The following is a 55054-nucleotide window of genomic DNA, read 5'->3' as shown; positions in this document are numbered from 1 at the left end:
GACCTGCGACGGCGCGACGGCGCAGGGCGTCTATGCCGTGCGCCGTCGCAGCGATGTGGACGCGATCATGGGCCTGCTGCCCTCCGTTACCGATGTCGTCATCATCGGCGGCGGCTATATCGGGCTGGAGGCCGCCGCCGTCCTCGCCAAGTTGGGCAAGAAGGTCGTGCTGCTGGAGGCGCTGGACCGGGTTCTGGCGCGCGTCGCCGGGCCGGAACTGTCGGCCTTCTACGAGGCGGATCATCGCGCCCATGGCGTCGACCTGCGCACCGGCGCGCGGATGGACTGCATCGAGGAGACGGACGGCCGCGTCAGCGGCGTGCGCATGGCGGATGGCTCCGTCCTGCCCGCGCAACTGGTGATCGTCGGCATCGGCATCATCCCCGAAGTCGGCCCGCTGATCGCGGCGGGCGCATCCGGCGGCAATGGCGTGGACGTGGACGGCTTCTGCCGTACCAGCCTGCCGGACATCTATGCCGTCGGCGATTGCGCCGCCCATGCGAACAAATATGCGGAGGGCAACCAGATCCGCCTCGAATCGGTGCAGAACGCCAACGACCAGGCCAAGCTGGCCGTGCAGCATCTGCTGGGGGAGGTCGTGAGCGAATATGACGCCCTGCCCTGGTTCTGGTCGAACCAATATGACCTGAAGCTCCAGACGGTGGGCCTGTCCACCGGCCATGACCAGACGATCCTGCGCGGCGACCCGGCCAACCGCAGCTTCTCGGTCGTCTATCTGCGCGGCGGCAAGTTCATCGCCATCGACTGTGTCAACGCGATTAAGGATTATGCGCAGGGCCGCGCCCATGTGGTGGCGGGATCGAAGCTGGACCTCGCGCAACTGGCGGACGCCAGCATCCCGCTGAAGGAAGTCGGGCTGGCCTGACCCGCCTCCCTGCGAATGACCGGGCGGCCATGATCGTACGCGACGCCACGCCTGACGACGAATCGGCGATTGTCGGGCTGTGGCGGTCTGGTCGCGGCCTATAATGACCCGCAGCAGGAATTTCGGTTCGCGCTGGGGCGCGCCTGCTCGACCGTCCTCGTCGCCGGGGACGCGGCGGTGAAGGGCAGCGTCATGGTCGGGCATGACGGTCATCGGGGATGGCTCTGCTATCGCGCCTCGGACCCGCAGGAGCGCGGGACGGGTATCGGGCAGGCGCTGGTCGAGGCCGGGGAGCGGCGGTTGCGCGCGCGCCATATGGTCAAGGTTCCGCTATGGTCCGCGAAACCAACCGGGCTGTCGTCGGCTTCTATGAGCATCTGGGGTTCGAGCATAGGCCGCGCATCGTCATGGCCAAATGGCTGACCATAGCGGAGGCATGACCGCATCGACACGGGCGTGACACCCGGCCCCTACCCCCGGAACCCATAACGCTGCACCAGCGCCCATGGTCCCCCGCGATACTCCCACGCCGCCAGACCCGCGATCGCCAGCGGGCGGGGCCGAAAATCCCGCTCCAGCACCGCCATCGTCTCCCGCGCGACCGGCGCCGTCACCTTGTTCTGGATGGTGATGTGCAGCCGGGGCCGTCCGGCATCCTGCGGCGTCAGCAGGGCCGCAAACCGCTCCGCCAGTTCCTGCCGCATCGCCAGCAACGCCGGGCTGTGGACATGCAGCGCTACCCCCTGTCCCAGCGACAGCAGCCGGTCGATCCGCGCGGGCGGCCTCGGCCCCCGCGCCAGTTCGCCCAGCGCCGCCTTCAATTCGCCAAGGCATCCCGGCGGCAGATGGTGGAACAGCGTGATGTGCGCCGAGATCTGGTTGCGCTCCGGCGGGAAATACGCCTGTCGCAGCCGGTCGGCCCAGCTCTGGTCCGCCGCGCCCATCTCGGCCGTCACGATGATCGGCACGCCGCGACCCGGCCCCGCACCGCGCGGAACCGGGACCACAGTCGGGGCGGGATCAGGCGGCGTTGGCCTTCACCCAGTCGAGCACCGGTTCCGGCGCGCTCTCGCTATAGGGGTCGTCGTCCAGTCCGGCGTCATTGATCCCCGGCTCCTCGAACCAGGCGGAGACGACACCATCGTCCACGACCATCGCATAGCGCCAGCTACGCTCACCGAAACCCAGATGATCCTTGCGGATCAACATGCCCATGCGGCGCGTGAAGTCCGCCGATCCATCGGGCAGCAGCTTGACATTTTTCAGGCCCAGATGCTTGCCCCACTGGAACATCACAAAGGCGTCGTTGACGGAGACGCAATAGACCTCGTCCACGCCCGCGTCCCGGAAATCATCATAGAAGCGTTCGAACGCCGGGCATTGTTCGGTGGAGCAAGTGGGCGTGAAGGCGCCGGGCAGCGAGAAGACGACCACCCGCTTGCCCTTGAACAGGTCACCGGTCTGCACATCCTGCCAGCGGAAGGGGTTCGGCCCCTCCACCGCTTCGTCGCGCACGCGGGTTTTCAGGGTAACATCGGGTACGTTGCGTCCAAGCATCGGCTGGCTCCATAAAAGAGGCGTTGTTTCGCTGAACACCCTTTGGCCTGTACGGCCTCATCAGGGAAATGACTTAAAATGCCTTCAGTAAGCGATTCGCTCGATCAAGGGGCGATCGAAAGGCCATCAAAGCTCGCCGCGCTGCCGCCGTATCTCGAACCATTTGCGGACATTCTCATTCTGCTCGTCCAGCGTGTCGGCAAAGATATGCCCGCCCTTGCCATCCGCCACGAAATACAGCGCCTTCGTCGCCGCCGGGGCCAGCACCGCGTCGATCGACGCCCGCCCCGGATTGGCGATCGGCCCGCGCGGCAGGCCTGGCATGGCATAGGTGTTATAGCCGTTGACCGCCGCAATCTCCGACTTGCGGATGCGTCGGCCCAGCGGCTTGCCCTTGGTGATGGGATAGATGATCGTCGGGTCCGCCTGCAACATCATGCCGATGCGCAGGCGATTGGCATAGACGCCCGCCACGATGGTCCGCTCCGCCCCGACGCCGGTTTCCTTTTCCACGATGGAGGCCAGCGTCACCGCCTCCTGCGGCGTCTTCACCGGGGTGTCGGGCGACCGCTTCTTCCACGCCGCCGCCAGATAGTCCGTCATCGCCCCCTGCATCCGCGCCAGCACGGCGGCGCGGCTCTCGCCCTTCTCGAACGCATAGCTGTCGGGCAGGATGCTGCCTTCCGCGGGCACGGGGATGGTGCCGGTCAGCTCATCCTCGGCCATCAATTTCTCGTGCACGATGATGGAGGGCAGGCCCTCCGCCACGGTGACCAGATGGGTCAGCGCCTTGCCGCCTTGCAGGATGGACAGGATCTGGCGGTTGCTCGCCCCGCGCGGGATCACATATTCGCCCGCCTTGATCGGCGCCGACCCGCCGAACAGTTTCGCGCGGGTCAGGAAAGCGTCGGCGGACTTCACCGCGCCCTGCGCCTTCAGCACGCGCGCCGCGCTGGTCAGCGTCGCGCCCGTGGGCACCACAATGGTCTTGTCCTGGGTCAGCGGTCCGTCGCCCACCCAGCCATAGACGAAATTGAACCCGATAAAGACCAGCGCCGCACCGAGGATGGCGACAATCAGCAACCCCGTGCGGCGCATGGCATTTCCTTCCTGTCAGGCCGATGCGGCGACCCGTCCTTATGCGGCGGGGATCATCACCAGGCTGGCGTTGGTGCCGCCGAAACCGAAGCTGTTGTTCAGCACCGCCCGCACCTTGCGCTCCTTGGCCACGTGCGGGACCAGATCGACGCCGATGCAGCTTTCGCTCGGATCGTCCAGGTTCAGCGTCGGCGGCACGATGCCGTCGCGCATCGCCAGGATGCAGAAGATCGATTCGACCGCGCCCGCGCCGCCCAGCAGATGGCCGATGGCCGATTTGGTGGAGGACATGGACAGGCCGCCGATGGCATCGCCGAACAGGCGGCGCACCGCGCCCAGCTCCAGCTCGTCACCCATCGGCGTCGATGTGCCGTGCGCGTTGATATAGTCGATGTCGGTCAGCGACAGGCCGGACTTCTTCAGCGCCATCTGCATGGAGCGGAACGCGCCCGACCCTTCCGGGTGCGGCGCCGTCACATGATAGGCGTCGCCCGACAGGCCATAACCGATCACCTCGGCATAGATTTTTGCGCCGCGCGCCTTGGCCCGCTCATATTCCTCCAGCACGACCACGCCCGCGCCCTCGCCCATGACGAAGCCGTCGCGGTCCTTGTCATAGGGACGGCTGCCGCGCCACGGCTCGTCGCGAAAGCCCGTGGAGAGCGCCCGCGCCTGCCCGAAACCGGCGATGCCGATGGGGCAGATCGTGCTTTCCGCGCCACCCGCCAGCATCACGTCGGCGTCGTCCATCTGGATCATGCGCGCCGCGTCGCCGATGCTGTGCGCGCCGGTGGAGCAGGCGGTGACGACTGCATGGTTCGGCCCCATCAGGCCATATTTGATCGAAACCTGACCGGAGATCAGGTTGATGAGGCGGCCATGGACGAAATGCGGGCTGACCCGCTTCGGCCCCTTGGCGGCCAGCACCAGCGATTCGCTTTCGATGCCCGGCAGGCCGCCGATGCCCGAACCGATGGAGCAGCCCGCGCGGAACCGCTCTTCCTCGGTCATGTCGAGCAGGCCGGCATCCTCCAGCGCCTGTCCGGCGGCGTCGATGCCATAGACGATGAACGGATCAACCTGCCGCTGAACCTTATGGTCGACGCGCTTGTTCGCATCGAACCCATATTCATGGTCGGCGGGCTTCACTTCGCAGGCATAGTTGCTCTGGAAATCGGTGGCGTCGAAGCGCGTGATCGTGCCCGCACCTGATTTCGAGGCCAGGATATTCCGCCAGCTCGTATCGACATCACCACCCAGCGGCGAAACCATTCCCAGACCCGTCACGACGACACGACGCATGACCTGTGCTCCTAACTTCCTGCACTATCTTCGAAAAATTCCGGCTTCGAAAAATTCCGGCCCCGGCCTTCGTTCGGACCGATGGGCCATGATGGCGAAACGGCTCCCCATCCGCGGGGCAGACCCGGGGCCGGAGAGCCGTTTTGACCAAAGCCGTAATCAGAATCTCCGGTGCGCGGTATGATGCACCGCGCAGCCGGGTCGATCCTTACTGCTTGCTGTCGATGTAATCGATGGCGTCCTTGACGGTCCCGATCTTCTCGGCCGCGTCGTCGGGGATCTCGACGCCAAACTCTTCCTCGAACGCCATCACGAGTTCGACGATGTCGAGGCTGTCCGCGCCCAGATCGTCGATGAAGCTGGCATCCTCAGTAACCTTTTCGGCTTCAACGCCGAGATGCTCAACGACGATCTTCTTTACGCGATCTGCGGTCTCACTCATGGGAGGTCCTTCAGTTAATAAATTCGTGTTCGGCCCTTGCCCTAGTGGCAAGGGGGCGATGAGGCAAGAGGCTAGCCGCTATCCGCTTCAGCCTATATTCACAACCAATCAGATCATGGCCATCCCGCCATTGACGTGCAAGGTCTGGCCCGTGACATAGCCTGCCTCACGGCTAGCCAGATAGACGACGGCGGAGGCAATGTCACCACCCTCGCCCATCGCGCCTGCGGGGATCTTGCCGTTGATCGCATCCTTTTGCGCATCGTTGAGCGCGTCGGTCATGGCAGAGCGGATGAAGCCCGGCGCGACCGCGTTCACGGTGATCCCGCGCGACGCCAGTTCCTGCGCGATGCTCTTGGACATGCCGATCAGGCCCGCCTTGGCCGCGCAATAATTGGCCTGCCCCGGATTGCCGGTGACGCCGACGACGCTGGTGACGGAGATGACGCGGCCAAAGCGCGCCTTCATCATCGGCTTGGCGGCGGCGCGGATCAGGCGGAACGCCGCCTCCAGATTGACGCGCTGCACGTCCGCCCATTCCTCGTCCTTCATGCGCAGGATCAGGTTGTCGCGCGTGATTCCGGCGTTGTTGACGAGGATGTCGAGCTTGCCCAGCGCCGCGACGGCGGCGGGCACCAGCGCGTCGGTCGCCGCCGGGTCGGACAGGTTGCACGGCAGCACGACATGATCGCCGCCCAGTTCCGCCGCAAAGGCGTTGAGCTTGTCCACATTGCTGCCCGACAGCGCCAGCCGCGCGCCCTGCGCCGCAAGGCCGCGCGCGATATCGGACCCAATGCCTCCCGCTGCGCCCGTCACCAGTGCAGTCATGCCAGTCAAATCGAACATAATAGCCCTCATACTCTGTTATGGTGTCAGGCCGGCGCTCACAGGCCCGCCAGCAACGCCTCGATATCGTCCATCGAAATCACGCTCGTCACCGTCGCGTCGGGCGAGATGCGCTTGACCATCGGGCCGAGCACCTTGCCACCGAACTCGACGAACTGCGTCACGCCGCCCTCCGTCATCGCGGCGACCGATTCGCGCCAGCGGACGCGGCCCGTCACCTGCTCGACCAGGCGCGCGCGCACCTCGTCCGGCGCGGCGATCGGCGCGGCTAGCACATTGGCATAGACCGGCACCACGGGGGCGGAGAGCGGCGCACCCGCCAGCGCCTGTGCCATCACATCGGCGGCAGGCTGCATCAGCACGCAATGGAACGGCGCGGATACGGGCAGCAGCACACCGCGCTTGATCCCATGCTCCTTCACCAGCGCGATCGCCCGTTCGATAGCGGCGCGATGGCCGGAGATGACGACCTGCCCCGGATCATTGTCGTTCGCGACCTGGCACACCTCCCCTTCGGCGGCGGCGGCGGCCAGCGCCTCGGCCTTCTCTATATCCGCGCCCAGCAGGGCGGCCATCGCCCCCTCGCCCACCGGCACCGCCGCCTGCATCGCACGACCGCGCGTCTTGAGCAGCCGCGCCGTGGTGGCGATGTCCAGCGCGCCCGCCGCGCACAGCGCCGTATATTCGCCCAGGCTGTGGCCCGCGACGAAATCCGCCTTTTCGGACAGGCGCACATTGCCTTCCCGCTCCAGCACGCGCAGCGTCGCGATGGCGTTGGCCATGATCGCGGGCTGCGCATTTTCGGTCAGGGTCAGGTCGCTCTCCGGCCCCTCCGTCATCAGGCGGAACAGGTGCTGGCCCAGCGCCTCGTCCACTTCCTGGAAAATCTCGCGCGCGACGGGCGACGCATCGGCCAGGGCTTTGCCCATGCCGACGGACTGGCTACCCTGCCCCGGAAAGATGAAAGCGCGCATATCCTGCTCCCGCGACCTGATGGTTGGAAATAATCGGCGTCGCCCTAGTCCCGTGAGCAGTTCGACGCAAGCATGGCTTGCTTTACGCCCCGTCTTGGCCCATAGGCCCCGCTTCGCATGGCTCCTCCGGGGGCGGTGCGGTTTTGCTAAAGAAAGCCGGAGGGGTGTTCGCATGGGGCGGGCATCAGCGATCGGCCAGAACAAAGGACGCAGCCATGCCGTTGTACGAGCATGTCTTTCTCGCGCGTCAGGATCTTGCCCAGGCACAGGTCGACGCGCTGGCGGAAAACGCCACGCAGATTATCGAATCGAACGCTGGTAAGGTGACTAAGGTCGAGAATTGGGGCCTGCGCTCGCTCGCCTACAAGATCGCCAAGAACCGCAAGGCGCATTATGTGCTGCTCAACATCGACGCCCCCGCCGGTGTCGTTGCCGAGCTGGAGCGCCAGACGCAGATCAACGAAGACGTCATTCGCTATATGACCGTCCGCGTTGAGGCTCTGGAAGAAGCCCAGTCGGTGATGATGCGCAAGGGTGAGCGCAACGACCGCCGTGGCGGCCGTGGCGACCGCGATGATCGCGGCCCGCGTGGTGACGGCGATCGTGGCCCGCGCCGCGACCGCGAAGAAACCGCTGGCGAATAAGGGAGACATAGAGACATGGCACGCCCATTTTTCCGCCGTCGCAAGAGCTGCCCCTTCGCTGCGAAGGACGCACCCAAGATCGACTATAAGGACGTCCGTCTGCTTCAGGGCTTCGTGTCCGAGCGTGGCAAGATCGTTCCTTCCCGCATCACGGCCGTTTCGGCCAAGAAGCAGCGCGAGCTGAGCCAGGCGATCAAGCGCGCCCGGCACCTCGGCCTCCTGCCCTACATCGTCAAGTAAGGAGCGATCCCCATGGAAATCATTCTGCTGGAGCGGATCGAGAAGCTGGGCGCCATCGGTGACGTTGTCACCGTCAAGGATGGCTATGCCCGCAACTATCTCCTTCCCAACAAGAAGGCCCTGCGGTCCAACAACGCCAATAAGAAGGTGTTCGAGGCCAACCGTGCAAAGATCGAATCCGACAACGCGGCTCGCCGCGACGTCGCCAAGACCTCGGCATCGGATGTCGATGGCAAGCAGATCGTCCTGATCCGCCAGTCGTCCAACTCCGGTCAGCTGTACGGTTCGGTTTCGGTCCGCGACATCATCGAACAGCTTCAGGCCGATGGTGTTTCCATCGTCACGAAGTCGATGATCGTTCTGGAGCGCCCGATCAAGACCATCGGCCTGTTCGATGTTCGCGTCACGCTGCACCCCGAAGTCGCCGTCAACATCCAGGTGAACGTCGCCCGTTCGCCGGAAGAAGCGGACCTCCAGAAGGACGGCGTGGACGTGATGTCCTCGATGTTCGAGAAGGACGAGAGCGGCTTCACCGAGGATTATGATCCCAACGCCGAGCCGGGCGAGACCGCTTTCGAGCGTCCCGAGGCCGAAGAAGGCGAAGCCGAAGAGGCCTGAGCCTTTCGGTAACGACATAGAAAAGCCCGCGAGACTGGTTCTCGCGGGCTTTTTCTTTGGTCGATGCGAGGAGATGGTGAGCCATTTGCGGCCTTTCCATTATGCGTCAGCCCCAGCGAAGGCATCTCTCTCTCTCGAAAAGGCTCAGCAGGAGGCACGAGATCCCAGCCTCTGCGAGGATAATGAACAGAGAATGGAGAAGGCGCAAAGCCGACCGCCCTTCCCCCTTGTTACCCCACAACCGCCCGCGGCACCGTCACCCGCACCACCAGCCCGCCCTCCGGCCCGGCATTGGCAAAGCTCAGCGCCCCGCCGAAACGCTGCAACAGCCGGTGCGCGGTGGGGATGCCCAGTCCGAATCCATCTGTGTCGCGGGCGCGCTCCTCGTCCAGCCGCACGAACGGGTCGAGGATCGTGCCGAAAAAGGCCTCCGCTATGCCGGGGCCGTCGTCCGCGATCACCACCTGCCAGTCTGCCTCCACACCCGCCGGCGCCCGCTCGATCGCGACGCGCGCGCGCGTGCCATAGTGCAGCGCGTTGTCGACCAGCGCCCGCAACGCCAGCATCAGCGGCTCGCGCCATGTCCGCGCGATGGCGGCACCGGGGGCCGTCAGATGCGTCTCCCCCTCGAACTCCGCCAGCAGGCCCCGCACCGCGGCGGTCAGGTCGACCTCTTCGGGCCGGGCGGTCAGATGCTGGGCGCGCAGATAATTTTGCAGCGACAGCAGCAGCGCCTCCATCTCGTCCGCGCTGGACGCCACCAGCCGCGCGATGTCGCTGTCGGACACGAAATCCGCCGCGATCTTCAACCGGGTGAGCGGCGTGCGCAGGTCATGGCTGATCGCCTCGAAACTCTTGGCCTGATCGGACACCAGCCCGGTGATCCGCGCCTGCATGTCGTTCATCGACCGGGCCAGCGTGCGCAGGTCCGCCGGGCCGCTTTCCGCCATCGCCACGGTGCGCCCCTGCCCGATGGCGTCGGCCGCATCCGACAACGCGCGTAGCGGCGTGGTGAGGAAGCGCAGGCCGATGACCCCCGCCCCGATGCACAGCAAGGTGATGAGCAGGGTCATCGCCGTGGCGCGCAGCGCGATCGGCCAGCTCGACGTGATGTCGCGCGACCGGAAATTGAGCCACTGCCCCCGCTCCAGCTGCATGGAGCCGACCAGGTCGTGGCGGCCGGGGCTGCCCCGCTCCATGTTGAGGTAGAAGGTTCGGGCCGCGAGCGACGGTTCCCACACCAGGATGGACTGGCGTATCTCCACGATCGCGCTGGCCTTGGCCGGGGCGGAGACGGCGGGGGTGGCGGACAGGCGGACCTCCAGATGGCCGGTGGTCATCACCTTGCCGATGCCGCCGGGGTCCAGCCGGTGGACCCGGTCCCCGACCACCATCAGCTCGGCGACGCGGCGCGCATGGTCCTCGCGCAGGGTCTGCCGGTCGATGGCGGCGTAGAACAACAGGCTCGCCGCCACCTGCACCGCGCCGATGGCCAGCAGCAGCGCCGCCGCCCAGGCCGCCAGTTGGCGGGAGCGCAACCGCGCCAGCATCGCGGCACGGCGCGCGCCCGGCTTCATCGGGCGGGCCTGTTCCGGCCCCGGCCATCCTGATCGGTCTCTCGATCGTCACCGGCCCCTTCTTCCGCGGAGTCCACGGCGGTCAGCTCTCCCCCGGCACGCTCGCCCCTCACCCGCTCGATGGTCAGCGTCCGCTCATGGCCGCTGCGGTCCGGCCACAGGATCGACTGGCCCACGCTCAGCCCGATCAGGCCCGCGCCGACCGGCGTCAGGATGGAGATGCGACCCGCCTCTATGTCCGCCTCGGCGGGCCAGACCAGTTGCACGGTGCGCGTCGCCCCGCTCGCCTGATCGGTGAAATCCACGGTGGCGTGCATGGTGACGACGCTGTCCGCGACATTCTTCGCCGGGGCGATATGCGCGCGGCCGATCTCGGTCAGCAGCATGGCGCTGACGTCCGGCAGGCGGTCGGCGATGGTGACGGCCAGGTCGCCCAGCGCATCGGCTTCGCTGTCGATCATGCGGATACGGGGGCGGCGGGTGGCGGTGATGCTGGTCATAGGGCTTCTCTTTTCAACGGATCTGGTGCGGAATCATATGCGCCCCCGGTTCCGGGGCATGTCGCGCCGGAGCCGGGGCTAGATGCCCGCGAGAAGCTGTCCTCCATGATGCCGAAACTGCCTGACCATGGGTGGGAGGCTGTCACTCCCGGACGCCGGTGTCAATCGCCGCAGCCGCCAGCCATGATTTGCAACAGGCGCGCGCCATGCGGCTTTACGCGCTTTTCATCTTGTCGCCCTATGGCGGGGACACCCTATGGCGGGGACAGGGCCAATCGGCATCGTCGGAACGTCGATCGGCCCTGGGCGAAAAGGATTGGGCAGGCGTGGGCAAGCAGAAGGTCATCATCGTGTTCGGCACCCGGCCGGAGGCGATCAAGATGTTTCCCGTCGTCCATGCGCTGCAGGCGCGGACGACGGTGGAGACGCGCGTGATCGTCACCGCGCAGCATCGCGAACTGCTGGACCAGGTGCTGGAGATCGGCGGCATCGTCCCCGACATCGACTTGGACGTGATGCAGCCGGACCAGACGCTGGACGCCCTCACCGCCCGGTTGATCGTGGAACTGGGCCACGCCTTCGATGCGGAAAAGCCCGACCGTGTGGTGGTCCATGGCGACACGCTGACCGCCATGGTCGCCAGCCTCGCGGCCTATTATCGCAAGATTCCGGTGGCGCATGTGGAGGCGGGGCTGCGGTCCGGCGACATTCACCACCCCTGGCCGGAGGAGGTGAGCCGCCGCGTCGTCGCCTGCATCGCGGACCTGAACTTCGCGCCGACACAGGCGGCGGCGGACGCCCTGCGCGCCGAAAATCGCGATCCCGCGACCATCCATGTCACCGGCAACACGGTGATCGACGCGTTGCTGGCGACGCAGGCGCGCATCGGGCGGGAGCCGGGCCTCGCCGCGGCCTTCGCCCCCATCGCCGCGCCCTTCGCGGGCAAGCGGGTGATCGCCGTGACCAGCCACCGGCGAGAGAATTTCGGCGGCGGCATGGCGGCCATCGCGGGCGCGATCCGCGACATAGCGCAGCGGCCGGACGTGGCGGTGATCTTTCCCGTCCACCCCAATCCCAATGTGCGCGCGGTGATGGACGATGCGCTGGCGGGCCTCGCCAATGTCGCGATGGTCGATCCGCTCGACTATCCCAATTTCGTCGCGCTGCTGGACCGGTGCGAGATCGTGCTGACCGACAGCGGCGGCGTGCAGGAGGAGGCCCCCTCGCTCGGCAAGCCGGTGCTGGTAATGCGGGAGACGACGGAGCGGCCCGAAGGGGTGGCGGCGGGCACTGCCCGGCTGGTCGGCACGGACCGGGCGCGGATCGTCGCGCAAGTCACCGCCTTGCTGGATGATCCGGCGGCCTATCAGGCGATGGCGCGGGCGCATAATCCCTTTGGCGACGGCCATGCGGCGGAGCGCATCGCCCGGATCATCGCCGGGGATGCCTGACCCCCTCTTGGCAAGGCCCCGGTATCAGGGCGGGGTGTCAGGCCGGGAGCATCAGGAAAAGCTGGCCAGCTCCCATTCCAGTTCGCGGATATAATCCTCCACCGCCTTGCGGTCGCGCTGCGCCGTCAGCGTGTTGGCGATACGCCGCGCGGTGACGAGTTCGGCCCGGATATTGGCGGGCGAGGCCTTCTGTGATTCTTTAAGAGCAAGCATGGGACGGTCAATGCGGGAGGCCGCAAACAGGGGCAATAAAGCCGCGTAAAATCCACACTCGGGTCGCCGTGCGACACACTCGTCTCACGGTCGAATCGTGGCCTTATCCACAAGGCTGCGACGAACCGTGTGCGAAACGATGGTGGCTGCGCGGGGCGGGCCACGAAGGCGCGGTCGCTGCGCCATCCCCGCCCGCCTCTCCCCGAAAAAGGGCGCAGACTCACCGAATCTTCAGTTTTTCCAGCCACAAGCGATCCTGACTCATTCTCAGGATTGCGCCCATGCCCGTCGATACACAGACCAAAGTTGCCGTCATCGGTCTCGGCTATATCGGCCTGCCCACCGCCGCGCTGATCGCCCGGTCCGGGATGCCGGTGCTGGGCGTCGACGTCAGCCCGCATGTGGTGGAGACGGTCAATTCCGGTCGTATCCATATCGAGGAGGTGGACCTCGACGGGCTGGTGCAGGGCGTCGTCTCGCGCGGGCTGCTCCGTGCGTCGCTGACGGTGGAGGAGGCGGACGTGTTCGTCATCGCCGTGCCCACCCCGGTCAGCGCGGACCATGCGCCGGACATCAGCTATGTCCTTGCCGCCGCGCGCACCATCGCGCCCGTGCTGCGGCCCGGCAATGTCGTCATCCTCGAATCCACCTCCCCCGTCGGCACGACGGAGGCGATGCGCGACGAGCTTCAGAAGATGCGCCCCGACATCCGTATGCCCGGCCTGCCCGGCAACGGGGCGGAGGTCGCCATCGCCTATTGCCCGGAACGGGTGCTGCCCGGCCGCATCCTGATCGAACTGGTCAACAACGACCGCTGCATCGGCGGCATCACGCCGCGTTGCGCGCGCAAGGCGCTGGGCTTCTATCGCCAGTTCGTGCGCGGCGAATGCATCACCACCACCGCCCGCTCGGCGGAAATGGTGAAGCTGGTCGAGAACAGCTATCGCGACGTCAACATCGCCTTCGCCAATGAACTCAGCGTCATCGCGGACGGCATGGGCATCGACGTGTGGGACGTGATCCGGCTGGCCAACCGCCATCCGCGCGTCAACATCCTGCAACCCGGCCCCGGCGTCGGCGGCCATTGCATCGCGGTGGACCCGTGGTTCATCGTCCATGGCGACCCGGTCAACAGTCGCATCATCCGCACCGCGCGGGAGGTGAACGAGGCCAAGACCGATTATGTCATCGAACAGGCGTCGAAGTTGATCGACAGCCTGCCCGATGCGGAAATCGCCTGCCTCGGCCTCGCCTTCAAACCCAATATCGACGATTTCCGCGAAAGCCCGGCGGTCAAGGTCGCCCGGCGGCTGGTCGACCGCTACGGCCGCCGCGTCAAGCTGGTGGAGCCTTATGCCAAGGGCCTGCCGATGGAGTTCGCGGGCACGCCCGCCGAACTGATCGACATCGACGACGCCATCGAACGCTGCCCCGTGTTCGTGGTGCTGGTCGACCATGACATGTTCAAGTCCGTGCCGCTGGACGAACGGGCCGACAAGCTGGTTTATGACAGCCGCGGCATCTGGCCCGACCAGCCGCATCCCACCCTGCCCGAACCCCTGCGCAAGGCGGGGTGAACGGCGGGGGCGGATCGCAATCCCGCAAACCCGCCCGCACATTCATTCGCTCCCCTCCCGCCAGTGAAGACCGCACGGCGCCTGAATGAGGGTGTCGGAGGGGCGCCGCCCCGCCCACATCTCTTGCCGCCCCGATCAAAACCCCCTGCCCCCATGGGCGCGCCGCCGCGCTGGTCCCCGCCCGCGCCCCGGTCTAGCCCCGGACCTGCTCCCCCCGTGCAGAGGTCCGCCATGTCCCCCTCCCCCGCCGACACGCCCTCCCTCGCCGCCGCCGCTCCCGACGCCACCGTCACCGGCGCGCTCGGCTGGCGCGCGGGCATGGATTTCACCACGCTGATGGCCAGCCGCCGCAGCGTCCGCGGCTTCACCGGCCAGCCCGTGCCCCGCGCGCTGGTGGATGCGATCGTCGCCGTGGCGAAGCGGGTGCCCTCCTCGATGAATGTCCAGCCCTGGCATATCCACGCCCTGTCCGGCGCCCCGCTGGAGGAGTTGCGCCGCCGCAACAGCGCCATGATGCGCGCGGGGGCGGAGCCGGTCAGCGACATCGTCACCCACACCCCCTATGTGGGCGAGCATCGGCGGCGGCAGGTGGACGTGGCAAAGCAGTTGTTCGGCGCCATGGGCATCGCGCGGGAGGATGCGGCGGGCCGCGACGACTGGGTGATGCGCGGCTTTCGCCAGTTCGACGCGCCCGTCTCCCTGATCCTCACCTATGACCGCATCCTCGATCCGGGGATGAACAGTGTCTTCGACCTGGGCCAGCTCTGCTGCGGCATCGTGCTGGCGGCATGGGACCGGGGGCTGGGCTGCGTGGTCAACAGCCAAGGCATCCAGCGGTCGGACGTGGTGCGCGACATCACCGGCATCCCCGACGACCATGTCATCGTCAACTGCATCGCCATGGGCTGGCCGGACGAGGATTTCCCCGCCAACCATGTCCGCTCCGCGCGGGAGCCAAACGCGGCGTTCACCCATTATATCGGCTTTGCGAACTGACGACGCGGCCCCACCCGTCATCCTGACGATCATGCCGGACGGCAAGGCCGATAGGGCAAAGGCCCGATGCAGACGCCCCCGGCTCTAGTCCCGCACCATCCCCATGAAATCCTGCGCATAGGCGACCATGTGCGCGCCGCCGTCGACATGGATCACCTGCCCCGTCGTGGCCCGCGCGCCCGCCAGATACAGCACCGCCTGCGCGACCTCCTGCGGCGCGGGCAGGCGCGCCAGCGGCATCAGCGCGGCCAGCCGCTCCGCCTGTCCCTCCACATAATCGGGCGTCACCAGCGTCAGGCCGGGCGCAACCGCATTGACGCGGACATGCGGCGCCAGCACCTGCGCGCTGGTGCGGGTCAGGCCCGCCAGCGCGAACTTGCTCAGCGTATAGGCGAACTGGTCGGCATGGGGATGCTGCAACCTCTGGTCGAGGATGTTGACGATGGACCGGTCGCGCCCGTCGCCACCCGCCGGCACCGTCGCCGCAAACGCCTTTGTCAGCAGCGCCGGGGCCGATGCATTGACCGCGAAGTGACGGGCGAGGTCGTCCGCGCCCACACTCTCCAGCCGATCCTGTCCGAACAGCGAGGCGCTGTTGACCAGCAGGTCGGGCGCGCCGCCGAAATGGGCGATCACGGCGTCCAGCAGGCCCTCCGCGCTGGCCGGGTCGGCAAAGTCCGCCACGAACCCGGCCCATTCGCGCCCGCCCGTCGCCAGCGCCGCCGCCAGCTCCGCGTCCGGCTCCGCATCATGGCTGCCATGGATGGCGATGCGGTATCCCGCCCCCGCCAGCGCCGCCGCGATATGCGCGCCCAGCCGCCGGTGCCCGCCCGTGACGAGGGCGAGCGGCGCGGAGGCGAGCGGCGATTGGGAAGGAACCTCCTGCACGACAGGCATCAGTTGCCCATCATGCTCAGCACTTCCTTGCGGCTCTTGTCGTCGGTGCGGAACACACCCATCATCCGGCTGGTCTTCATGGTCACATTGGGGGTCCGCACGCCGCGCCCGGTCATGCAGCCATGCGTCGCCTCGATCACCACGGCGACGCCCTGCGGCTTCAGATGCTCCCAGATGCAGTCCGCAACCTCGGCCGTCAGCCGCTCCTGCACCTGCAACCGCCGGGCATAGCCGTGCAGCACGCGCGCCAGCTTGGAGATACCGACCACATAGTCGCCGGGGAGGTAGGCGATGTGCGCCACGCCCACGATGGGGGCCATATGATGTTCGCAATGCGACTGGAACGGAATGTCCTTCAGCAGGACGATCTCGTCATAGCCGCCCACTTCGTGGAAGATGCGGCTGAGGTGATAGGCGGGGTCTTCCTGATAGCCCTCGCAATATTCGCGCCATGCCCGCGCCACCCGCTTGGGCGTGTCGATCAGGCCCTCACGCTCCGGGTCGTCCCCGGTCCAGCGGATCAGTGTGCGGATCGCATCCGTAATCTCTTCGGGAACGGGGATCTTGCTCGCCTCATGGGCTGCGGCATCGTCATGGTCATGATGGTGGGCCATCGCGCTCCTGCTTCCTTCATTGTGTCCGGCTCTGATGCCGCTTTATGATCCCACTACCCACATGGGAAGCAGGCCCGAACCATATCGCCCCACCGGTCCGGGCCGATCCGCAGGGGCGGCAGCGGGGTTTGAACCCCGATGCGATCCCCACGGCCGGTCCGGGCCGGACGGCGGTATGAATCAGCCCGGCTGGTCAGCGCGCGACGCGCCCTGCCCGTCCAGATTCAGTGCAACGAAATCCCAGTCGATGTGATTCGCCAGGATCGTACCCGCATAGTCGGGGCGCGCGTTGCGATAGTCGATATAATAGGCATGCTCCCACACGTCGAAGATCAGCAGCGGCGTCGCGCCATGCGCTACCGGTGTGTCGGCGTCATGATAGGAGGTGACGACCAGCTTGCCGTCCTCCAGGTTCAGCGCGGCCCAGCCGCTGGCGAAATGGCCCACGGCCTCCGCCTTCAGCTTGTCGACCAGCGCGTCGACCGAACCGAACGCCTCGGTGATCAGCTCCGCCAGCTTGCCGGTTGGGGCCTTCTTCTCCGGCGACAGGCCCAGCCAGTAGAAGCTGTGGTTCCAGATCTGGCCGACCTGGTTGAACAGGCCCGGCTTCGCGCCGCCCTTGGCAATGGCGATCAGCTCCAGCAGCGACTTGCCCTGCAATGCGGCATCGGCGGCGACCAGTTCGTTGGCCTTCACCACATAGGCGTTGTGATGCTTGCCATGATGGAAATTGAACGTCTCTTCGGACAGATCCTTGCCAAAGGCGGTCTTGGCATAGGGCAGTTCGGGCAGAATGAAGGCCATGGGTTGCTCCGGTCTCTCTCGGGGGATGGGGCTTGTTCCGCGCCCTTGGAGGGGCAAACGGCCAAGCCGGCTTTTGGTTCACGTGCCTCCCCTATTGCCGCGGTGCAACAGAAACCAATTGGTTATGGCGATCAATGACCGAAAAAGTTTCGATGTGACATCGGAACATTTCTGCTTTAGCCTTGTGCGGTCAGGAAAAGCGGCGGGCAACGTACCCGGCCGTACCGATGGAGGGGATGCGATCATGGCGAAGTTTTTCGGCAATCTACACCTTGTTCTGCTCGCGGGGCTGGCGCTCGCGATCGTCGTCATCGCGACGGCGGGCAGCGCGGATGGGCGCGTGCCCGACCCGAACCAGATTTTCCGCTGGCTGCATGTCTTCTTCGGCATCACCTGGATCGGCCTGCTCTATTATTTCAACTTCGTGCAGATCCCCACCATGCCGAAAGTGCCCGCCGACCTTAAACCCGGCGTCACCAAATATATCGCGCCAAAGGCCCTGTTCTTCTTCCGCTGGGCCGCGCTGGCAACGGTGGTGACGGGCCTGATCGTCGCCCACCTCTCCGGCTATCTGGTGCAGGCGCTGACGTTCGAGCCGCCCTTCACCCTGATCGCCATCGGCATGTGGCTGGCCCTCATCATGGCGTTTAACGTGTGGGTGTTCATCTGGCCCGCGCAGAAGATCGCGCTGGGCCTCGTCGACGCCACCCCGGAAGCCAAGGCCGCCGCCGCGACCCGCGCCATGGTGTTCAGCCGCACGAACACGCTGCTGTCGATTGCGATGCTGTATGCGATGGTGGCGTTTAACGGGGGGTGATGTTTGGGTGGGCGGAGGCGGATGGGTTGCTGTCCGCCTCGCGCCATTGGCGGACGTTCCGGGGTCACTTCGTTGTTCGTAAAATTGACCCATTCATTCGGATTGCTGGGTGTTAATCCTAAATTCGGAGCAGCTGTTGAGCGACAGCATGGGCATCGCCAAGTAGGTCAGGAAATTTCATCGGTAGCAATAAGTTCACATGTCGACTAACTCGAAATGAACTGGCAACCTTATCTAACTTAATGACCAACGGGGCAGGGCATGGCGAGGAGACCGAGGAACGCAAGTAAAGGGGAAGAGGCAAAGCAGTCGGAGGTGGCGCCGAAGGTAGAAGCAGCATTGAGGAAAAAGCGCTCGGCGCGATCCTTTCCTGCCTCGACGTTTGAGGAGCCTCTGGAGTTTGCGGCGGCTGTCTTGCGTATTGGTAGCGGGCAGCCGGTGAAGCGGCTGACGCTCTTCGATCAGCTGGGCAAGTCGCCTGAGAGCGGAAACTCCCGCCAACTCATCGTCAATTCTGGTAAATACAGCCTCACCAAAGGCGGCGTTCAGGCTGACAACATCGAGCTAACTCCAGATGGGCACAAGGCTGTCGATGATCAGATCAATGCACGCGAACGGGCAAGGGTACGAGTAGAACTGGCAATCACCGGCATCGAGCCGTTCCAAAAGCTCTACGAGAAGTTCGTCGGCAACAAACTGCCCGCTCATGCTGTTCTGATTGATGCCGCAAAGGATGCCGGCATTGACCCCGAACATGCTGCCGAGGCCGTTGACACCTTCGTCGTCAACCTCCGGTTCGTTGGCCTCCTAAAGACGCTTTCAGGGGCTGAACGGATTATTTCGATCGATATGTTGCTTGGTGATCTTCCAGCTGCATCTTCGGCCACTGTTGCTTCGCCAGTTGCTCGCGCTCCCTCGACGAGTATTATGACCTCCGAACATGCTCAGTTCGAGAGCACATGCTTTTATATCGCGCCAATCGGGGATGAGGGTTCAGAACCGCGCAAACACTCCGATCTGTTTCTGGGATCGATCGTCGAACCAGCGCTTGAGCAATTCCAATTGAACGTCATTCGAGCAGACGCAATCGACAAACCTGGCATCATCACTCGTCAAATCATTGATTACATCATGCGGTCGCGGCTGGTAATTGCTGACCTCTCGTTCCACAACCCTAACGTGTTCTACGAGTTGGCTCTACGCCATGCGGTGAAGCTGCCAATCGTCCAGTTGATCCGAACGGTTGACAGAGTTCCTTTCGATGTCAATCAGATGCGAACCATCCAAATCGACACGACTGACATCTATTCACTCGTGCCGCGCATTGACTCCTACCGCGCAGAAGTCGCTAGTCAGGTTCGTCGAGCGCTTGAGGCAGATCATGTCGTGGATACTCCGATATCGACCTACTTTCCGAACATGACCGTCAATCTCTAGTGGTTGGCTGGGAACATAAACGACATATGCCAGCGGCAGCTATTGCTTCATCCAACTTCCAAACCGGCCATTCCGCTACCGGCCACCCTCACAACCCATGCCGCTTCAAACAATGCCGCAACTGGTCATAACTCAATCCCAACGCCTTGGCCGTCGCGCGCTGGTTGAACCGATGCCGTTCCAGCGTCCGCGACAGGATCGCCGCCTCATGCGCCAGCAGGGCGGCCTTCAGGTCCATGACCTCCTCCGCCCCCTCCACGCCTGACCCCGCCCCTAACGCCTCCGCCGCGCGCACATCGCCCGCCGCGCCGCCCTCAGCCGCGCCGACCTCCGCCCCGCGCCCGACCGGACGCCAGGGTGAGGCAAAGGGGTCGAAGACCAGCGCCTCCACCGGCTGCCCCGGCTCCGGCCAGGCATAGACCGCCCGCTCCACCACATTGCGCAGTTCGCGGACGTTGCCGGGCCAGCGGTGCGCCTCCATCGCCGCCAGCGCCGCCGGGCCGAAACCCGGCCAGTCGGTCCAGCCGCACTCGCCCGCCATCCGCCGTCCATAATGGTCGGCCAGCACGGCAATGTCCCCGTCGCGTGCGCGCAGCGGCGGCAGGGTGATGACCTCGAACGACAGTCGGTCGAGCAGGTCGGCGCGGAACCGCCCCGCCGTCACCAGCCCCGGCAGGTCGTCGTTGGTCGCGCCCACGATCCGCACATCGACCCGTACCGGCCGCGACGCGCCGATGCGCGCCACCTCGCCATATTCCACCGCGCGCAGCAACCGCTCCTGCGCCGCCATCGACAGGGTCGCCAGCTCGTCGAGGAACAGGGTGCCGCCCTCCGCCTCCTCGAACCGGCCCGCCCGCGCGCGCGTGGCCCCGGTGAAGGCGCCCGCCTCATGCCCGAACAGTTCCGCCTCGATCAGGGCTTCGGGCAGCGCGGCGCAGTTCATGGTGACCAGCGGCCCGCGCCAGCGGGGAGAGAGGTGATGCAGCCGCTCCGCGATCAGTTCCTTGCCCGTGCCTCGTTCGCCCACGACCAGCACGGGGCGGTCCACGCCGCTGGCCCGGCTGGCCTTCTCCACCGCCTCGACAAAGGGCAATGACTGCCCGACCAGCTGCGTCCGATCCATTGCCGAGAATTAGCATTTTTCACCAACTATTGGCAATGTTGGATAGGCGCTCTCTTCTCGTCAAAACACCCTTTCGGTTGGTTATGTTGAAATATCCCCAACTGGCACACTCCCTGCAAAGTATCCGGAAACCGCGCCACCCAGCGCCCCGGAGCATTGTCCATGAGCATCTTCTCCCGCACCCGCGACATCATCGCCGCCAACGTCACCGACCTGCTCGACCGGGCCGAAGACCCGGCCAAGATGATCCGCATGATCATCATCGAGATGGAGGAGACGCTCGTGGATGTCCGCGCCTCCGCCGCCCGCACCATCGCGGACCAGAAAGAGATGCGCCGCCACATCGCCCGCCTTGAACAGCTTCAGGCAAGCTGGACGGAGAAGGCGCAACTGGCCCTTTCCAAGGACCGGGAGGATCTGGCCAAGGCTGCGCTGGTGGAGAAGCAGAAGGCCGCCGGCATGGCCGCCGAACTCTCCGCCGAGATCGTGGTGCTGGAGGATGCCCTCTCCGCGTCGGAGGAGGACATCGCCAAGCTCCAGGCGAAACTGCGGGAAGCCCGCGCCCGCCAGAGCAGTGTGATGGCCCGCATGGAAAGCGCCCGCAATCGCTTGCGTATGCGGGAAGTCTATGCCGGGGAACGGTTGCAGGACGCTTTCGCCCGCTTTGACTTGCTGGAGCGGCGCGTCGACCTGACCGAAGGGCGCGCCGACGCGCTGGCGCTGGGCGCGCCTCCCCGGACGCTGGAGGAGGAGATTGCGGAACTGCGCTCTACCGACGAAGTGGAAGCGGAGCTTGCCGCCATGAAGGCCGCGCGCGGACAGGAGGGCTGAGGCGATGTACTTCGCGGAAGCGATCGTGCCGATCTTCATTGTCGGCATGCTGTTCATCGGACTGCCCTGGCTGGTGCTGCACTATGTCACCCGCTGGCGCACCGCCGCAACCTTGACCGGGGAGGATGAGGCGATGCTGGACCAGATGTTCGAGACGGCGCGCAGGCTGGAGGACCGCCTGTCCACCATCGAACGGATCATCGCGGCCGACCATCCCGACTTTCGTTCCGGCCTGACCGGCGGTGCGCCCTACCCGCCCCTCGCCCCCACCGATCCCGATTTCGGTCGCCCGGAATCGCAGAGGAGAAACTGACATGGCCGCTCGCCGGACCCGCTATTATCTCGACAGGCAGAATCGCAAATGGCTGGGCGTCTGCTCCGGCATTGCAGACTATACGGGCATCGACGTCCTGTGGGTGCGGATCGGTGCGGTCATGGTCACGCTGATGGGTGGTTTCCCGTGGACGCTGATCGCCTACTGGCTCGCCGCCTGGATGGCGGAGGACAAGCCACGTGACCTCTATGGCAGCGATGAGGACACCCGTTTCTGGCAAGGCGTGCGGAGCAACCCCGCCCGCTCGGCCCGCGACGTGCGATCCAAATATCGTGACATCGATCGCCGCCTCGCCGACATTGAAACCTATTATACCAGTCGGAACACGCGCTTGTCGGACGAGATCGAATCGCTGCGCTGACCGACTCACAAACAGGGAGGATGTCGCATGTTCAACAACCCCTTCTCTATGGTCGTGGCGATTGTCGCCATCGTCTCCATCGCCAGTATCCTGCGCGCCCGTTATGGCCTGCCCGACCGGCAAAGGAGCCGCCGCGCCTATCGTGACGCTGCCCTGCCCGACACGGCAGAGAACCAGCAGCTGCGCGACGAGATCAAGGCGCTCAAGGATCGCGTCGCCGTCCTCGAACGGCTTGCCACCGACAGCAACAGCGCGCTGGAGCGCGAGTTTGACAAGCTGCGCCAGCAGGACTGACTTCATCACCCATGGAAAGGGAAGCGACATGACCCTTCTTCAGGATCAGCTTATCACGCTCTCCACCGCCCTCACCTCGCTGGCCGCGCTTTCCATTGTCGCGGTTGCGACCCTGCGCGGATGGCGGGGCTGGCTCGACCTCAAGCGCGCGGAACTGGATCAAGGCGCGTCCGAACCCGCGCGGCTGCCCGCTGCCGACCGGATAGAGATGGCGGACCTACGCGAACGTATCCGCAAGCTGGAGGCGATTGCGGAAGGCGTTGACCTGTAGTTCGTGGCACCTCAGTCATCCGAGTCACATTTTGCTGCAAATCTGCGCGCGCCGTCCTATAGCGCCGCCATGTCCGAGAGCCTGACCGAAATCCTTGAGGAATATGAGTTCCTCGACGCCGATGAACGCTACCGCCTGCTTATCGACCTAGGGCGCAAGCTCGAACCCATGCCCGATGCGCTCAAGACCGATGCGACATTGGTGCGCGGTTGTTCGGCGGCCGTCTGGGTCTATCCCACACGGTTGGCCGATGGTCGCCTGCATTTCCTGGCGGACAGCAACGCCGCAATAACCAAGGGCATCATCGCGCTCATCTTGCTGACCGTGCAGGACCGGCCAGCTGCCGAGGTTGCCGATGCCGACATCATGGGGGCCCTTGCCCCCTTCGATCTCAAGAACCAGCTGTCGTCCAACCGCACCCAGGGCATCCCCAATATGATCGCCCTGATCCAGCAGACGGCGGCGCGGCAGGACTGATCTGTTCCGGGATAGCACATTGCCGACAGGCTACATGGCAGGAGATGATTTTGTCGGACAGTGACAGGAACTGGCAGGCATGGGGCGAGCAAGACCCCTATTATGCCGTCCTGTCCGACCCCCGTTACCGGCGCGGGTCCATCGACGATGCGCGGCAGGATTTCTTTGCGGACGGGCGTGATTATCTCAACGACTTGCTGGGCCGGTTCGAACGGCATTTTGGCTCCGTGCCGCGTGAGCGGGCTTTGGATTTCGGCTGCGGAGTCGGGCGCCTTACCATCCCGCTTGCCGGACATTTCGGCTCCGTCACCGGCCTCGACATTGCGCCAGCCATGCTGGAAGAGGCGCGGCGCAACAGCGCCGACCTGCCCATCGACTATCGGCTATCGGACGATGCCCTGTCCGCGCTGGAGGGGCAGTATGATTTCATCCTCAGTTGCATCGTCCTGCAACATATCCCCGTACGGCGCGGTATGCCGCTGCTTGATGCGCTGCTGTCCCGCATCAGTCCGGGCGGAGGATGCGCGATCCATGTGTCGATCAAGCGGCGGCAGGATTGGCGGGGCAGGCTACGCTATGCCCTCGTCCATCAGGTGCCGGGGGGGCAGGCCCTGTCCAACCTTTTGCGCGGCCGGCCCGCCGCAGCGCCCGTGATGCAGATGAACGAATACCCCCTGCCCGACGTGCTACGCCTGTTTCAGGCGCGGGGATTTCATGATCTGCTGGTCCGCTATGACGACCATGGCGGATTCGACACAGCCTTGATCATGGGCGTGCGGGGGTAGGCGAGAGGGCCTCAGCCCGCCACCCAGTCCACCTTTGCGATGCCGAGCATGTAAAGCACTGCGGTCAGGTCGCCCTGGCTGATCGACGCATCGGCGGCGGCTCGCGCCTTTTCCTTTGCATGATAGGCGAGGCCCAGCCCGGCGGCCTCGATCATCGGAATGTCGTTCGCACCGTCGCCGATGGCGAGCGTGTTTTCGACCGCAATGCCCAGAGCATCGGCATGGGCGAGCAATTCCGTCCTCTTGCGTTCCGCATCCACGATGGGCAGGCCGACTGTCCCGGTCAGCTTGCCGTCCTCGATACCCAGCACATTGGCAATGGCGAGGTTGAAGCCGATCTCCGCACCCACCGGTTCAGCAAAGCGGGTGAAGCCGCCGGACACCAGCACTGCATACGCGCCGCGCGCCCGGAGTGTCTGCACCAGAGTCTGCGCGCCCGGCGTCAGTTTCACGCGCTCGGCACGGCAAATGTCGATGACGCTGTCGTCCAGCCCCTTGAGCAAGGCCACCCGCTCCGTCAGCGCGGCGGAGAAGTCGAGTTCGCCGCGCATCGCCCGTTCGGTCACTTCGGCGATCTGCGGCTTGATGCCGGCATAGTCGGCCAGTTCGTCGATACATTCGATGGTGATCATGGTTGAGTCCATGTCCGCCACCAGCAGGCGCTTGTCCCGGCTGGCGATGGGCTGCACCGCGAAGTCGAGCGGGAGGGACAGGGCAGCGAGGGCCGCGCGGACGGGGACGAGGTCGCCGAAGAAGGGAATATCGGCGGCAGCGCCTTCGTCCAGCCAGACGGTTTCGCCCGGAACCGCGCCGGTTGCGACGATGGCGGCGCGCGCCGCATCAATATGCTCATGACGCAGGGAGCCGACGGCGATAAGGGTCGCGACGAACATGGCTGAACAGATTCCTTCGACTGACGATTTTTCAACATTACCAACCAAAACGGGGGGTCGGCCCGTCGCGCTTATTGCCGGGCCGACGGCCAGCGGCAAGAGCGCATTGGCGCTGAGGCTGGCCGAAAGCCATGACGGTATCGTAATAAACTGCGACGCGAGCCAGGTCTATGCCGACCTCGCCCTCCTCTCCGCCCGCCCGGACGCCGGCGAACTGGCCCGCGCCCCGCACCGCCTGTTCGGCCATATCGACGGGGCGGAAGCCTGTTCCGCCGCGCGCTGGGCCGCGGAGGCGAAGGCCGCGATCGCCGCGGCGCATGCGGCGGACAGGCTGCCCATCCTCGTCGGCGGCACCGGCCTCTATATTCGCACGCTGATCGACGGCATCGCGCCCGTGCCCGACATCGACCCCGCCATCCGCGCCGCCGTGCGCGCGCTGCCGGTGGCACAGGCGCACGCCGCCCTCCGCACCGAAGACCCGCAGGCCGCCGCCCGGCTGAACCCCGCCGACACCACCCGCGTCGCCCGCGCGCTGGAGGTGGTCCGCTCCACCGGACGGCCCATCCATGCCTGGCAGGCGGAGATGCACGGCGGCATCGGCGACCGCATCACCCTGCACCCCCTCCTCCTCCTCCCCGACCGGCAATGGCTGGTGGAGCGGTGCGACGCGCGCTTCGACGCGATGATCGCGGGCGGCGCGGCGGAGGAAGTGCGCGCCCTGCTGACCCGCCACCTCGACCCCGACCTGCCGGTCATGCGCGCCATCGGCGTGCGGCCCATCGCGCAATGGCTGGCGGGGGAGATCGACGCCGCCGCCATGGCGGACCGCGCCAAGCGGGACACGCGCCGCTATGCCAAGCGCCAATATACATGGTTCGCCAACCAGTCGCCCGCCCATTGGCCCCGCGCCAGTGAGACGCAATATGACGATTATATGGCACAACTTGTAATTAAATTACACACAATATGATTGACAGGTCATTTTCTGACCTTTAGGAGCGCGGCCTTGCAATAGGGGCGACCCGGCGCGCCTGTTTCGACAGGGACCGCCACCCGCCCCCTCCACTCGAAGGAGCTTATCGTGGCTGAACGCAGCGGCGCGGATATATTGGTTCAATGCCTGGTCGACCTGGGCGTCGATACGGTGTTCGGCTATCCGGGCGGGGCCGTGCTGCCCATTTATGACGCCATTTATAACCATCCGACGATCAAGCATATTTTGGTCCGGCATGAGCAGGGCGCGACGCACATGGCGGAGGGCTATGCCCGCTCCACCGGCAAGCCCGGCGTCGTTCTCGTCACCTCCGGCCCCGGCGCGACCAATGCCGTCACCGGCATCACCGACGCGCTGATGGACTCCATCCCGATGATCGTCATCACCGGGCAGGTTCCAACGCAGCTGATCGGCACGGACGCATTCCAGGAAGCGGACACGGTCGGCATCACGCGCCATTGTTCCAAGCATAATTATCTGGTCAAGGATCCGGGCCGCCTCGCACCCGTCGTCCATGAGGCGTTCCACATCGCCACCACCGGCCGCCCCGGCCCGGTCGTCATCGACATTCCCAAGAATGTCCAGATCGCGACCGCGCCCTATACCAGACCGGAAGGGTTCGAGCATCAAAGCTATCGCCCCGCCAGCGCCCCCGACGCGGTGGCCATCGACGCGGCGGTCGAGATGATCCTGAAGGCGGACCGCCCGATCCTCTACACCGGCGGCGGCGTCATCAACAGCGGCCCGGAAGCGGCCACGTTGCTGCGTGAACTGGCGCACAGGACGGGCGCGCCCGTCACCTCCACCCTGATGGGTCTGGGCGCCTTCCCCGCGACCGATCCGTCCTGGCTGGGCATGTTGGGGATGCATGGCACCTATGAGGCGAATCTGGCGATGAACCAGGCGGACCTGATCGTCTGCCTCGGCGCGCGTTTCGACGACCGTGTCACGGGCCGTCTGGATGCGTTCGCCCCCCATTCCCAGAAGATCCATGTCGACATCGACCGCAGCTCCGTCAACAAGACGGTGGCGGTCGACCTGCCGGTCATCGCGGACGTCGGCCGCGCCATGGCGGCGATCATCGCCGGGCTGGACGCGCGCGGATACACCAAGCCGGACCTGTCCGAATGGTGGGCGCGCATCGACGGCTGGCGGGCGAAAAACAGCCTCGGCTATGACGATGGTGCGACCGAGATCATGCCCCAGCGCGCCATCGCGGACCTGTACAAGGCGACGCTGGCGACCGGCAAGGACACGATCATCACGACCGAAGTCGGCCAGCACCAGATGTGGGCCGCCCAGCATTTCGGTTTCGATGCGCCGAACAAGTGGCTGACGTCCGGCGGTCTCGGCACGATGGGTTATGGCTTTCCCGCCGCCATCGGCGCGCAGGTCGCCAACCCGGACAGCCTCGTCATCTGCATCGCGGGCGATGCCTCCATCCAGATGAACATTCAGGAACTGGGTACGGCCACGCAATATCGCCTGCCGGTCAAAATCTTCATCCTGAACAATGAATATATGGGCATGGTCCGCCAGTGGCAGGAACTGACCTATGAAAGCCGTTACTCCAACAGCTATTCGGACAGCCTGCCCGATTTCGTGAAACTGGCCGAAGCCTATGGCTGGACCGGCATCCGCATCGAGGGACCACAGGAACTGGAGGCGGGCATCCGCCAGATGATCGAGACGCCCGGTCCCGTGCTGGTCGATTGCCGGGTGGCCAAGCTGTCCAACTGTTTCCCGATGATCCCGTCGGGGGCGGCGCACACCGAAATGCTGCTTGACCCCAGCCAGGTAAAGGGCAGCATGTCCGACGAGGCCAAGGCTTTGGTATAAAAGGTACAAAATGAGCGATCCGATCCATCCCGATGCCCTGCGGCTGCGCGTCTATGTCAGCGAACCGTTCGATTTCGAGCGGGAGAATGACAGCAACGACCTGTTCGGCTGGACGATGGATCATGAACGGGACGAGGATGAGTGGGAGATACGGCTGGAGCGCGGTTTTCGCTTTCACAAGACGGCCTATGACCGGCTGCTGATCGGTCCGCATTATGTGGGGGAGCATCTGTCCAAGGTGCATGACGCCCTGCTGGGCGTACCGATCCGCATCGCGCACCGCACCGCGGAGGGGTGGCATTTCGCGATGACCGGTATGCTCTCCCTCGCACCGCCGCCCCCTCCCCCGCCGCCATCCGGCGACGAAACAGACACAGGCACCGGCCCCGACAGGCCAGACGAGACGACAGGAAGCTAGACCCCATGCACATCCGGGAAGAACAGAGCGAGCGGCACGTCCTCTCGCTGACCGTCACCAATGAGGCGGGCATATTGGCGCGGATCGCAGGCCTCTTCTCCGCGCGCGGCTATAATATCGAGAGCCTGACCGTGGCGGACATCGGCACCGATCATCAGATCAGCCGCATCACCGTGGTCACCAACGGCCCGCCCAAGGTGATCGACCAGATCATCGCCCAGCTCGACCGGCTGGTGCCCGTCCATCGCGTGGTCGACCTGACCGACAACGGCCCGTTCGTGGAACGCGAACTGGCGCTGGTGAAGGTCGCGGGCACGGGCGATGACCGGATCGAGGCGCTGCGCATCGCGGACGTGTTCCGCGCCAAGGTGGTGGACACGACCATCGGCAGCTTCATCTTCGAGATCACCGGTCCCACCGACAAGATCGACAGTTTTGTCGCGCTGATGCGGCAGATCGGTCTGGTCGAGGTCGGCCGGACCGGCGTCGTCGGGCTGGTCCGCGGCGGCAAGGAAGCCTGATCGTCATTCGCCTGTCCCGGACGGCCTGATCGCCGCCCGGCCCAACACACCAAACCCAACAAACATTGACATAATCCACCGCGACCCTAGGGACGGCGGCAAATTCGAAGGGAAAAACTCTCATGCGCGTTTATTATGATCGCGATGCCGACCTCGGTATCGTCAAGTCCAAGAAGATCGCCATCCTCGGCTATGGCTCGCAGGGCCATGCCCATGCGCAGAACCTGCGCGACTCCGGCGTGGCGGACGTCGCCATCGCCCTGCGTCCCGGTTCGGCCTCCGCCAAGAAGGCAGAGGGTGCGGGCTTCAAGGTTCTGGACAACAAGGAAGCGGCCAAGTGGGCCGACGTCCTGATGATCCTGGCGCCCGACGAGCATCAGGCCGCCATCTGGGAAAATGACATCAAGGGCAATCTGCGCCCCGGCACCGCGCTGGCGTTCGCGCACGGCCTGAACGTGCATTTCGGCCTGATCGAGGCGCCCGCCGACATCGACGTCATCATGATCGCGCCCAAAGGCCCCGGCCACACCGTGCGCGGCGAATATGTGAAGGGCGGCGGCGTGCCCTGCCTGATCGCCATCCATAACGACGCCAGCGGCAACGCGCACGACATCGCCCTCGCCTACGCATCGGGCGTCGGCGGCGGCCGTTCGGGCATCATCGAGACCAACTTCCGCGAGGAATGCGAGACCGACCTGTTCGGCGAGCAGGCCGTGCTGTGCGGCGGCGCGACCGCGCTGGTGCAGGCCGGTTTCGAAACGCTGGTCGAGGCGGGCTACGCCCCCGAAATGGCCTATTTCGAGTGCCTGCACGAACTGAAGCTGATCGTCGACCTGATGTATGAGGGCGGCATCGCCAACATGCGCTACTCCATCTCGAACACCGCCGAATATGGCGACATCAAGACAGGGCCGCGCATCATCACCGAAGAGACGAAGAAGGAAATGAAGCGCGTCCTGGCCGACATCCAGTCGGGCCGCTTCGTGAAGGACTTCGTGCTCGACAACCGCGCCGGCCAGCCCGAACTGAAGGCCAGCCGCATCGCCGCCAAGCGCCACCCGATCGAGGAAACGGGCGCCAAGCTGCGCGCGATGATGCCCTGGATCGGCGCTAACAAGCTGGTGGATCAGGAAAAGAACTGATCCTACCCCCGCCCGGCAACGGGTGGGATGACTGTTGCGACGCCCTCTCCCGTTCCTGCGGGAGGGGGCGTTGTGCTTTTGGCGCCCCCCTCCCGCATGAACGGGAGAGGGCGGCGCAGGCGCGCAAAGGGGGCTGGCGTTTTTCGGGCGCGGGGGGCGGGATGATGATCCGGTCTGCGTACAGCGGACCCTATCGCTGCCTTCCGCATTTTTCACGGCAGCGGATGATACCATCCGCCGCGAAAATGCTCTAGCATCGGGCCATGCTGCTCAATCTCCTCGACGAACTGCGCGCCGCCGGCATCCCGGCCTCCGTAAAGGAGCATCTGCTGCTGCTGGAGGCGCTGGACGCGCAGGCTATCGAGCAGACGCCGGAGGATTTCTATTATCTCTCCCGCGCCGTCTATGTGAAGGACGAGACGCTCTACGACCGGTTCGACCAGGTGTTCGCCAAGGTCTTCAAGGGGCTGGAGAGCGATTATGGCCAGCATGGTGCGGACATACCGGAGGACTGGCTGAAGGCCGTCGGCGAGAAATTCCTGACCCCGGAGGAGATGGAGCAGATCAAGGCCCTGGGCAGCTGGGACGAGATCATGGACACGCTGAAAAGGCGGCTGGAGGAGCAGGAGAAACGCCATCAGGGCGGCAGCAAGTGGATCGGCACGGGCGGCACCTCCCCCTTCGGCCACTCCGGCTACAACCCCGAAGGCGTGCGGATCGGCGGGGAGTCGAAGCATAAGCGCGCGGTCAAGGTGTGGGAACAGCGCGACTTCGCCAACCTCGACAGCAACCGCGAACTGGGCACGCGCAACATCAAGGTCGCACTGAAGCGCCTGCGCCGGTTCGCGCGGGAAGGCGGCGTGGAGGAACTGGACCTCGACGCCACCATCGCGGGCACGGCGCGGCAGGGGTGGCTGGACATCCATATGCGCAAGGAACGGCATAACGCCGTCAAGCTGCTGATCCTGTTCGACATCGGCGGGTCGATGGACCCGCATATCCGCCTGTGCGAGGAACTGTTCTCCGCCGCGAAGGCCGAGTTCAAGAATATGGAATTCTTCTACTTTCACAATTGCCCGTATGAGGGACTGTGGAAGGATAATAGCCGCCGCTGGGCGGAGCGGACCAACACATGGGATATTCTCCACAAATATGGCCATGACTATAAGCTGATCCTGGTCGGCGATGCGGCGATGAGCCCCTATGAAATCCTCCAGCCCGGCGGTTCGGTGGAGCATTTCAACGAGGAGGCCGGCCATGTGTGGATGAAGCGGCTGACCAACACCTACCCTTCCGCCGTGTGGCTGAACCCGGCCCCGGAAAGTCGCTGGGACTATGACCAGTCGAACGCGCTGATCCGGCAGTTGATGAACCAGCGCATGTATCCGCTGACTATTGGCGGGATCGAGGCGGCGACGCGGGAGCTGAGCCGGAAGGTTTGAGGGGTAGGTTGGATGGTGGTCGGCTGGGGGAATTTTCGTCGCCCATCGAGCTGTTCCTGGGCTGTCGCTCAGTCGTTATTGCTAACGCAGCGAAGCAATGACGATTTGGGGTGGGTAGCGGACTGTCGGCTATGCCGCCACTCAATCTCAATACCTGACTTCCATCAATGTGTTTAAAGGAGGGGGCAAACCAAGTTCATCTTTTTGAGCTTGGGATCAATGCGTACGACTTGAACTAACATGCCCGCAAGATTTCTAGGTGGCAGAGGCTCTGATAGCTTGAGCATTTTATCCGCTGGGCCGCAACTATCGGAATTTGTTATTATCTGTCCGACTATTGGCCGCAAGCCAGCAGTCACTTTATCATACGTTAGTTCAGTGTCACCTGGAGCTAATTGCTTTCCATGACTTTTCATCACCCGAATGATTGCTGGGTAAGCCCGTGGCCAAGCCTCTCGACCGGCAATATCCGCTGCCTTGAATAAGGCACTCTGTGGATTTCCCAGAACCAATCCGTGCGGTAGTGCGGAGGCGCATTGTTCACCCATGATTGTCAGCGCAGTAGGTGCCGCAATTAGCAGGACGTCCTGAAACTCCGCTTCAGTGTAGCAAGAAGGATCCGACGATTGCGCAGAAACAGGCGCGCAAAATATCGACACTACCGCGACAAATGAAAAGGCAGTCCGCGCCGTTCCAATTCTTCCAGCTGATCTCATTGGTGATGTCTACCTACGACTAGAGTGTTCCGGCATATTCCGTGAATTTTCAACTTCCGCTATGGGCGATACGAACGCTGTGGCTGAACGGCAACAAATGGTCGTCAGCGGGCCGTACCCCATCGCTCAATATAACAGATACGGTGCCCTCGCCTCCGCCCATGCCTCTTCATCCGGGATAGTCAGCACGTCGAGGTCGCCCGGTGTCGCGCCGGCATTGTCCACCCACTCGCGCAGACCCGGCCCGCCGTTGATGACGTCGATGGGCAGCTTGCCGAACGCATATTCATAGGGGAAATCGCGCCACAGTGCATAATCCGGGTGGAGCGCGCGGATCGCCTTGAAGGCCAGCGCCTGCAACCGCCATGGCCGGAAGGCGGCATGGTCGTAGAAGCCGCCTTCCGCATGGATGTGCACGCCGGAGCACAGCCGACCGACATGCTTGTGAAAGGTCGGTTCGAACCAGATGTCGCGCAGCGCGCAGCCCTCCAGCCAATGCGGCGCGAGGTCGCGCATGGTGGCGATGACGGCGCGGGCGTCGATGTCCGGCGCGCCGAATATCTCCAGCGGGCGGGTGGTGCCGCGCCCTTCGGAGAGGGTCGCGCCCTCCAGCATCACCGTGCCGGGATAGGCGCGCGCCATGGCGACATTGGGGGCGTTGGGGCTGGGGTTGACCCAGATGCGTTCGCCCGGCCAGCCATGGCCCGGCGCGCCATCGGGCGACCAGCCCTCCATGGCGATGACGCGATAGTCCACGTCCAGCCCATAATGGTCGATGAACCAATGGCCCAGTTCGCCCAGCGTCAGGCCGTGGCGCATCGGCATCAGCCCCGCGCCCACGAAACTCTCCCAGCCGGGGATCAGGGTCAGCCCCTCGATGGGCCGCCCCACCGGATTGGGCCGGTCGAGCACCCACACCGCCTTGCCCGCCTGCGCGCCCGCCTCCAGCGCATAGAGCAGGGTGGTGATGAAGGTGTAGATGCGCGTGCCGAGATCCTGAAGGTCGATCAGCATCACGTCGAAACTGTCCAGCATCGCCGGGGTCGGCCGCCGCACCTCGCCATAGAGGGAGAAGACGGGGATGCCGTGGATCGGATCGCGATAGTCGGGCGATTCGATCATATTGTCCTGCTTGTCGCCGCGCAGGCCATGCTGAGGCCCGAAGGCGGCGCTGAGCGTTACATCGTCCAGCGCGGCGATCGCGTCCAGCGAATGGACGAGGCCGGCGGTCAGCGAGGCGGGATGAGCGAGCAGCGCGACCCGTCGCCCGACCAGCGGCGCACGGATTTCAGGGTCGGCGAGGAAGCGATCGATACCGAATTTCATGCGGATTCGGGTGCCCGCAAAATGGCGGCGAAGCAATCCCCGTGATGGAAATCCGGGTTGGCCGGCGGATGGGCGAGCGCCCAATAGCTTTTCTGCCCGTCCAGCGTCTCGATCACCGCCGACAGGCCCATCGCCAGGTCGCGTTGCTGCCACTCCCCCCGGTTACCGGTGAGGTCCAGCGTGGCGCAGAGTTCAAAACTGTCCCGCGCCACGTCCAGGTCGATACGCGGCAGGGTGAAATTGACAAGATCCCGCTGTCCCTGCCGATAGTCGTCGAAGACATAGCTGGCCCAGCGGGTGGAGGGCGAGAAGTTGAATTCCACATATTGATCCTTGTCGGGCAGTTTCAGGAACGCCTCGAAACAGGTGGTCTTCCACAATTCGTCGGTGCGCTCCGCCGCGACCAGCGCGGGCACGGCCAGCGTCGATATATCGCCGGTGATACGGTAACGCAGCGCCAGCCGCGCGCCCTCCAGCCGGGTCACCGCAACGGTGATCGCGTCGATGGACGGCGTCGGGGACGATGGGTGGCGGATCAGGGTCAGTAACATGCCACACGCCTTTCCAGATGCGGCAAAGGGCTGTCAAATGGCGCGTCGGCGTGCTAGGCGCGCGTCGCCATGAACAGCTATCGCTCAGACCTCCTCACCATACTCCATTCGCGTGGATATATCCATCAGCTTACGGATGCCGATGCGCTGGACGCGCTGGCGGCGAAGGAGATCGTGCCCGGCTATATCGGTTTCGATCCGACCGCGCCGTCGTTGCATGTCGGGCACCTCGTCTCGATCATGATGCTGCGCCGTTTGCAGCGCGCGGGGCACAAGCCCATCGTGGTGATGGGCGGCGGCACCGGCAAGATCGGCGATCCCAGTTTCAAGGACGAGGCGCGCAAGCTGCTGAACGATGACAGCATCGCGCAGAATGTCGCGTCGATCCGCCGGGTGTTCGAGAATTTCCTGACCTTTGGCGACGGTCCCACCGATGCGGTGATGGTCGACAACGCCGAATGGCTGGACAGGCTGGAATATATCCCATTCCTGCGCGACATCGGCCAGCATTTCTCCGTCAACCGGATGCTGAGCTTCGACTCGGTCAAGATGCGGCTGGACCGGGAGCAATCGCTCAGCTTCCTCGAATTCAATTATATGATCCTGCAAGCCTATGACTTTCTGGAGCTGTCGCGCCGCGTCGGTTGCCGGTTGCAGATGGGCGGATCGGACCAGTGGGGCAATATCGTCAACGGCGTCGAACTGGGTCGCCGGGTCGATGGCGCGCAACTGTTCGGGCTGACCACGCCGCTGTTGACCAACGCGGATGGCAGCAAGATGGGCAAGACGGTGGGCGGCGCGGTGTGGCTGAACGCCGACCAGTTGTCAGACTTTGATTACTGGCAGTTCTGGCGCAACACGGACGACCGGGACGTGGCCACCCGCCTGCGCCTGTTCACCGACCTGCCGCTGGACGAGATCGCCCGGCTGGAGGCGCTGGAAGGCGCGGAGATCAACGAAGCGAAGAAGATCCTCGCCAATGAGGCGACGGCGCTGTGCCGGGGCGCGGATGCGGCCCGTACGGCGGCGGAAACGGCGCGCCGGACCTTCGAGGAAGGGGCGAGCGGCGACGCCCTGCCCCGCGTGCCGGTGGAAGGCGGGCGGATCGGTCTGGTCGCGGCGCTGGTCGCGGCGGGGCTGACCGCGTCGGGCGGCGAGGCCAAGCGCAAGATCGGCGAAGGGGCGGTACGGGTCAACGACACCGCCATCACCGATGCGGCGCATGAAATCCGGCTGACCGGGGCCGAGACCAAACTGAGTCTGGGCAAAAAGCGGCATGCGATCCTGATTTCTGCGTAAAATCCGTATCGTTAACCAGATTCGTGCAGTCCGCCTTAACGCGGCTGGCGCAGGTTCCGAAGACAGGGTCGCATAGATTGGTGAGAGACGGAATCTCCGCCGGTCGATCGGGAAGGAATGACGGTTCGCATGTCCATGCGGCCGCCCGACCGTTCGCGCCCCTCGAAAAAAGAACAGGGGAACGCCATCATGTCAGCCGAGCGCCTGAAACGCCTTAACCAACTCCATGACGAGCGCCGCCGCGCGCAGCGGGACGACATCGACTATCCCACCAGCGCAACGCGCGGCTGGACGGAGACGTTCGACATCCGGCTGCTGAACCTGTCCCCCATGGGCTTTCATGCACGGGGCAAGGTGACGTTCGAGCGCGACCAGAAACTGCGCATCCTGCTGCCCGTCGTGGGCGAGGTGGAGGGGCAGGTCGCGTGGGCGCTTACCGGCTGCTGTGGCGGCTGGTTCATCAACCCCATCGAGGCCGACCTGTATGCCAAGGTGCTGGCGACGATCGAGGCCGCTGCCGCCTGACCGTCCGGGCCATCAGCCGCTGCGCAGCAACCCCGCAGCGGCATCCCGTTCGAACAGATAGAGGCACAGACGCGCCGCCGCACCGCGCGGCGAATCCAGCCCGCCGTCCCGGTCGATCAGCAGCCGCGCATCGTCATGCGCCATCGGGGCGAGCCGGTTGATCTGTTCCGGGTTGGCGAGGCGGAACCGCTCCTCCCCCGATTGCCGCGTGCCGAGCAGTTCGCCCGCGCCGCGCAGCCGCAAATCCTCCTCCGCGATGCGAAAGCCGTCCTGCGTCTCGCGCATCAGGGCCAGGCGGGCGCGGCCCGTCTCGCTGAGATTGCCGCCGCGGATGAGGAGGCAGACCGACCGCTGGTCCCCGCGACCGACGCGGCCGCGCAACTGGTGCAACTGGGCCAGGCCGAATCGCTCCGCCGCCTCGATAATCATCAGCGTCGCGTTGGGCACGTCCACGCCCACCTCGATCACCGTGGTCGCGACCAGCAGGCCGATGCGCTGGGTGGCGAACGCCTCCATGACGGCATCCTTCTCCGGCCCGGTCATGCGGCCATGGACGATGCCGACCCGGTCCTTGCCCAGCACCGCCTTCAGCGCCGCACCGCGGGCCTCCGCCGCCGCCTGATCCGGCACCCGGTCGCCGCCGCCCTCTATCTCCTCCACCAGCGGGCACACCCAATAGGCCTGTCGTCCCGCATCCAGATGGCGATGGAGGCCCGCGACGATCTCGTCCAGCCGGTCGTCGGGCATGACGCGCGTTTCGATCGGCTGGCGGCCCGGCGGCATCTCGTCCAGCCGGGACACGTCCATCTCGCCATATTGGGTGAGGGTCAGCGTGCGCGGGATCGGCGTCGCGGTCATCACCAGCAGGTGCGGCGCCCGTTCCGCCTTGGCGGTCAGCATCATGCGCTGCGCCACGCCAAAACGATGCTGCTCGTCGATCACCGCGAGGCCGAGGTTCTTGTAGCTCACCGCCTCCTGAAAGATCGCATGGGTGCCGACGAGAATGTCGATGCTGCCGTCCGCCAGCCCCATCAGCGTCGATTCGCGCGCCTTGCCCTTGTCCCGCCCGGTCAGGATGGCGACGGTGACGGGCAGGCCCGCCAGCGTCTTTTGCAGGGTGGCGAAATGCTGGCGCGCGAGGATTTCGGTGGGGGCCAGCATCGCGCCCTGCGCCCCCGCCTCCACCGCGTTGAGCAGCGCCATGGTCGCCACCAGCGTCTTGCCCGCGCCCACGTCGCCCTGAAGCAGGCGCAGCATCGGGTGCGGCTGGGCCATGTCGCCCGCGATTTCCTGCATGGTGCGCGTCTGCGCGCCGGTGGGGGCAAAGGGCAGGGTCAGGGCATCGCGCAGCCGCCCATCCCCCTCCAGCGCCACGCCGCGCCGCTTGCGCGTGTCGGCGCGCAGCAGCATGAGCGCGAGCTGGCCCACGAAAATCTCGTCATAGGCGAGGCGATCCCGCGCCGCCGTCGCCGCCGGGTCGCTGTGCGCGGCCAGCAGAGCCGCCTGCCAGCCCGGCCAGCCCTTCGTGCTCATCAGGCTGGGTTCGATCCATTCGCCCAGATCCGGCGCGCGGCCCACCCCCTGCGCCACCAGTTCGCGCAGGCGGCCATTGGTGATCCCTTCGGAGAGGGAATAGACCGGCTCCGTCGCGGGGACGGTCGCGGCCTCCTCCGGCGCGATCACATGGTCGGGGTGGACGATCTGCAACTCGTCGCCATAACGGTCCAGCCGCCCGGAGACGAAGCGCGGTTCGTTCAGCGGGAACAGCTTGCGCGGCCAGCCGGGGTTGCGCCCGAAATAGACGATCTTCACCACATCGCCCGCCCGGTCCACGCAGGTCACGCGGAACGGAGCGCGGCTGGACCCCACCGCGCTGTAGTGGGTCGGCGTCAGGATCAGGCCGACCATGCGGCCCGTGATCGCCTCGTCCAGCCGGTCCACCATTTGCCGGTCGACCCATGTGACGGGGAGATGGAAGGCCAGATCGACGGCGCGGTCCAGCCCCAGCCGGGCCAGCGGCTTGGCAAGGACCGCGCCGACACCCTTCAGCGCCTGAACTTCGGCAAAGAGCGGATTGAGAATATCGGGGCGCATGACTATCTGTGGCCCTAACGTGATGCGTCGGGGATTGCAAAATCCTGTCGGCGCCTTTTGCAGTTTGACGAGACAGGACGCCCCCATGAGCCAAGCCACCCACGATATAGGGCATATTCTCCGCCGCGCCCGTTTCCGCGCCTGGCATCGCGGCACGCGAGAGGCCGATTATATGATCGGCGGCTTCTTCGACCGATACCATGCCACATGGACGCAAGAGGAGGCGCTGTGGTTCGAGCGGTTCCTGGACGAGGAGGATGTGGACATCATGGGATGGGCCATGGATCGGCAGCCGGTGCCGGAACAATGGCAGGGGCCGTTGATGGCGGCGTTCCAGAAGCTGGATTTCATCGACATTCCGCGGTGATTTTGTTCGCGCAGAGGCGCAGAAAGTGTCCGTGGCAAAGCCACCGCTTCTCCGCATCCTCCCTGCGTTGCGAGACCCTGATTCCAGATTCTTCGGCGCAGGCTTTCCTTTCTCTGCGCCTCTGCGCGACCCCTTATCCCTACCCCACCGGCTGGCGGGACTTATGACAGGCAAGGCATAATCCCATGACCACCCCCATCACCCGCATCGTCTCCGCCCGCACCACCCTCACCCTCTCCGGCGTGCCGCAGGGGTTCGAGCCGTTGCTGCTGGCCGACCTTGCGCGGGCGGCGGGGCGGGCCGTGTTCGTCGCGTCGGACGAGCAGATGATGCAGGGGATCGCCGACACCGCCCCCTATTTCGCGCCGGAGCTGGAGATCATCCGCATCCCGGCGTGGGACTGCCTGCCCTATGACCGCGCCTCCCCCTCCCTGCGCGCGGCGTCGGAGCGGCTGGCCGGGCTGCATGCGCTGCAAGCGAAGCCGACCGGGCCGCAGCTTGTCCTGACCACCGCCAACGCCCTGACCCAGCGCGCCCTCACCCCCTTCCGCATCCGGCAGCTTGTCGCGAAACTGGCGCCGGGCGAGCGGATCGAGACGGAGCGGCTGCTGCGCCTGCTCGCCTCCAACGGTTATATGCGGACCGACACGGTACGCGACGCGGGCGAGTTTGCGGTGCGCGGCGGCATCGTGGACCTGTGGCCGGCGGGCGAACCGGGGCCGCTGCGTCTCGACTTTTTCGGGGACGAGATAGAGACGCTGCGCCGCTTCGACCCCGGCACCCAGCGCACGACCGAGGGGGTGGACGGCATCACCCTCCTCCCCGCGTCCGAGGCGCTGCTGGACGAGGACAGCGTGAAGCGTTTCCGGGGCCGCTATCGCGAGCAGTTTGGCGCGACCGCGACCGGCGACCCGCTCTATCAGGCGGTGAGCGAAGGCCGCCGTCTGGCGGGCATGGAGCATTGGCTGCCCTTGTTCGAGGAGCGGCTGGGCACATTGTTCGACCATCTGGAGGATGCGAAACTGTGGATCGCGGATTCCGGCGTGAAGGCGACGGTCGAGCAGCGGTTCGAGGCGATCAGCGACTATCATGGCAACCGCGTCGCCGCCGCATCGTCCCAGCCCGGCTCCTACCGCCCGCTCGCGCCCGAATCCCTCTATCTGACCGACGCGGAATGGCGCGGCATCGCCAAGGCCCTGCCCCTTCACGCCACCACGCCCTTCCATGAGCCGGAGAGCGACAAGGTGGTCGATCTGGGCGTGGACGGCCCGCGCGATTTCGCGCCGGAGCGGGCGCAGGGCGGCAATGTCTACACCGTGCTGGCCGAGCATCTGTCGAAGGAGACGCAACTGGGCCGCAGGCGGATCATCGCCAGCTACTCCATCGGCGCGCGCGAACGACTGTCCGGTCTGCTGGCGGATCACAAGGTCAGCCGCATCGCGATGGCCGACAGTTGGCAGGAGGCGCTGGGCCTGTCCGCCAAGGGATCGGTCGCGCTGATCGTCCTGCCCATCGACCATGGTTTCAGTTCGCGGGACATTGCCCTGCTGTCGGAACAGGATGTGCTGGGCGACCGGCTCGTCCGCCGGGCCAAGCGCAAGAAGAGCGCCGACGCCTTCCTGGCCGAACTGGCGATGCTGACGCCGGGCGACCTCGTCGTCCATGCCGACCATGGCATCGGCCGGTACGAGGGGCTGACCAGCATCCCGGTCGGCACCGCGCCGCATGATTGCGTCGCGCTGGAATATGCGGGCGGCGACAAGCTGTATGTGCCGGTCGAGAATCTCGACGTGCTGTCGCGCTATGGGTCCGGGACGGAGGGCGTGGCGCTCGACCGGCTGGGCGGGGAGGCATGGCAGCGCCGCAAGTCGCGGATGAAGGAACGCATCCGCGAGATTGCGGGCGAACTGCTCGCCACGGCGGCCAAGCGGGCGCTGCGCCCCGGCAAGATCCTCGAACCCGATACGGGCGGCTATCCCGCCTTCGTGGACCGTTTCCCCTATCAGGAGACGGAGGATCAGGACCGGGCGATTCAGGATGTGCTGGACGATTTGGTCGCGGGCCGCCCGATGGACCGGCTGGTCTGCGGCGACGTGGGCTTCGGCAAGACGGAGGTCGCATTGCGCGCCGCCTTCGTCGCGGCCATGGCGGGGCAGCAGGTGGTGCTGGTCTGCCCGACCACGCTGCTCGCCCGCCAGCATTATCTGAATTTCGAGGAGCGGTTCAGAGGCTTCCCCCTCAACATCGGCCGCCTCTCCCGCCTTGTCGGCTCGGCGGAGGCGAAGGCGACGAAGGACGGGCTGGCCGACGGCACGATGGATGTGGTCATCGGCACCCATGCGCTGCTCGCGAAGGGGATAGAGTTCAAGAAATTGGGCCTCGTCATCGTGGATGAGGAGCAACGGTTCGGCGTCACCCACAAGGAACGGCTAAAGCAGTTGAAGGCGGACGTGCATGTCCTGACCCTCACCGCCACGCCGATCCCGCGTACCTTGCAGATGGCGATGTCGGGCCTGCGCGAACTGTCGGTTATCCAGACGCCGCCGGTCGACCGGCTCGCCGTGCGGACCTATGTCATGCCATGGGATCCCGTCGTGCTGCGCGAGGCGTTGCTGCGCGAGCATTATCGCGGCGGGCAAAGCTATTTCGTGGTGCCGCGCGTCTCCGACCTGGCCGATATCGAGGAATATCTGCGCGTCGTGGTGCCCGAAATCCGGCCGATCACCGCCCATGGCCAGATGAGCGCCAGCGAGGTGGAGGAGCGGATGAGCGCCTTCTACGACCGCAAATATGATGTGCTGCTGTCCACGACCATTGTGGAGAGCGGCCTCGACATCCCCAGCGCCAACACGATGATTATCCACCGCGCCGACCGCTTCGGCCTCGCCCAGCTCTATCAGTTGCGCGGGCGGGTGGGCCGGTCGAAGACGCGCGCCTATGCCTATATGACCACGGCGGCGGACCGCGTGGTGACCGAGGGCGCGGAGAAAAGGCTGCAAGTCCTCTCCAACCTCGACACGCTTGGCGCGGGCTTCCAGCTGGCCAGCCACGACCTCGACATTCGCGGGGCGGGCAACCTCGTCGGCGACGAGCAGTCGGGGCATATCAAGGAGGTGGGCTTCGAACTCTATCAGTCCATGCTGGAGGAGGCGATCCTGGAGGCGCGGACCGGCAAGAGCGAGGAATCGAGCGGCACCTTCTCGCCGCAGATCAATGTCGAGGCGCCGATCCTGATCCCGGAGGAGTATGTCCCCGACCTCGACCTGCGGATGAGCCTGTATCGCCGGATCAACGACCTGGAGGACAAGGGCGATCTGGAGGGCTTCGCCGCGGAACTGATCGACCGTTTCGGCCCGCTGCCGGAGGCGACGCAGAACCTGCTGACCCTGATCGAGGTGAAGAAGAATTGCGTGACCGCCGGGGTCGCGAAACTGGACGTAGGGCAGAAGGGCGCGCTCATCAGCTTCCGCGGCGACGCCCCGCCCAGCCTGCCGGGCCTGCTGAGCTATGTGCAGAAGCTGGACGGGCTGGCGAAGCTGCGTCCCGACAGCAAGCTGGTGATCCAGCGGGTGTGGAAGGATGGGCAGGCGCGGCTGAACGGGGCGTTGAAGCTGTCGCGCGGGCTGGCGAAAGCGGCGGGGTAACTGGGGCGGCGGGGTAGCTGGCGGATCAGGCGGGAAAATGCTCGACATGCAGGTCGCCCGTCCGGCCCATGTAGACGACGCGGCGGCCGGTGAAGGAGACGAAATAGCCGGTGCAGCCTGCGGCCATCACCCTGATGCAGAAGCCCGCATAGCTGTAGCCCGGCGCTTCCTGCTGCGCGTCGCGGATCGCGGCCTGCACCGCTGCCGTGTCGAACAGCGGCGCGACGGCCGGGCCGCCATACGCCATCGGCACAACGATACTGCCGCCATCCGGCAGATAGTAGATGGCCACGGAGCGGCGATAGTCCACCGCATAGGATTCGAACCCCGCCGCCATCAGCCTGGCGACGATGGCGGGAAAATTCAGGCTGCCATCCTCCGCCCCCGCCAGCGTGTCACGGGCGCATTGTTCCTGTAGCGGCTGCATATGGTCCTCCTGCCTATTCGACCGCGATGTCGCTGAGGTCCAGCCGGTCGACCATCCGGTCCAGCAGCATGGCGAACAGGGCGCGCTCCTCCTCCCACAGATGGCCGAAGCACTCCGCCTCATTCTCCTCCGCCAGGGCGGCGAGGCGGGGGAGCAGCGCCCGGCCCTGCGCGGTCAGCGAGAGGATGCGGATGCGCGCATCCTCTGCGTCGGCGGCCCGATCGACCAGTTGCTTGACGTGCAGGCGATCCACCAGTTTCGTAATCGCGCCGCGCGTCATGCCCATGCGCAGGGCCAGTGCGCCCGACGTGATCGGCGCAGCGCCATGGAGCAGGCGCAGCGTCACCCACTCCGCCACGGTCACGCCGCTGTCCGCCATTTTCTGGGCAAAGCGGTGTGATACATGGTTCGAAACCTGTCGCAGCCGATAGCCCAGATGATCGTTCAATTGCGGAAGATCGGCCATGAAATTTCCTAGGAAACTAATTTATCGACACCGGTAGTTCGATATGGTTTCCTAGTCAATAATAACGCGAAAAAAGAGGGGAGCGCGCGCCCCCCTCCTCGTCTCGCGTCAGGCCGCGACCTTGGGCGCTTCAATCTCTTCCATGCCCTTGATCGTCGTGCGGTGCATGATCCGGCCGGAGTCCGCCGCATAAGGCAGCGAGCGGTGCAGCAGGCCGGGGTTGTTGAACATCACCATGTCGCCCTTCGTCCAGCTGTGGCGATAGGTGAATTCGGGCTGCGTCGCCCACTCCTCCAACTCCGCCAACAGCTTGATGCCCTCTTCCTTGGGCAGGCCCTTGATATAATAGGCGGTGCCGCCGATCAGCAGGGACGTCCGGCCGTCCTTCTGGTGCCAGACCAACGGCTGTTCCGTCTCCGGGAAGGCCGCGTTCCAGCGGGCGAAATCCTCCGGCGTCGGGGCGTCGTACAACTTGAGGCCGACCGGCTCGAAGCAGTGGATGACGCGCAGCTTGTCGATCTCCCGCTTGCGCGCTTCCGGCAGCGCCTCATAGGCGGCGAACAGGCTCGCGAAGTCCGTCTCGCCACCCGTATTGGCGGGGCTTTCGCACTTCAGCATGGTGGACTTGCCCGGCACATTATAGATGGTGCCGTCCATGTGCCACAGGTCGTTGCCCCGGATATAGTCGAGCTGGTTCTTGTCCTTGTCGTTTTTCTCGATCCGGTAGATGCCGAGCTTGCTCACCTCCGACCCGTCCTGCGTCAGCGCAAGGTCGTGCTTCTCGCCATAATAGTCGGACAGGCCGACGAACTGCACGTCCGTCATGTTGACCTGCGGGAAGACCAGCACATTATATTTGTTGAGCGCGTCCATGATCTGCTCCGGCACGCCCTCGTTCAGCACATCGCCAGCCGCGACCCGCACATAGGCGCCGATGCGCTCGTTAATCGGTTCAATCTCGATATGCGTGGTCATGACCCTTGCCTCTCCTGCATTTCCGCGTCGACGGGGCCGTGCGGCCTTTCCGTCTTTTGCAATCCTATGCAAAGATAGCTGAGCCGAGGCGCGCGCGCAACCCCATCGCGTATCATGGCGGCATTTTCAGCGGGGCACGCTGTCCTCGACCAGCGCGATCAGGGCGGCGCTCTCCAGCGGGCGGGAGCGCAGGAAACCCTGATAGACATCGCATCCGGCACGGGCGAGGAGCGCCAGTTGCTGTTCCGTCTCCACCCCTTCCGCGATGACATGCAGGTCCAGTGAACGCGCCATGTCGATGATCGCGCGCACGATGATGCGGTCGCGGTGCGACCCCACAATATCCTGCGCGATGGTGCTGTCGATCTTGAGATAATCGAGCGGCAGGGATTTGAGATAGGCGAGGCTGGAATAGCCCGTCCCGAAATCGTCGATCGCGACGAGGAAGCCCGCCGAGCGCAACCGGGTGAGCAGCATGGCGGCCGCGCCCAGATTCTCGATCAGGCCGCTCTCGGTAATCTCCAGCGTGACCCGTTCCCGGTCGATCCCGGCATGGCTGACCTGATCGAGGAAATGATCGACGAACTCTGGTTGCGCAATGTCCGCCGCCGTGACGTTGATCGCGACGCGCAGATGGGCGAGGCTGTCGGGCCAGGATGCCGCGGCCTCCAGCGCGCGGGCGTGGATATGGTCGGACAATGGCACCAGGAAATCGGACCGTTCGGCAATGGCGAACAGCGCGCCCGCGCCAATCTCCCCATGGACCGGGTGCCGCCAGCGCGCCAGCGCCTCCACCCCCGTGATGCGGTCGTCGGCCATGGCATATTGGGGCTGGAACAATATCTGGATCTCGCCCCGGTCGAGGGCGAGGCGCAGGTCGCTGTCGATGCGGTCATGGTGCAGGGCGATGCTGCCCCCCTCCGCCACGCGCACGCGCACGCCGCCATTCGCACCGGTGCGGCGGGCGTCGGCCAGCGCGGAACTGGCGCGGCGCAGGATCGCCTCTGCGCTGTCCTGTTCGACCGACACGGCGATGCCGCCGCGCGCGGTCAGGCGGATGAGATGGTCGCCGGCGTTGAACGGGCGGTCGATGTCGCCCAGCAACTGCGGCGCGATGAGGGCGGCGCGATCCACCAGCGCCTTTTCACCCAGAGCGGCGGGCGCGCGCATACCGATGATGAACTCCGCCCCCGCGATTCGCGCGACCAGCGGATTGTCGCCGCCCACCGCCGCCGCCATGCGCGACAGGCGCACCGCGACGCGGCTGAGCATCGCGTCGCCGACCATGCGGCCATAGCCAGTGTTGACCCGGTCCAGCCCGGCCAGCCCGATCAGCAGGATGATGACCTGATCGCCCGCGCCCAGCGCGCCGCCGATCCAGCCCAATGCGCCCTGCCGGCTGGCGAGGCCGGTCATGAAGTCACGGTCGCGATTGTCGGCGCGGCGGCGGGTGTCCAGTTCCTCCACCTCCCCGCTGAACCCGGCGGGATCGGGATAAAGATGCTGCACCAACCGCCGGTCACGCTTGCCCGGCACGCTATGGGCAAAGGCGGCGGGCATCAGGTCATCCACCGCATGGCGGATCGCCGCGATCGCCCCCGCCCGGTCGGATCGGTCGAGCACACGGACGAGATCGGCCACGCCCGCGCGGGCATGATCGACGCCGGGGGCCATCCCCTGCAACATCGCGGCCAGTGCCGGGCTGACCGACAATATCCGCTCCGCGCTGCGCCAGCGCCAGAATAATGCGTCGCTGCGCTGCACCGCATGACGGTTGCGCACGGCGGACAGATTGCCGACCAGCCGTTCCGCCAGCTTGTCAGCGGAGGCGAGCGCCGCGCGCAGCCGTGCGCCCGTCACCTCCCCGGTCAGGAAATGCGTACCCCCCGCCGCGATCAGGCGCAGCAGGGCTGGCTCCAGCGCGTCGTCCACGATCAGCAGGATCGCGCCGCCCGATGCCTCCACCGCCTCCGCCAGCGACCCGACATAGTCCAGCGCCTGCGCCTCCTCCACGCCACGCAGGTCGACCAGCGCGGTGCGGGCCAGGCTGCCCAGATAGCGGCTTTCCGCCCGCTCCCGGCGGCGCGCGGCCACGGGCTTCCACCCCGCCTGCACCGCCAGCACCGACAGCGGCTCCCGATGCTCCGGCGACAGGATGAAAACCGGTGGCGCATCCAGCACCCCACCCTGCTCCAGCCCCGTTTCTGCACCCTCGACTTGATCCGACAGGACTGCGACCCCTTATATGCTTATGATGCTGTTGCCCCGCCGACTGGACTAGACGATTTCGTCAGGATGTGAAAAGACCTGTAAAACCGGCTGGTGCATGCATGTGTCCCGCTCGATAGTCCCATACGCCGCCAGAGGGAATGGCCCGATGCCATCGTGGCAGCAAACAGGTTACATGTGCGATAATGGTTGACCTTAACGCCCCCATCGGATCGACGACCGGCATGATCGACCGCTATGGTCGCCGGATCGACTATCTGCGCATTTCGGTGACGGACCGCTGCGACCTGCGCTGCCGCTATTGCATGGCGGAGGACATGGTGTTCCTACCCAAGAACCAGATACTGACGCTCGAAGAAATTGGCGTGATCGCGGACCGCTTCATCGCGCGCGGGGTGCGGCGAATTCGCCTGTCGGGCGGCGAGCCGCTGGTCAGGCGCGATTTTTCGGAACTGGCGCGGCGGATCGGGCGGCATATAGGGGGCGGTCTGGACGAGCTGACCCTGACCACCAATGGCACGCAGCTCGCCCGCCATGCCGCCGACCTGCATGACGCGGGGATGCGACGCATCAATGTCAGCCTCGACAGCCTGAGGCCCGACGTCTTTGCCCGCATCACCCGCCGCGACCGGCTGGCCGATGTGCTGGAGGGCATCGCCGCCGCCTGCGCGGAAGGGATTGCGATCAAGATCAACATGGTCGCCATGCGCGGCGTGAACGATGGCGAGGTGCTGGACATGCTGCGCTGGTGCGACGCGCAGGGCCATGACCTGACCCTGATCGAGACGATGCCGCTGGGCGCCATTTCCGATGACCGGCAGGACCAGTACATCCCCCTGCACGAGGCGCTGGCCCCGGTCCGCGCCGAATATGCCCTGTTGCCCATCGACCATCGGACCGGCGGCCCCGCCCGCTATTTCGCGGTGGAGGGGATGCGGGTGCGGCTCGGCCTCATCACGCCCATGTCGGAGAATTTCTGTAGCGGCTGCAACCGCATGCGCCTGACCTGCCAGGGCCGCATCTATATGTGCCTGGGGCATGAGGATCATGTCGACCTGATGACCGCCTTTCGCGCGGGCGGCGCCGATGCCGTCGATTCGCGGCTGGACGAGGCGCTGGGCGCAAAGCCGCTGCGCCATGACTTCGCCATCGGGCGCGGCCTGCCCCCCGCCACCACGCGCCATATGAATGTGACCGGCGGCTGATGAGCGACCCCCGGCTGGCGTTGCTCGCCTCCCCCACCGAAAGCGCCCGTGATGCGGAGGGACGGCTTCGCGCCGCCTATCATTTCGTCGCGCCGCAGGACGCCGACATCGTCATCGCGCTGGGCGGCGACGGCTTCATGCTCCAGACCCTGCACCAGATGCTGGAAACGGACCAGATCAGGCCGGTATTCGGCATGAACCTGGGCACGGTCGGCTTCCTGATGAACGAATGGCATCTGGAGGGCATGGTGGAGCGAATCGCAGCGGCCAAGCCGGTGAAAGTCACGCCACTGCGCATGAAGGTGACGACCGTCAGCGGCGACATACACACTCTGCCCGCCATCAACGAAGTCTCCCTGCTGCGCGAGACGCGCCAGACCGCCAAGCTGGAGGTGCAGGTGGACGACCGCACCGTCATCCCTGAACTGGTGTGCGATGGCGTTCTGGTCGCGACTCCGGCGGGGTCCACGGCCTATAATCTGTCCGCCCATGGCCCGATCCTGCCGCTGGGGTCTGGCCTCGTCGCGCTGACCCCGATCAGCCCGTTCCGGCCCCGGCGCTGGCGTGGCGCGATCCTGCCGGAGAAGACGCGAATTCGCTTTTGCGTGCTGGAGGCGGTGAAACGCCCGGTTTCGGCGGTCGCGGACCAGCGCGAAATCCGCGACGTGGCGCAGGTGGAAGTGGCCAACGACCCCTCGACCCCGCTGACTTTGCTGTTCGATCCCAACCATACGCTGGACGACCGCATCGCCGCCGAACAATTTATCACCTGACCCCTTGCCATCCCGCAAAAACCGCTGCTATAGGCGCGGCCTGCCCGGCGGAAGCCGGGCTGCTCCCCGATAGCTCAGCGGTAGAGCATTCGACTGTTAATCGAATGGCCGTAGGTTCGAATCCTACTCGGGGAGCCAATTCACCATTTCAGGTGAAATCATAAGTCGCCAAAAGTCTTCCGAATCGGCAGATTTCCGCGCATTTCCAGTCCCATGCAGTCCCATAGCAAACCGCCCCAACCCCCATCATCCGGGGGCACTGCTGGGGGCACGCAATGCTGACGGATATCCGCTGCCGGTCGGCGAAACCGAAGGACAAGCCCTACAAGCTTGCCGACGCGCATGGCCTCTATCTCTACGTCACCACTTCGGGCTTTCGCTCGTGGCGGCTGAAGTATCGATTCGATGGCAAGGAGCATCGGCTTACCTTCGGCCCTTACCCCGATATATCGCTAGCGGACGCGAGGGAAGCGCGGGACGAGGCGCGCAAGCTGCTGCGCGCCGGCACGGATCCAAAGCTGGTCCGCAAAGTCGAGGCGGCACGCAGGAACGTGGCCCGTCAGAACAGCTTCGAATCGCTGGCCCGCGAATGGCAGAAGCAACAGGCCGCCGTGCTGGCGCCACGCTACGCGGGCCAGATACTCGATCGAATGGAAGCCGATGTCTTTCCTTCGATCGGCTCGTTGCCGATCTCAGCGATCACGCCCGCCCTCGTTCTGACGCTGGTTCGCGGAATCGAAGCCCGCGGAGCACTGGAGATGGCCAAGCGAGTACGACAGCATATTTCGGCGGTCTATATCTACGCGATCGGCGCGGGATTGGCGGACACAGATCCAGCTGCGATCATCCAATCCGCCATGATGCCCGCAACGAAGCGCCTTCGGCCCGCGATGGTCAAGCTGGAGGATGCGCGGGCGATGCTCGCGAAAATCGAGGCAGAGGAGGGCGCCTATACGGTGACCAAGCTCGCATCGCGTCTGCTCGCACTCACAGCGGTGCGGCCGGGCGTGCTGCGCCTCGCGCAGCGGTCCGAGTTCGAGGATCTGGGCGGAGCAGCACCGCTGTGGCGCATTCCTGCCGAGAAAATGAAACTGACGCGCGAGCGCAAACAGGATGCCAGCTTCGAGCTGGTCGTGCCGCTCTCCGAGCAAGCAGTCGAAACTGTAGCCGCAGCCCGTCAGCTGTCGGCGGACAAGCCCTATCTGTTTCCCAGCACGCGCTATGCCAATCAGCCGATCACCGACAGCACCCTCAGCAAGCTGTACCGGACCGCAGGCTTCAGCGGTCAGCATGTTCCACATGGCTGGCGCTCGACCTTCTCGACAGTAATGAACCAGATAGCGGCGACGGAGGGGCGAAAGGACGATCGCGAGATCATCGACATGATGCTCGCCCATATCAAGGGCGACGTCGAAGCCATCTACAACCGATACGCGTACATGCCACGGCGCCGCGAACTCGCGCAGGAATGGGCGGATGTGCTCATGAAGAACATGCCACCCGCAGTTTCGCTCCTACCCGCACAGGGGCAGGAGCATGACCGTCAGCGCATTCGGCGCGATCGCGCAGGGCCTGGTCTGCAGAAACAAGCCCAGTCGGCGGACTGAAGAACCCGTCCGGCGGAACAGCTATGACGTCGATGACATCCGCGCGCGGGTGTTCCGTCCGATCGGAGACGGCACGAAAAAGGGCGCGATGCAGTGGCGTGACCGCTATCTGAAGGTCGCGAAGGAATATGATTGGGCGATGAAGAAGAAGGGGGAACGTCATCCCCTGGGCGCGACCGCCATCCGCGTGCTGGAGGCGTTGTTGTTCCTCCCCGGACTGGACTTCAAGACCGGGCGACTGGAGCCAGCCATCGCCACGATCGAAAAGCAGACGCGCTACGGTGGTTCGCGCCCTCCGGCTGCTGAAGGAGCATGGCTTTCTGTCATGGGTGCGCCGTACCGAGCGCACAGACAATGCGCCGGGCGAAGGCCCCGCCGTGCGGCAGGTCACGAACGCCTATTATTTCGATCCGCGTGCACTCTGCGGCCGAGCGCGCCTGCGCCTCACACAGCTGCTGCGCAGGCTGCAAACCGAGCCGCCACCCCAAGCCCCTGCCCGCCGCTCCGGTGCCAGCACCAAGCCGCTCGATCCCGCCATGGCGACGGCTCTTACTTCGCTCGATGCCCTTCCCCCAGGGGAGGACGCGAGTTCAGTGAACGCGCCTGAATCCCGGATCAGGGGTTAAAGAGGGAAAGGTCTGCCTTCGGCAGGCGTTATAACGGTTCCAGCCATCCCCCACCGCACGCAAAAGGCACCTTCACCCCACGGTATAGCCGTTGGGGGCGGCCCGGCTATGGCCGGTCCGGGGCATCCCAGGGGGTGCCCAGATTCCGATGCCGCCCTGCCCCCGCGATGATCGCGACGGGGGACAGGGCAGCAGGAAATAGGCGCTATGGCAGGGGGAAATTGCTGATGATGAGCTCGCCCGCCTGCTTCCCGCCGCCAGATTTGCTGCCGAACGTGTAGGTCGTTTCCACTTCGGCCATGGCGAGCCCGGCGAAGGTTTCCCGGACCCCCGGCGTGTCGTTGATGGACAGCATGAATTTCGCCGCGCCGGTCCGCATCAGATCCGCGATCCGGGCGAAATCCTCCCGGCAGAATATGCCCCGGCCATAATCGCCTTCGCAGTCCCAATAGGGAGGGTCGAGATAGAACAGCATCCCCGGACGATCGTAGCGCGCGATGAAATCGGCATAGGGCAGCTGCTCGATCACCACACCGGCCAGGCGCTCGTGAATACACCCTCCTGCGCCCGTCGTCCTTCGTGGACATATTAGCGCGTGCTGCGGGCCCCGTCGCAGCCGGCACATGGGGTGGTGCTGCGAGCGAGGGCCGCGTCAATCTCATCGACACCCGCGATATCGCCGACGTGGCACGCATTGCCCTGCTCGATGCGAGACATCCGGGATCCCAGCGTGCCTATCATCTGACCGGGGGCGCCACGATCAGCATGCCGGAGGTTGCCGACGAACTCTCACATATTCTCGGTCATAGCGTCACCTATCAGCATCGCACCCCGGATGAACAGCGCGCGGTTTTGACGGAGGCAGGGATAAGCGAGCTGGTTGCCGATGTCCTGCTGGGGATCGACCGATTGTTCGGGGATTCGGTGCTGGCCGAGACCACCGCGACCTTTGAAGACCTGACCGGCAAGGCGCCGCGATCGGTGGGCGCATGGCTGAGCGAGAATATCGCGGCTTTCCGGAGAGCCTGACCGCGTTGTTGCCAACCGGCATCGTTATGCTGCTATGCTGGCCGCCGCTGTGTCGTGCAAGGGACCCCGGCCTTGAGCAACATCGAAGGCTTGCCTTGCGGCATCGACCTCCGGCAGCTTTTCGAGCGTCCATTCGTGCAGCGCCCGGAACGGCTGTTGCAAGGTGCGCCCCAGCGGTGTGATCTGATACTGCACCGCGACCGGCGAAAGCGAGATGACCTCGCGCGCGACCAGGCCATTGCGTTCCATCCGGCGCAGGCTCTGTGTCAGCGCCTTCTGGGTGACGCCCTGCAACCGGCGACGAACGGCGTTGAACCGCTGCGGCCCATCGTCGAGCACGGCGAGCACCATCATCGACCACTTGTCGGCAATCTGATCGAACAATGCCCGGCTTGGGCATTCGGACGAGAAGCAGAGCGGTTCAAGTTCCAGCATGGCGGTTTCCTTCAATATACCAGGGCGACTTGAGGTGCCTGATTGACGCTAGGTCTATCATATATACTTAGATGCTTCATAGTCTGAAATGGAGTCTCTGTCATGTCCCAACCCGATACCAGCAGCCTGTTCCGCCCATTTTCCATCCGGTCGCTCGAACTGAAGAACCGTATCGTCATGGCGCCGATGACCCGCCTCTTCTCGCCTGAAGGCGTTCCAGGACCAGCCAGCGCCGCCTATTATCGCCGCCGTGCGGAAGGGAATGTCGGGTTGATCCTGTCCGAAGGTACGGTGGTCGATCGCCCGGCATCGCGCAACGACGCGGGTATCCCATTCTTCCACGGAGAGCAGGCGCTGGCGGGCTGGAAGAATGTGATCGATGCGGTCCATGACGTGGGCGGTCGCATGGGCCCGCAAATCTGGCACACTGGAGCGGCCCGCTACATCAATGGCTGGGAGCCCGATGTGCCGGTGGAGAGCCCTTCGGGTTTCGACTCCCCGGGTGACGCGCGAGGCGTCGCCATGAGCGAGGAAGACATCGCGGATACGGTTGCAGCCTTCGCCAAGGCGGCGGCGGACGCCAAGCGGCTGGGCTTTGATACGGTCGAAATCCACGGTGCCCACGGCTATCTCATCGATCAGTTTTTCTGGGCAGGCACCAATTTGCGCAATGACCGCTACGGCGGCTTGACGATCAAGGACCGCTCGCGCTTTGCGGTGGAGATCGTCGGTGCGGTGCGGGAGGCTGTTGGCCCCGATTTCCCGATCATCATGCGCGTCAGCCAGTGGAAGCAGCAGGACTTCAGCGCCCGCCTCGCCGCCTCTCCTGCGGAGATGGAGAACTGGCTTCGTCCGCTGGTCGAGGCGGGCGTCGATGTCCTGCACGTGTCGCAGCGCCGCTTCTGGGAGCCGGAATTTCCTGAGATCGACGGCGAGAACGGCCTCAATGGTGCGGGCTGGGCCAAGAAAGTCACAGGGGCCGCAACTATCGGTGTGGGGTCGGTCGGTCTTGACAATGACGTCACAAGCAGCGCCTTTGTTGGCAAGGGATCGACTTCGGCCAGTCTGGATCGCCTTGTCGAGCGCATGGAGCGCGACGAGTTCGACTTGATCGCCGTAGGCCGCGTGCTGCTCAGCGACCCGCTATGGGCAGCGAAGGTGGAGCAAGGCGATCATGCCGCGCTGAAGGGGTTCGATGCCGCTTCGCTTGCCGAACTCATATAATGCAGAGGGCGCGGGCGGAGTTGCATCTCTGCCCGCGCTCCTCAACCAGCAGCAGACCCAAGACCTATCCACCGCCATCCTGCAAACCCCTCAACATGGGCAATAAACTCTTCAAATCACGCCATTGTGTTTCAGCGAGATCGCCCCTGCTCTAGCCTTCCTTCAAAAAGCCGACTTGGATCAACCCGCTGGCAATAAGCCCATGCAGCTAGCGAAGCATAAGAAACGGCCTCGCTGGCGCTCTTGACCGTGAATCCGTGTCCCGCACAAATAGAAGGAGGGACAAGTCCAGATTGAGCACGATGTCACCTCTGTTCTTTCGCGGTAGGGCTGCCGCCCCCCCTCACTTGAGACGCGTGGCAAGTGCATTGGCAATCGCCTCATGACCGGCCACAGTCGGATGCCAATCCGCAGGCTTGCCGGGATGTCCCGCGCCCCACGGGTTGCTTGAGCAGGCTTCGTGGCCTTTGGATAGTTGGCTCACGGTCAGCAACACCGCGCCTTCAGCGCTGGCTGCCTTTTTCGTCACTTCGGCCATTCTATTGAATGTCTCGCGCGCAGCGGCCAATTGCGCCTCGTCCAGGGGCACCTCGGCGCAGCCACCGGCATCAGGCACGATGCGCACGTAATCAACAAATACGAGCCTCGCCTGCGGAGCGCGCTGCCGGACCTCGTGCGCAATTTGTCGCAGATGGTCTTCGAGGGCTTGGTAGTCGGATCTGTTCGGCCATTCGACAGTGGGGCACGCGCGGCCGACTGGCGGCATCATGCCCGGTGTCCTCCCACAGGTGGAGGTCATCAGGCTACGCACATAGTTCAGATCGTTGCCGCCGATGGTGACGGTCACGAGCCTAGTATCGGGCGTCACGGCGTCGATCTGCGGCGGCAGTTCCGACCACGGGCCCAGAATGTGTGCAGTGGTCGCTCCGCCGCAGCTTACGTCGACAAGATCTAACCCCTTCCGTGCCGCAAGCAAATGCGCATAATTGTTCTGCGTGCGACCGCAGCGCTTTGGGCTGTCAGGCACGAGGGGGCCGATTCCCGCACCCGCGGCATAGGAACTCCCCATGGCCACGTACCGCGCACCGGCTGCCAAAAGTGAAGAAGGCTCGTGTCCAGTGGTAGCGCATCCCGACAGAAACAAAACTGCACCCGGCAAGATCGCCCTCATGTTCACTCCTCAGGTCTTATCGATGGCGGTTTATGACTGCGCGAGAAATTTACAACGACGAAATGCGGCATCCTACTGCCGAACACACCCGCCTTCGTTCTCTGGACGACGATACAGATCTTTTCGAGCCATCTCGTCCGGCGCGAATATGTCAACGCCGAACGCCGGGCTTCTCGTGCCGCACTTCGAAAGACGCCTTAAGATCTGCAGCAGAACTTCCACCGACAAAGAGGTCGAAACCGGTCTCATCCTGAACCCAGCCTTTTGTAGCGTCACTCCAGTAGCGCAGTTCGTTGGGGCCAAGAGAGAAGGTCACCGTCCTGGTTTTCCCGCTTCGAGCGCGATCCTTTGAAACCCCTTTAGCTCGCGCACGGGCCTTGCCGAGGTTCCTTGGCGCTGATGGATGTAGAGCTGGACAACTTCATCGCCCGCGACGCGACCTTTGTTCGTGACGTCGACGGAAACGCCGATACGTTCGCCAACAGGGATAGAAGCACGATCCAGGCGCAGGTTGGAATATCCAAAATCGGTATAGCTCAAGCCAAATCCGAAAGGATAGGTCGGCGCGCTGCTCTCGTTCCAATAGCGCCCTTGAGCGGGCTCGGGCTTATGAGAGATCAGCTGCGCATAATAATTTGGGGCATGAGCGGGACTTCGAATCCAGCTGAAGGGCAGTTTGCCGCCCGGCACAGCCTTTCCGAGTAGCAGATTAGCGCCGGCCGTCCCTCCTTCCGTGCCAGGATACCACATATCGAGGATAGCCGCCGCGCGGGTCCCTTTGAGATCGATCGGACGGGCACTGTATAGGACGATGATTACAGGCTTCCCAGTGCCCACAACGGCATCAAGCAGTTCCTGTTGTCGCCCCGGCAGGTCGAAGCTCGACCGGGAGCCCCCTTCACCGATCAAGTTGCTCGCCTCGCCTCAGAGCCTGTCTTGGATCTCATGCGTAACGAGCGACGCGCCTGATGAGAACGATAGCCGCGGCGGCATAGAGTAGCGCAGTTGCGGATTTGATGGTTCGCTCGAAGTCCTTGGCGAGGCGGCGATTGCGGTTGAGCCATGCGAAGGTCCGTTCGACCACCCATCGTCTGGGATGGACGACGAAACCGGTCTGATCGGCGAATTTGCGGACAATCTCTATCGTGAT

General features: G+C 65.0%; 59 protein-coding genes, 1 tRNA gene and 1 pseudogene (1 of these 61 cut by a window edge). 34 read left to right on the top strand and 27 right to left on the bottom strand.

What is annotated here, in order from left to right; genetic code table 11:
* Together LWE61_RS17095 and LWE61_RS17090 are read left to right on the top strand one after the other, a co-directional pair.
* Positions 1-886, top strand: partial view of an NAD(P)/FAD-dependent oxidoreductase gene (locus LWE61_RS17095; protein WP_234151857.1) — the 3' portion only. Its footprint begins 347 nt before the window's first position; only the last 886 of its 1233 coding nucleotides appear in the window; the start codon falls outside the window, past its left edge; its stop codon occupies positions 884-886.
* 69 nt (positions 887-955) lie between these two features.
* Positions 956-1309: a GNAT family N-acetyltransferase gene (locus LWE61_RS17090; RefSeq protein ID WP_234151856.1), complete on the top strand. Its 354-nt coding sequence runs from the start codon at positions 956-958 to the stop codon at positions 1307-1309.
* A gap of 47 nt (positions 1310-1356) precedes the next feature.
* On the opposite strand, the gene LWE61_RS17085 is transcribed toward LWE61_RS17090, so the two are convergent.
* The 7 genes from LWE61_RS17085 to fabD all read right to left on the bottom strand — a co-directional run bounded on the left by LWE61_RS17085 (position 1357) and on the right by fabD (position 7105).
* Positions 1357-1830 (bottom strand): 2'-5' RNA ligase family protein, encoded by a 474-nt coding sequence (locus tag LWE61_RS17085; protein ID WP_234151908.1) that lies wholly within the window; start codon positions 1828-1830, stop codon positions 1357-1359.
* Positions 1831-1906: 76 nt separating this feature from the next.
* A complete protein-coding gene (locus LWE61_RS17080) occupies positions 1907-2443 on the bottom strand; it encodes a peroxiredoxin (protein ID WP_234151855.1) in 537 nt (178 codons plus the stop codon).
* Between the two features lie 126 nt (positions 2444-2569).
* Positions 2570-3541 (bottom strand): endolytic transglycosylase MltG, encoded by a 972-nt coding sequence (gene mltG, locus LWE61_RS17075; protein WP_234151854.1) that lies wholly within the window; start codon positions 3539-3541, stop codon positions 2570-2572.
* A gap of 39 nt (positions 3542-3580) precedes the next feature.
* Positions 3581-4843 (bottom strand): beta-ketoacyl-ACP synthase II, encoded by a 1263-nt coding sequence (gene fabF, locus LWE61_RS17070; RefSeq protein ID WP_234151853.1) that lies wholly within the window; start codon positions 4841-4843, stop codon positions 3581-3583.
* 208 nt (positions 4844-5051) lie between these two features.
* Positions 5052-5285, bottom strand: a complete 234-nt coding sequence (locus LWE61_RS17065) for an acyl carrier protein (RefSeq protein ID WP_006950224.1) — start codon at positions 5283-5285, stop codon at positions 5052-5054.
* A 108-nt stretch (positions 5286-5393) separates the two neighbouring features.
* Positions 5394-6131, bottom strand: a complete 738-nt coding sequence (gene fabG, locus LWE61_RS17060) for a 3-oxoacyl-[acyl-carrier-protein] reductase (RefSeq protein ID WP_234151852.1) — start codon at positions 6129-6131, stop codon at positions 5394-5396.
* 38 nt (positions 6132-6169) lie between these two features.
* Entirely contained in the window at positions 6170-7105 is a 936-nt protein-coding gene (gene fabD, locus LWE61_RS17055; RefSeq protein ID WP_234151851.1) for an ACP S-malonyltransferase, read from the bottom strand.
* 215 nt (positions 7106-7320) lie between these two features.
* Between fabD and rpsF the strand changes: the two genes are divergently transcribed.
* Genes rpsF through rplI form a run of 3 tightly spaced genes read left to right on the top strand, consistent with a single transcriptional unit; the run spans position 7321 to position 8607 of the window.
* The gene (gene rpsF / locus LWE61_RS17050; protein WP_234151850.1) at positions 7321-7749 is read left to right on the top strand and encodes a 30S ribosomal protein S6; all 429 of its coding nucleotides are present in this window, start codon (positions 7321-7323) and stop codon (positions 7747-7749) included.
* A 15-nt stretch (positions 7750-7764) separates the two neighbouring features.
* Positions 7765-7989 carry a 30S ribosomal protein S18 gene (gene rpsR, locus LWE61_RS17045; RefSeq protein ID WP_006950194.1) on the top strand — a complete coding sequence of 75 codons (225 nt, stop codon included), beginning with the start codon at positions 7765-7767 and terminating at the stop codon, positions 7987-7989.
* 12 nt (positions 7990-8001) lie between these two features.
* Positions 8002-8607: a 50S ribosomal protein L9 gene (gene rplI, locus LWE61_RS17040; protein ID WP_234151849.1), complete on the top strand. Its 606-nt coding sequence runs from the start codon at positions 8002-8004 to the stop codon at positions 8605-8607.
* 230 nt (positions 8608-8837) lie between these two features.
* Here the strand turns inward: rplI and LWE61_RS17035 are convergent, their stop codons facing one another.
* The gene (locus LWE61_RS17035) at positions 8838-10184 is read right to left on the bottom strand and encodes an ATP-binding protein (protein WP_234151848.1); all 1347 of its coding nucleotides are present in this window, start codon (positions 10182-10184) and stop codon (positions 8838-8840) included.
* Positions 10181-10684, bottom strand: a complete 504-nt coding sequence (gene rnk, locus LWE61_RS17030; RefSeq protein WP_326490664.1) for a nucleoside diphosphate kinase regulator — start codon at positions 10682-10684, stop codon at positions 10181-10183. The genes LWE61_RS17035 and rnk overlap by 4 nt, the downstream gene beginning before the upstream one ends.
* A gap of 326 nt (positions 10685-11010) precedes the next feature.
* Here rnk and wecB point away from each other — a divergent pair, with 326 nt between their 5' ends.
* Positions 11011-12135, top strand: coding sequence for a non-hydrolyzing UDP-N-acetylglucosamine 2-epimerase (gene wecB, locus LWE61_RS17025; RefSeq protein WP_326490663.1), 1125 nt, complete (start codon positions 11011-11013; stop codon positions 12133-12135).
* Positions 12136-12186: 51 nt separating this feature from the next.
* On the opposite strand, the gene LWE61_RS17020 is transcribed toward wecB, so the two are convergent.
* Positions 12187-12348: a hypothetical protein gene (locus tag LWE61_RS17020; RefSeq protein WP_234151847.1), complete on the bottom strand. Its 162-nt coding sequence runs from the start codon at positions 12346-12348 to the stop codon at positions 12187-12189.
* Between the two features lie 281 nt (positions 12349-12629).
* Here LWE61_RS17020 and wecC point away from each other — a divergent pair, with 281 nt between their 5' ends.
* Both wecC and LWE61_RS17010 read left to right on the top strand, forming a co-directional pair.
* Positions 12630-13925, top strand: coding sequence for a UDP-N-acetyl-D-mannosamine dehydrogenase (gene wecC / locus LWE61_RS17015; protein ID WP_234151846.1), 1296 nt, complete (start codon positions 12630-12632; stop codon positions 13923-13925).
* 231 nt (positions 13926-14156) lie between these two features.
* Positions 14157-14921: a nitroreductase gene (locus LWE61_RS17010; protein WP_326490662.1), complete on the top strand. Its 765-nt coding sequence runs from the start codon at positions 14157-14159 to the stop codon at positions 14919-14921.
* 84 nt (positions 14922-15005) lie between these two features.
* On the opposite strand, the gene LWE61_RS17005 is transcribed toward LWE61_RS17010, so the two are convergent.
* The 3 genes from LWE61_RS17005 to LWE61_RS16995 form a co-directional block, all read right to left on the bottom strand.
* Positions 15006-15818 (bottom strand): SDR family oxidoreductase, encoded by an 813-nt coding sequence (locus LWE61_RS17005; protein WP_234151845.1) that lies wholly within the window; start codon positions 15816-15818, stop codon positions 15006-15008.
* On the bottom strand, positions 15818-16432 hold the full coding sequence (gene folE / locus LWE61_RS17000; protein ID WP_234151844.1) for a GTP cyclohydrolase I FolE: 615 nt from the start codon (positions 16430-16432) through the stop codon (positions 15818-15820). Before folE ends, LWE61_RS17005 begins: the two co-directional genes overlap by 1 nt.
* A gap of 180 nt (positions 16433-16612) precedes the next feature.
* Positions 16613-17236, bottom strand: a complete 624-nt coding sequence (locus tag LWE61_RS16995; RefSeq protein ID WP_234151843.1) for a superoxide dismutase — start codon at positions 17234-17236, stop codon at positions 16613-16615.
* A gap of 244 nt (positions 17237-17480) precedes the next feature.
* Here LWE61_RS16995 and LWE61_RS16990 point away from each other — a divergent pair, with 244 nt between their 5' ends.
* Together LWE61_RS16990 and LWE61_RS16985 are read left to right on the top strand one after the other, a co-directional pair.
* Positions 17481-18053, top strand: a complete 573-nt coding sequence (locus tag LWE61_RS16990; RefSeq protein ID WP_234151842.1) for a hypothetical protein — start codon at positions 17481-17483, stop codon at positions 18051-18053.
* Between the two features lie 315 nt (positions 18054-18368).
* Positions 18369-19490, top strand: coding sequence for a hypothetical protein (locus tag LWE61_RS16985; RefSeq protein WP_234151841.1), 1122 nt, complete (start codon positions 18369-18371; stop codon positions 19488-19490).
* An 88-nt stretch (positions 19491-19578) separates the two neighbouring features.
* Here LWE61_RS16985 and pspF read toward each other — a convergent pair whose 3' ends face one another.
* The gene (gene pspF / locus LWE61_RS16980; protein WP_234151840.1) at positions 19579-20613 is read right to left on the bottom strand and encodes a phage shock protein operon transcriptional activator; all 1035 of its coding nucleotides are present in this window, start codon (positions 20611-20613) and stop codon (positions 19579-19581) included.
* A 162-nt stretch (positions 20614-20775) separates the two neighbouring features.
* Here pspF and pspA point away from each other — a divergent pair, with 162 nt between their 5' ends.
* From pspA to LWE61_RS16945, 7 genes are all read left to right on the top strand, one after another.
* Positions 20776-21444: a phage shock protein PspA gene (gene pspA, locus LWE61_RS16975; RefSeq protein ID WP_234151839.1), complete on the top strand. Its 669-nt coding sequence runs from the start codon at positions 20776-20778 to the stop codon at positions 21442-21444.
* A gap of 4 nt (positions 21445-21448) precedes the next feature.
* Complete coding sequence (gene pspB, locus LWE61_RS16970; protein WP_234151838.1) at positions 21449-21757, top strand: envelope stress response membrane protein PspB; 309 nt, start codon at positions 21449-21451, stop codon at positions 21755-21757.
* 1 nt (position 21758) lies between these two features.
* Positions 21759-22139, top strand: coding sequence for an envelope stress response membrane protein PspC (pspC, locus tag LWE61_RS16965; RefSeq protein WP_234151837.1), 381 nt, complete (start codon positions 21759-21761; stop codon positions 22137-22139).
* A gap of 27 nt (positions 22140-22166) precedes the next feature.
* The gene (locus LWE61_RS16960) at positions 22167-22433 is read left to right on the top strand and encodes a hypothetical protein (protein ID WP_234151836.1); all 267 of its coding nucleotides are present in this window, start codon (positions 22167-22169) and stop codon (positions 22431-22433) included.
* Between the two features lie 28 nt (positions 22434-22461).
* The gene (locus tag LWE61_RS16955; RefSeq protein WP_234151835.1) at positions 22462-22704 is read left to right on the top strand and encodes a hypothetical protein; all 243 of its coding nucleotides are present in this window, start codon (positions 22462-22464) and stop codon (positions 22702-22704) included.
* A 69-nt stretch (positions 22705-22773) separates the two neighbouring features.
* Positions 22774-23181, top strand: coding sequence for a SufE family protein (locus tag LWE61_RS16950; RefSeq protein ID WP_234151834.1), 408 nt, complete (start codon positions 22774-22776; stop codon positions 23179-23181).
* 50 nt (positions 23182-23231) lie between these two features.
* Positions 23232-23966: a class I SAM-dependent methyltransferase gene (locus tag LWE61_RS16945; RefSeq protein WP_234151833.1), complete on the top strand. Its 735-nt coding sequence runs from the start codon at positions 23232-23234 to the stop codon at positions 23964-23966.
* An 11-nt stretch (positions 23967-23977) separates the two neighbouring features.
* Here the strand turns inward: LWE61_RS16945 and serB are convergent, their stop codons facing one another.
* Positions 23978-24859, bottom strand: a complete 882-nt coding sequence (gene serB / locus LWE61_RS16940; RefSeq protein WP_234151832.1) for a phosphoserine phosphatase SerB — start codon at positions 24857-24859, stop codon at positions 23978-23980.
* On the opposite strand from serB, the gene miaA reads away from it, so the two are divergent.
* From miaA to LWE61_RS16910, 6 genes are all read left to right on the top strand, one after another.
* Positions 24858-25829: a tRNA (adenosine(37)-N6)-dimethylallyltransferase MiaA gene (gene miaA / locus LWE61_RS16935; protein ID WP_234151831.1), complete on the top strand. Its 972-nt coding sequence runs from the start codon at positions 24858-24860 to the stop codon at positions 25827-25829. The genes serB and miaA overlap by 2 nt on opposite strands.
* A 111-nt stretch (positions 25830-25940) precedes the next feature.
* Complete coding sequence (gene ilvB / locus LWE61_RS16930) at positions 25941-27692, top strand: biosynthetic-type acetolactate synthase large subunit (protein ID WP_234151830.1); 1752 nt, start codon at positions 25941-25943, stop codon at positions 27690-27692.
* A 10-nt stretch (positions 27693-27702) separates the two neighbouring features.
* Positions 27703-28110 (top strand): hypothetical protein, encoded by a 408-nt coding sequence (locus LWE61_RS16925; protein WP_234151829.1) that lies wholly within the window; start codon positions 27703-27705, stop codon positions 28108-28110.
* Between the two features lie 5 nt (positions 28111-28115).
* A complete protein-coding gene (gene ilvN, locus LWE61_RS16920) occupies positions 28116-28631 on the top strand; it encodes an acetolactate synthase small subunit (protein WP_234151828.1) in 516 nt (171 codons plus the stop codon).
* A 122-nt stretch (positions 28632-28753) separates the two neighbouring features.
* Entirely contained in the window at positions 28754-29773 is a 1020-nt protein-coding gene (gene ilvC / locus LWE61_RS16915) for a ketol-acid reductoisomerase (protein ID WP_234151827.1), read from the top strand.
* A 263-nt stretch (positions 29774-30036) separates the two neighbouring features.
* The gene (locus tag LWE61_RS16910; RefSeq protein ID WP_234151826.1) at positions 30037-31215 is read left to right on the top strand and encodes a vWA domain-containing protein; all 1179 of its coding nucleotides are present in this window, start codon (positions 30037-30039) and stop codon (positions 31213-31215) included.
* Positions 31216-32057: 842 nt separating this feature from the next.
* Here LWE61_RS16910 and LWE61_RS16905 read toward each other — a convergent pair.
* Both LWE61_RS16905 and LWE61_RS16900 read right to left on the bottom strand, forming a co-directional pair.
* Positions 32058-33257, bottom strand: coding sequence for an exo-beta-N-acetylmuramidase NamZ family protein (locus LWE61_RS16905; protein WP_234151825.1), 1200 nt, complete (start codon positions 33255-33257; stop codon positions 32058-32060).
* Positions 33254-33808 carry a DOMON-like domain-containing protein gene (locus LWE61_RS16900; protein WP_234151824.1) on the bottom strand — a complete coding sequence of 185 codons (555 nt, stop codon included), beginning with the start codon at positions 33806-33808 and terminating at the stop codon, positions 33254-33256. Before LWE61_RS16900 ends, LWE61_RS16905 begins: the two co-directional genes overlap by 4 nt.
* Positions 33809-33877: 69 nt before the next feature.
* On the opposite strand from LWE61_RS16900, the gene tyrS reads away from it, so the two are divergent.
* Together tyrS and LWE61_RS16890 are read left to right on the top strand one after the other, a co-directional pair.
* Positions 33878-35107, top strand: a complete 1230-nt coding sequence (gene tyrS, locus LWE61_RS16895; RefSeq protein WP_234151823.1) for a tyrosine--tRNA ligase — start codon at positions 33878-33880, stop codon at positions 35105-35107.
* 189 nt (positions 35108-35296) lie between these two features.
* Positions 35297-35632 (top strand): hypothetical protein, encoded by a 336-nt coding sequence (locus tag LWE61_RS16890; protein WP_234151822.1) that lies wholly within the window; start codon positions 35297-35299, stop codon positions 35630-35632.
* Positions 35633-35644: 12 nt separating this feature from the next.
* Here the strand turns inward: LWE61_RS16890 and recG are convergent, their stop codons facing one another.
* Positions 35645-37726, bottom strand: coding sequence for an ATP-dependent DNA helicase RecG (gene recG / locus LWE61_RS16885; protein ID WP_234151821.1), 2082 nt, complete (start codon positions 37724-37726; stop codon positions 35645-35647).
* An 85-nt stretch (positions 37727-37811) separates the two neighbouring features.
* On the opposite strand from recG, the gene LWE61_RS16880 reads away from it, so the two are divergent.
* Together LWE61_RS16880 and mfd are read left to right on the top strand one after the other, a co-directional pair.
* Positions 37812-38093 (top strand): succinate dehydrogenase assembly factor 2, encoded by a 282-nt coding sequence (locus LWE61_RS16880; protein WP_234151820.1) that lies wholly within the window; start codon positions 37812-37814, stop codon positions 38091-38093.
* A 185-nt stretch (positions 38094-38278) separates the two neighbouring features.
* Positions 38279-41737: a transcription-repair coupling factor gene (gene mfd / locus LWE61_RS16875; protein ID WP_234151819.1), complete on the top strand. Its 3459-nt coding sequence runs from the start codon at positions 38279-38281 to the stop codon at positions 41735-41737.
* Positions 41738-41762: 25 nt separating this feature from the next.
* On the opposite strand, the gene LWE61_RS16870 is transcribed toward mfd, so the two are convergent.
* From LWE61_RS16870 to LWE61_RS16855, 4 genes are all read right to left on the bottom strand, one after another.
* Positions 41763-42164, bottom strand: a complete 402-nt coding sequence (locus tag LWE61_RS16870; protein WP_234151818.1) for a DUF1398 domain-containing protein — start codon at positions 42162-42164, stop codon at positions 41763-41765.
* 13 nt (positions 42165-42177) lie between these two features.
* Entirely contained in the window at positions 42178-42630 is a 453-nt protein-coding gene (locus LWE61_RS16865; protein ID WP_234151817.1) for a MarR family winged helix-turn-helix transcriptional regulator, read from the bottom strand.
* 108 nt (positions 42631-42738) lie between these two features.
* Positions 42739-43605 carry a TauD/TfdA dioxygenase family protein gene (locus LWE61_RS16860; RefSeq protein ID WP_234151816.1) on the bottom strand — a complete coding sequence of 289 codons (867 nt, stop codon included), beginning with the start codon at positions 43603-43605 and terminating at the stop codon, positions 42739-42741.
* Positions 43606-43731: 126 nt separating this feature from the next.
* The gene (locus LWE61_RS16855; protein ID WP_234151815.1) at positions 43732-45786 is read right to left on the bottom strand and encodes a putative bifunctional diguanylate cyclase/phosphodiesterase; all 2055 of its coding nucleotides are present in this window, start codon (positions 45784-45786) and stop codon (positions 43732-43734) included.
* A gap of 233 nt (positions 45787-46019) precedes the next feature.
* Here LWE61_RS16855 and moaA point away from each other — a divergent pair, with 233 nt between their 5' ends.
* The 5 genes from moaA to LWE61_RS16830 all read left to right on the top strand — a co-directional run bounded on the left by moaA (position 46020) and on the right by LWE61_RS16830 (position 50026).
* A complete protein-coding gene (gene moaA / locus LWE61_RS16850; RefSeq protein WP_234151814.1) occupies positions 46020-47039 on the top strand; it encodes a GTP 3',8-cyclase MoaA in 1020 nt (339 codons plus the stop codon).
* Positions 47039-47812 (top strand): NAD kinase, encoded by a 774-nt coding sequence (locus tag LWE61_RS16845; protein ID WP_407696257.1) that lies wholly within the window; start codon positions 47039-47041, stop codon positions 47810-47812. The genes moaA and LWE61_RS16845 overlap by 1 nt, the downstream gene beginning before the upstream one ends.
* A 63-nt stretch (positions 47813-47875) precedes the next feature.
* Positions 47876-47950: transfer RNA gene (locus LWE61_RS16840), tRNA-Asn, on the top strand.
* Between the two features lie 137 nt (positions 47951-48087).
* A complete protein-coding gene (locus LWE61_RS16835) occupies positions 48088-49419 on the top strand; it encodes a tyrosine-type recombinase/integrase (protein ID WP_234151813.1) in 1332 nt (443 codons plus the stop codon).
* On the top strand, positions 49349-50026 hold the full coding sequence (locus LWE61_RS16830) for a hypothetical protein (protein WP_234151909.1): 678 nt from the start codon (positions 49349-49351) through the stop codon (positions 50024-50026). Before LWE61_RS16835 ends, LWE61_RS16830 begins: the two co-directional genes overlap by 71 nt.
* A 224-nt stretch (positions 50027-50250) precedes the next feature.
* Here LWE61_RS16830 and LWE61_RS16825 read toward each other — a convergent pair whose 3' ends face one another.
* On the bottom strand, positions 50251-50574 hold the full coding sequence (locus LWE61_RS16825) for a hypothetical protein (RefSeq protein WP_234151812.1): 324 nt from the start codon (positions 50572-50574) through the stop codon (positions 50251-50253).
* Between the two features lie 236 nt (positions 50575-50810).
* On the opposite strand from LWE61_RS16825, the gene LWE61_RS16820 reads away from it, so the two are divergent.
* Positions 50811-51074: a Rossmann-fold NAD(P)-binding domain-containing protein gene (locus LWE61_RS16820; protein WP_234151811.1), complete on the top strand. Its 264-nt coding sequence runs from the start codon at positions 50811-50813 to the stop codon at positions 51072-51074.
* Positions 51075-51098: 24 nt separating this feature from the next.
* On the opposite strand, the gene LWE61_RS16815 is transcribed toward LWE61_RS16820, so the two are convergent.
* Positions 51099-51524, bottom strand: coding sequence for a winged helix-turn-helix transcriptional regulator (locus LWE61_RS16815; RefSeq protein WP_326490661.1), 426 nt, complete (start codon positions 51522-51524; stop codon positions 51099-51101).
* Positions 51525-51611: 87 nt separating this feature from the next.
* Between LWE61_RS16815 and LWE61_RS16810 the strand changes: the two genes are divergently transcribed.
* Positions 51612-52733 (top strand): NADH:flavin oxidoreductase, encoded by a 1122-nt coding sequence (locus LWE61_RS16810; RefSeq protein WP_234151810.1) that lies wholly within the window; start codon positions 51612-51614, stop codon positions 52731-52733.
* Between the two features lie 343 nt (positions 52734-53076).
* Here the strand turns inward: LWE61_RS16810 and LWE61_RS16805 are convergent, their stop codons facing one another.
* The 3 genes and pseudogenes from LWE61_RS16805 to LWE61_RS16795 form a co-directional block, all read right to left on the bottom strand.
* The gene (locus LWE61_RS16805; RefSeq protein WP_234151809.1) at positions 53077-53904 is read right to left on the bottom strand and encodes an SGNH/GDSL hydrolase family protein; all 828 of its coding nucleotides are present in this window, start codon (positions 53902-53904) and stop codon (positions 53077-53079) included.
* 151 nt (positions 53905-54055) lie between these two features.
* Positions 54056-54813 (bottom strand): annotated as a pseudogene (locus tag LWE61_RS16800) (glycoside hydrolase family 3 C-terminal domain-containing protein).
* A 34-nt stretch (positions 54814-54847) separates the two neighbouring features.
* Positions 54848-55054, bottom strand: a 207-nt coding sequence (locus LWE61_RS16795; RefSeq protein ID WP_234151808.1) for a transposase, incomplete at its 5' end; no start/stop codon positions are given.

Source organism: Sphingobium sufflavum (genome assembly GCF_021403115.1).
Taxonomy (GTDB): domain Bacteria; phylum Pseudomonadota; class Alphaproteobacteria; order Sphingomonadales; family Sphingomonadaceae; genus Sphingobium; species Sphingobium sufflavum.
The sequence above is the reverse complement of the archived record's forward strand: the minus strand, read 5'-3'. Positions and strand labels throughout refer to the sequence as shown.

Coding starts and splice junctions, on each gene's coding strand:
- LWE61_RS16910 (WP_234151826.1), top strand. CDS start 30,037: ATGCTGCTCAATCTCCTCGACGAACTGCGCGCCGCCGGCATCCCGGCC.
- serB (WP_234151832.1), bottom strand. CDS start 24,859: ATGTTCGTCGCGACCCTTATCGCCGTCGGCTCCCTGCGTCATGAGCAT.
- LWE61_RS17035 (WP_234151848.1), bottom strand. CDS start 10,184: ATGAAGCCGGGCGCGCGCCGTGCCGCGATGCTGGCGCGGTTGCGCTCC.
- tyrS (WP_234151823.1), top strand. CDS start 33,878: ATGAACAGCTATCGCTCAGACCTCCTCACCATACTCCATTCGCGTGGA.
- ilvN (WP_234151828.1), top strand. CDS start 28,116: ATGCACATCCGGGAAGAACAGAGCGAGCGGCACGTCCTCTCGCTGACC.
- LWE61_RS17080 (WP_234151855.1), bottom strand. CDS start 2,443: ATGCTTGGACGCAACGTACCCGATGTTACCCTGAAAACCCGCGTGCGC.
- rnk (WP_326490664.1), bottom strand. CDS start 10,684: ATGACCAGCATCACCGCCACCCGCCGCCCCCGTATCCGCATGATCGAC.
- LWE61_RS16890 (WP_234151822.1), top strand. CDS start 35,297: ATGTCAGCCGAGCGCCTGAAACGCCTTAACCAACTCCATGACGAGCGC.
- LWE61_RS16870 (WP_234151818.1), bottom strand. CDS start 42,164: ATGCAGCCGCTACAGGAACAATGCGCCCGTGACACGCTGGCGGGGGCG.
- LWE61_RS16950 (WP_234151834.1), top strand. CDS start 22,774: ATGTCCGAGAGCCTGACCGAAATCCTTGAGGAATATGAGTTCCTCGAC.
- LWE61_RS16905 (WP_234151825.1), bottom strand. CDS start 33,257: ATGAAATTCGGTATCGATCGCTTCCTCGCCGACCCTGAAATCCGTGCG.
- pspF (WP_234151840.1), bottom strand. CDS start 20,613: ATGGATCGGACGCAGCTGGTCGGGCAGTCATTGCCCTTTGTCGAGGCG.
- LWE61_RS16990 (WP_234151842.1), top strand. CDS start 17,481: ATGGCGAAGTTTTTCGGCAATCTACACCTTGTTCTGCTCGCGGGGCTG.
- wecC (WP_234151846.1), top strand. CDS start 12,630: ATGCCCGTCGATACACAGACCAAAGTTGCCGTCATCGGTCTCGGCTAT.
- fabD (WP_234151851.1), bottom strand. CDS start 7,105: ATGCGCGCTTTCATCTTTCCGGGGCAGGGTAGCCAGTCCGTCGGCATG.
- LWE61_RS16845 (WP_407696257.1), top strand. CDS start 47,039: ATGAGCGACCCCCGGCTGGCGTTGCTCGCCTCCCCCACCGAAAGCGCC.
- fabG (WP_234151852.1), bottom strand. CDS start 6,131: ATGTTCGATTTGACTGGCATGACTGCACTGGTGACGGGCGCAGCGGGA.
- folE (WP_234151844.1), bottom strand. CDS start 16,432: ATGGCCCACCATCATGACCATGACGATGCCGCAGCCCATGAGGCGAGC.
- rplI (WP_234151849.1), top strand. CDS start 8,002: ATGGAAATCATTCTGCTGGAGCGGATCGAGAAGCTGGGCGCCATCGGT.
- LWE61_RS17085 (WP_234151908.1), bottom strand. CDS start 1,830: ATGGGCGCGGCGGACCAGAGCTGGGCCGACCGGCTGCGACAGGCGTAT.
- mfd (WP_234151819.1), top strand. CDS start 38,279: ATGACCACCCCCATCACCCGCATCGTCTCCGCCCGCACCACCCTCACC.
- LWE61_RS17010 (WP_326490662.1), top strand. CDS start 14,157: ATGTCCCCCTCCCCCGCCGACACGCCCTCCCTCGCCGCCGCCGCTCCC.
- rpsR (WP_006950194.1), top strand. CDS start 7,765: ATGGCACGCCCATTTTTCCGCCGTCGCAAGAGCTGCCCCTTCGCTGCG.
- LWE61_RS17005 (WP_234151845.1), bottom strand. CDS start 15,818: ATGCCTGTCGTGCAGGAGGTTCCTTCCCAATCGCCGCTCGCCTCCGCG.
- LWE61_RS16805 (WP_234151809.1), bottom strand. CDS start 53,904: ATGAGGGCGATCTTGCCGGGTGCAGTTTTGTTTCTGTCGGGATGCGCT.
- recG (WP_234151821.1), bottom strand. CDS start 37,726: ATGCGCCCCGATATTCTCAATCCGCTCTTTGCCGAAGTTCAGGCGCTG.
- LWE61_RS16995 (WP_234151843.1), bottom strand. CDS start 17,236: ATGGCCTTCATTCTGCCCGAACTGCCCTATGCCAAGACCGCCTTTGGC.
- LWE61_RS16960 (WP_234151836.1), top strand. CDS start 22,167: ATGTTCAACAACCCCTTCTCTATGGTCGTGGCGATTGTCGCCATCGTC.
- LWE61_RS16900 (WP_234151824.1), bottom strand. CDS start 33,808: ATGTTACTGACCCTGATCCGCCACCCATCGTCCCCGACGCCGTCCATC.
- miaA (WP_234151831.1), top strand. CDS start 24,858: ATGGCTGAACAGATTCCTTCGACTGACGATTTTTCAACATTACCAACC.
- LWE61_RS16810 (WP_234151810.1), top strand. CDS start 51,612: ATGTCCCAACCCGATACCAGCAGCCTGTTCCGCCCATTTTCCATCCGG.
- LWE61_RS17020 (WP_234151847.1), bottom strand. CDS start 12,348: ATGCTTGCTCTTAAAGAATCACAGAAGGCCTCGCCCGCCAATATCCGG.
- LWE61_RS17065 (WP_006950224.1), bottom strand. CDS start 5,285: ATGAGTGAGACCGCAGATCGCGTAAAGAAGATCGTCGTTGAGCATCTC.
- moaA (WP_234151814.1), top strand. CDS start 46,020: ATGGTTGACCTTAACGCCCCCATCGGATCGACGACCGGCATGATCGAC.
- rpsF (WP_234151850.1), top strand. CDS start 7,321: ATGCCGTTGTACGAGCATGTCTTTCTCGCGCGTCAGGATCTTGCCCAG.
- LWE61_RS16860 (WP_234151816.1), bottom strand. CDS start 43,605: ATGACCACGCATATCGAGATTGAACCGATTAACGAGCGCATCGGCGCC.
- LWE61_RS16835 (WP_234151813.1), top strand. CDS start 48,088: ATGCTGACGGATATCCGCTGCCGGTCGGCGAAACCGAAGGACAAGCCC.
- pspA (WP_234151839.1), top strand. CDS start 20,776: ATGAGCATCTTCTCCCGCACCCGCGACATCATCGCCGCCAACGTCACC.
- LWE61_RS16820 (WP_234151811.1), top strand. CDS start 50,811: ATGCCGGAGGTTGCCGACGAACTCTCACATATTCTCGGTCATAGCGTC.
- LWE61_RS16880 (WP_234151820.1), top strand. CDS start 37,812: ATGAGCCAAGCCACCCACGATATAGGGCATATTCTCCGCCGCGCCCGT.
- mltG (WP_234151854.1), bottom strand. CDS start 3,541: ATGCGCCGCACGGGGTTGCTGATTGTCGCCATCCTCGGTGCGGCGCTG.
- LWE61_RS16830 (WP_234151909.1), top strand. CDS start 49,349: ATGACCGTCAGCGCATTCGGCGCGATCGCGCAGGGCCTGGTCTGCAGA.
- LWE61_RS16955 (WP_234151835.1), top strand. CDS start 22,462: ATGACCCTTCTTCAGGATCAGCTTATCACGCTCTCCACCGCCCTCACC.
- ilvC (WP_234151827.1), top strand. CDS start 28,754: ATGCGCGTTTATTATGATCGCGATGCCGACCTCGGTATCGTCAAGTCC.
- LWE61_RS16865 (WP_234151817.1), bottom strand. CDS start 42,630: ATGGCCGATCTTCCGCAATTGAACGATCATCTGGGCTATCGGCTGCGA.
- pspC (WP_234151837.1), top strand. CDS start 21,759: ATGGCCGCTCGCCGGACCCGCTATTATCTCGACAGGCAGAATCGCAAA.
- fabF (WP_234151853.1), bottom strand. CDS start 4,843: ATGCGTCGTGTCGTCGTGACGGGTCTGGGAATGGTTTCGCCGCTGGGT.
- pspB (WP_234151838.1), top strand. CDS start 21,449: ATGTACTTCGCGGAAGCGATCGTGCCGATCTTCATTGTCGGCATGCTG.
- LWE61_RS16925 (WP_234151829.1), top strand. CDS start 27,703: ATGAGCGATCCGATCCATCCCGATGCCCTGCGGCTGCGCGTCTATGTC.